We start from the raw sequence: 56,701 nt of genomic DNA on the forward strand, positions 1-56,701 counted from the left end.
GTTCAGCTCAACTTGTTCGTCGTCACTGAGCACGATGTCTTGAGAGTTCATAGCGGCACTCCATGTCACGGCTGACTATGGAAGAGTAGCTCAAGTAGGAAATTTATTTTTGAGACAGAACACTAGGACTCGCAACCGCGGATAGAATTGCAGAAAAATGGCTGGAAATTTCTCGTTCAGTAGATATTGAGGACCGCTTAAGCGGTTTCACTTTTATGTTTACTCTCGCGAGCATGGATTTCGGCGACGAACCGTTGTTCGCCAAACCGAAGATAGCGCATGCCTCCTTCTCGAAAGTCGATGTCGCAGATCTTCGTAATACTTTGATCAAGATGGCAGCAAGCGCTTGGCCTGCCCAATTGAGTGTTAGCGAGGCGGCCGAGCTGGCAGCGACCTTATTACCAATTGTCGGTTGCAAATCACCGCCGTCTACCAAGTGCATTCCAAGTGGAGACTTGACTAATACCCCCTTGGAAGACCTTCTAGCTCTTCTAATCACTTTAAGAGAAGTAGATTTAGATGCTGCACGAGCTGTCATTGAGATGTGCGGAGGCACGTCTGCTCTAATAAATCGCTTGTACAGTGAGACACCTTGGGTAACTTGCCCTGAAATCGGAGAGTCTGATGGCAAGCTCAGTGTGACTGGGTACGTTCGTTTCGTTCATTCTGAGGTTCAGTCAGATCTGAATGAGGAGGTCGTACGTTTATGCACGGCCATGAGCGCTGTGGTACCTGATGCCGAGCTCCTCATTTCAGACGCGATCTTCTGCGACGGCCATCCCGTTGGGTATGGAGCGCACTCTCAGAACACCAAACGAATGCCGCGCCATGCCGTCATAGCTCCGATACGAATTGCCTGGAACCAGGCTCAAATTCGAGCGATCAACCGATTGGTAGCTGCTCCCACCGAGACCCAACGCACAACAGACTTAGCCGTTGCAATCAATGAACTTGGAGTAAAGCTGAGGGAGGCGGGGGATTTCTACTGTCGGATGGAAACCCCAGGAGCGAAGTGGAAAATGCTTCTGCAGATTCGAGATTGGCTAACAACGTTCATTCAACCTCCGAGTATTAGTGAGTCAATCTCCGGGCCTCTATCACCAGGTAAGTCGAATGATGGTGACAAACTTCATGACTTTGTTACAGGTCTGCAACGACTGATGACTGAACTGACTGATGGAGTTTCGGAAAAGCCGAACCTAATGGCTGCCCGGACAGCTGGCTTGGTGCGCGACGCGGAGTTATTACATCGCCCAGAGTTATGGCGCATGACCAGCGAGCCCCCCCTTGAAATGTTGGTTCAAATAGCCGAGACGCTTCGGCAGATACGCGCGGTACTTGCCGACGCTGCTATGAATCCGGATCAGCGCCGCGTTTCTGCAAGCCGCTTTCGTACCATGAGTCGTCGGCACTCAGTTCTACGTCGCGCTGCGAATGATGCGTTTCAAAGGGCTGACTCATTGACATCCGCTCGCCGAACACAGATACGGCTCGCTATGGCGGAAAAAGGGTTAGACGTCGAAGTGTATTCGCGTAGACAACCTAAAAGCAGGGGCGCTCAATGGCCTGATGCTGAGTTTGCTGTTCTCTTGAAGGTAGAGACGCTTTTTGATTGGTTAACCACGGAAGAAGCTTTCTCCGCAGTGGCAGCTGCACTATCAAACAACGCAACGATTAGCTATGGAGCGGTAATCAATGGGTGCTTATCTCCTATTGGCATGACTTTCATACTTTCGCTATTCCCTGACGCCACGTTCGCTGACAAATGGAAAGACAGCTTGCCGTATCCCCCGATAATTGATGATGATTTGAAATTTTATGATGAGGCGCTGGATGCCATCAGTGCTATGTCGGCAGCTTGCGCAGAATCAGGGCGTGAGATGAATGCCAAAGAACTTGAATTTGTAACGAGCATGATGGAGCGATGCCGACACAGTATGGAGTGCATTGCGACGAAGCTAGACGATACTGTAGATGATGAGCTTATCGACGCAGCAGGTTCTCTTAGTCGTATATTCAGTCGCTTTCAGAATGAACTGGAAAATGAAGTGGACGTAAGATTGGCTTCTGATTTATCAGCCGGTCTACGCGGAACCGTAACGGATCTGACGTGGGAAGTTTTACATATTCGCTTAGCCCTTATGGAACGTGCTGCCTTTCGATAAGGTAGCGCGAAAAGTCTAATGGCGCGCTCTTGTGAATGGACTGTGGATTAGTATCACAGAGCAATAGTTATTAATTTTATTGTTAAGCAGGCTGCGTAATGGATGTAGTTTCTATTTTATCAGGGGCTGTCAAGTCTATATTGGTTCGGGCTTTTAAGCCTGCATTTGAGCTTGTCGAGAGAATTCTATTTGAAGAGGCATATAAAGCTTCAGCCGAGTACCACATCTTTCAATCCCGACAAGTAATTGCAGACCAGATGAGAGAATTATCCTCTTATCTCGGCACGCCCCCTTTGACTCAAATCGCGCACCTTGTAGCAGCTGCCACAGGCTGCGTCCGACCGCAAAGTAGCGGTCGAAAATTAAGTCAAAGGCGATCGCGGGCAATACCGCTGCGAACACGCAAGATATCGGCAAGGACCGCCAAGGCGATCTCCGCCGGAGTTTTGCTGCCCAGGTTGAGGCCGATTGGAGCATGAATGCGGGCCAGCTCCGGTTCACTCAAACCGCCAATACGGCGCAATCGCTCGAAACGCTTTTGCGACGTCTGCATCGATCCCATCACCCCGATATAAAACGCATCGGTGCGCACCGCTTCCATCATGGCAAGGTCGTCGATGCGCGGGTCGTGAGTCAGCGCCACCACGGCCGTATCGCTATGGCAACCACCTTGGGCAATGAACAGCGACGGCAGCTCGCGACGAATCTCCACGTTGTCCAGCACTACACCTTCAAGCGCCTCTTCACGCGGGTCGCAGAGGATCACCTCGAAGCCAAGGCCCACCGCGAATTCCGCACAGGCCTGCGCCACGCTGGAATAGCCGGCAAGCAGCAGACGCTGGGCCGCGCCGATGCGCAGGCGCACGCGCTCCTTCTCGCGCGCTACGCGCGGCCCGTGTTCATGGTCGGCAACCAGGCGTCGTGCGCCACTGGCCAGATCGACCTCGCGGATCAACCGGCGCTGGCCAAGCAGGGCGGACTCCAGTTCGCGCAGGTGCGCTTGTACCTCACAATCGGGTTCAAGCTTTTCCACCAGCACATCCAGCAGGCCGCCGCAGGGCAAGCGCACCTGCGAGCGAGGGTCGTCGCCGTCGCCGTAGCGCACCACGGCGACGGCATCAAGAAACGCGCCCTCGGCCACGCGGGCGAGAAAATCGTCCTCCACGCAACCGCCGGACAGCGAACCGATCCATTGCCCGGAGCTGTTCACCGCCAGCAGCGAACCCGGCGCACGAGGCGCCGAGCCATAGGTACAGAGCACCGTGCAGAGCCAGACACGCCGGCCAGCGTTGGACCAGGCCAGCGCCCGCCGTACCACTTGCAGGTCGAGATGCTGCATGTCAGCGCACCTTGTGCTCGGCCGGAGCTTCGGCTTTCAACTGCTCCACCTGGCTGACTGCCAGCTCGGTCGGTTGACCACCCCAGGCCTGGCGCAGGTAATTGAGCAGATCGGCCAGTTGCTCGTTGCTGAGCTTGTCGGCGAAGCCCGGCATCGGTTGCATGCGTTCGAACCCGGCAAACTTCTGCTCGCCGATGCCGTCCTCGATCACCCGCAACAGGTTGCGCGGGTCTTCCAGGCGCAAGGTGGTATTGCCTTGCATGGCCACGGCGATATGCGGTTTGCCTTCGCCGCCAACACCATGGCAGCCGGCGCACACATTCAGGTATTGCAGGCGGCCACGCTGAGCGCTGGCACTGAGCTTGTCCACTGGCACCTCGACCAGGGCCTTTGCCGGCGGCGGCTGATCGCCGAGCAGAAAGGTCGCCATGGCGGCCAGGTCCTGGTCGTTGAGTCGCTGGGTGCTGTTGTGGAACACCGGGAACATTTCGTTGAACATGGTGCCCTGGGCGCTCATGCCGTACTTGAGAAACGAGCTCAGGTCCTGGTGGGTCCAGCCGCGCGCGGCCAGATCATTGGCCAACAGGCTGGGCGCCAGGTAGCCATTGAGAATGCCGCCGGTCATGCGCTTGTCCTGCTCCAGCGCGCCGGGCAAGCCGCGTGGGGTATGGCATTCGCCGCAGTGACCGAGCACATCGACCATGTACTGACCGCGCTTCCAGGCTTCGCTTTTGCCATCGGCGGGCGCCAGTTGCACACTCTTGCCGTAAAGCAGGTTCCAGCCGATGAGCCCCAGCCGCACGTTGAACGGAAAGCTCAGGCGGGTGACAGGCGCCGCACGGTTGATCGGTGCCACCGTCAGCAGGTAGGCATGAATGGCGTCGGCGTCCTCACGGGGCATCAAGTGATAGGAGGTGTAGGGCATCGCCGGATACAGGTTGGCGCCATCGCGGCGTTTGCCTTGGGTCAGCGCGGCGAAGAATTCGTCGCCGCTGTACAGACCAATGCCGTGCTCCTTGTCCGGGGTGATGTTGGTGCCATAGATGGTCCCGAACGGCGAGACGATCGGCAGCCCGCCGGCATACGGCGCCCCGCCGGGCGCCGTATGGGGGTAATGCCGAGATAAAGGAAAATTAGGACATTCGCTCTGTAACTTTTTGATATAGCTAGATTTTTATATCACGACGCTTTCCTCTGCCCGCGCACCCAGTTTTGCCCTCTACGCTGATGCTTTCGATTTTCTTGAGGAATGATAGCTATGGCATCTCGGGAGCGGACAGCCTAGTCACCTCGATGCGCGCGGCATCGGTCATCAGCGTATTGCGGTCGACGTCGACAAACACCGGCGTGGCGACGAGCAGGCAGATCAGGGGTTATGCCGAGATAAGGGGAAAATTCACTCACTTCACCCGTAATTATGTTCTTAATAGCCTTTCTATTATTTGGTGACTGCGCAGCCGAGTATCAAACAGCTCCCGTAGGAATCGAGGACTAGGTTGATGGCTTACGCCGTAATAACGAACCGGCGGCGTTGTCTTCAAAGGCTCCCGCCTCCTCGATATAGCCGTGCACAGTGCCGTCGTGCCGCCAGCCACCCTGGCGCTTAATTTCCAGAAAGTCCGCCCCGGCACGATGGGCGCTGGTGGCCAAGCCTCGGCGTAGACTGTGACTGCTCATCTCCAGGTCATGGAGGAGCCCCGCTTCGCGGGCGCGGCGGGTCAGAATGCTATTCACACTGCCCTCGTACAGCGCCGCCTCACCGACTACGCCCCAGCGGCTGATACGCCGGAACAGCGGGCCCTGCTCGATCTGAGCGGCATCCAGCCAGCACCGTAACGCCTTTGCTGGGCAGCACAGGCTGTCGCCATAGGGAATAGCCTTGTTCAGGCCTTCGCTCTCCTGGTCCGTCTTGGAGCGGGGCAACAGGATGAGCAGACCTTCGCGCTCCCACTGTAGATCGCTGACCTGCAGCGTGACCAGTTCGTTGCGCCGAAACGCGCCGAAGAACCCCACCTGCAACAGCGCGCTGTCACGCCGCGCGGCAAGCCCGTCGAGCGCGTCCAGGTGCCTCACCAGGCGTTCAAGATCTTCCAGGAGCAAGGCCTTGGCCTTTTGTCGCGGACGGCCATGCACCCGCTCAATCCCGCGCAAGGTTTTGCGCACGGTGGCGGTCGCGGTCGGATCGGGAAAGCCCTGATAACGGTGCCACTGCGACAGTGCGGTCAGGCGCAGCGTCAGGGTGCGCGGGTTCAGCGCTTCCGCAAACGACAGCAGGTAGCGAATCACCGCCGCCTCATCACACGGCAACACGCCGCCCCAGGCTTGGAAGTGGCGAATCGCCGAGCGGTAGGTACGCCGGGTGTTGTCAGAAGTAGCCGCCGCGAGAAAGCGCTGGTGTTGTTCGACTAACTGCTCGGGCGTGGCAAGCGTACCGTGGGTACGGGTAGGCGCCGCCGGGTCATCAGACCGTGCTGCGGGGACGCTGTCGTCGTTATGGCTCGTCGTCATCACGAAACGCCTGTTTAGAGCCTGTGTACCGCAGAGTATAGGCGGGAATACCAAACAGAGGCATGTAACCCACGATAACCACGCTTATCGTGGGTTAACGGATAGTTTCACAAGGCTGATCTATTCTGTACTGAAATCGTTGTATTACGTTTTCCATATTATGGTACGAAAAAATCGGAGGCGTGTATGGCTCGCTCAGGAGTTCTCTATGTGCATGTTGCCAACGCCGCGGCCCGACTCGCGGCCGAAGGCCAAAATCCTACAATCGACAGTATCCGTGCCGCCCTCGGCGGAACCGGTAGTAAGAGCACGATTGCGCCCTTGTTAAAGCGCTGGAAAAGCGCACACCCAGGCACGGTGGTCCAGGCCGAACTCGGCTTGCCGGCCGAACTCGTGCTGGCGTTGAAAGAGGTGTACGAAAAAGTCCAGGCGCAGGCGACCCTGCAACTCGAGCAAGCGGAGCAGATCCATCAGGCATCTACCGCCGCGCTGCACGAACAGTTGCAGCAGGCGGTTGTGGAGCAGGAAGCTCTACTCAACGTCCAGGAGCAGCAAGCCCAGGCTCTTGTAGCAGCCGATACGCGTCTCCAAGAGTTGGATGAAACCGTGCACCGTCAGGAGATCGTCTTGGCCTGTCTGGGCAGTGAAAAGACCGGGCTCGAACAGCGACTGACGGATCGCGCCAGCGAGGTGGCCTCATTGACCCAGCAACTGCAGCAAGGGCGAGTGCAGTTTGAGCATTACCAAGTCTCGGTCGCTCAACAACGTGCCGACGAGCGCCAGGCCGCGGAGCAACGCCAGCATCGCCTGGAACACGAACTGACCGAACTTCGGCAACGACTGCTCGTTCAGCAAACCCGCCTGGGTGAACTGCACGCTCAGGAACAGCGCCTATCGCAAGACAATGATCACCTAAAAAACACTTTGCTCACGACTCAGGAAGCGCTTACCCAAAGCCGCAGCGCGCAAGAGCATGTGGCACTTCAATTCACCGCGCTGAAACAGGGCCATCAGGCACTGGAACAACGCCATGGCCATGGCGAGCGGTGTTTGGTTGATACGCAGACGAACCTTGCCGTGATCGAGCGGGAGCGAAGCCTACTGGCGGAACGCTTAACCCAAACTGAAACCCAGTTGACCGAGTTGGCCACAGAAAAGCAGTTGCTCCTGCAAGACAGCGCGGTGCTATCCAGCCAACTCGCGGAATTCAAAGCCAAGAGTGGACAACCCTGACGTGCTCATCGGGGTATTTTGGCCTCAACATGCTGTCGACGCGAGTATCGTGTTTAATCGCTGGAGCGTCGCACGCCCCAACAGAAGCTGGAGGATCTGTCAGCGCGTTGGGTTGGCTAACTAACCCGGCATTGATCCCCTACGGCGCGGGAAACTCCAGGTGGAAGGCTGTCGAGCCGTTGGCTGAGGTGCACCAGACCTTGCCTTGATGAGCTTCAATGATCGAGCGGATGATGGCCAAGCCCAGGCCAACGTTGCTCGGACTGCCTTCGCATCGAGCTGGATGGACCCGGTAGAACCGGTCGAACAACCTTTCCAGGTGCTCAGGCGGGATGGTTTCTCCAGGATTTTCCACCGTCAGTATAGTGGAGGTGCTGTTCTGGCTGAGCTGCACGCTGATAGTTTTACCCTGCGGGGTATATCGCAGCGCATTGGAAAGCAGGTTGGAAATAGCGCGATGTACCATGAGGACATCGCCTTGAATACTCCCCGATCCAGACAGTTTGAGTTCAATACCGCGCTCATCCGCCAGCAGGTAGTAGTATTCAAGAATCGTATCCACCACCCCCTCAAGAGCGATCCACTCGCGCTCAGGAACGACCAGACCGTTGTCCGCTTTGGCCAAAAACAGCATGTCGTCGATCATTCGAGACATGCGTTTCAGGTCCTCCAGATTCGAGTACAGATTTTCCTCGTAATCCTCGACACTTCTCTTTTTCGAAAGAACAACCTCTGTGTGGGTCATCAGATTGCTGACCGGTGTACGCAGCTCATGGGCAATGTCGGCCGAATAGTTGGAGAGCCTTCCGAAGGCGTCGTCCAGTCTCGCCAGCATGCCGTTGAATGAGGAAACAAGCTGCCGTAGTTCCGATGGAATCGACGCCGTTGGGATACGTTCTTTGAGTGAGTTGGCAGAAATTGAAGCTGCGGCCCTGGTCACCTGCTCCAATGGGCGCAAGCCTCTGTGAGCGACGCCCCAGCCCAAGCCTGCACAAACGACGATGCAAATCAACAAACCTATCCAGAGCCACCACTTGAGCGTTTCGAAGAGGAACATATTGTCGGTGACATCGAGCGCGATGATCAACGTCATGGGGTTCTCTTGCCCCGCAACGGCGACCTGCGTGGTCATGCCGCGAAACATTTGCCCCTGATCCTGCCACTCCCAAGCTTGGTGACTTGCGTTGCGGAACCGCTCAGGAATGTCGAGCGCTGCCGGATGGGCAAAGAGTACCTTTCTACCTCCGTCGAAAATGCTCGCGATGAGATCTTGATTCGTCCCCAGCAAGGCCTGAAGTTGTGGCTTCAATTCATCGAAAGTACCAATGTTGGGCATCGCCCCCAAAATGCTTTGGCTGGTTTGCAGTTTTTCGACCAGCGTTTGCTGATTAAGCGAATTGAAATGCTGCTGACAGAGATAGTTGAAGCTGAACCCTGCAACCGTCAGCACCGCAACGACAACCAGCATGAACATCACACTCAGACGCGTCGTCAGGGAGAATCTATTCATGTCGACTCCGGTGTATCGAGCATGTAGCCCATTCCCCGCACGGTACTGATCAACTTGAGGTCGAAGTCATCATCAATTTTGGCTCTAAGCCGCCTGATTGCGACCTCGATGACGTTTGTATCACTGTCGAAATTAATGTCCCAGACCTGCGAGGCGATCAGCGACTTGGGCAACACCTCACCCCGTCGGCGCAGTAGTAACTCAAGAAGGGCAAACTCTTTGGCCGTGAGATCGATGCGCTTGCCGCCGCGAAGGGCTCTCCGCTTCATCAGGTCGACTTCAAGGTCAGCAATCTTGATATGGGATTGTGCCGGAGCATTGCTACCCCGGCGCAAGAGGCTCCGGACCCTGGCCAGCAGTTCGGAAAAGGCAAAGGGCTTGATCAGGTAATCGTCCGCACCCAGCTCCAGGCCCTTAACTCGATCCTCGACTCGGTCACGAGCGGTCAGGAAGAGCACGGGAACATGCTTGCCTGCCGCGCGAACCATGCGCAGTACTTCCCAACCATCCAGGCCGGGCATCGTAACGTCCAGTATCAGCAGGTCATAAGCTTCGCTTAGGGCGTGCTGAAGGGCGTTGGTACCGCTGGTCACCAGATCTACATTGAATCCGGCCTCATTCAGCCCCTGTTGCACGTAGATACCAATTCTCGGCTCGTCTTCAGCTAACAGGAGTTTCATAGGGGTGTTCTCACGTGGCTGGCACCTGGAGTGTGCGTGGGGTTGAGCTCACCCACCAGATACTTACAGAAATGTAATTTTCGCTTCAGCTTTCTATCAGGGAGGCCATCTAGGGTGAAGTCATGAGCACCGTGTAGGGCTCATGTCGACAGCCAAACGTAAACCCTATTCTAGGTTGTCGTTGAACATTTACCCGCTTGAGGAGACTGTCTCATGAAACTCATCAAAATTGCGCTGGTGGCCGGTTCGGTCCTTTTGTCCTCCATAGCGTGGGCTGAAGGTGGTGGAGACCGCGTTATTGCACGCTTTGCCGCTCATCAGGATCAGGACAGAAACATGGCACAACAAGCTGTGAAATCGCAGCCAGCGCCTAATCTAAAGGGGGTAATGGTTCATAAATAGGCTTGAGTCAGGTAGGAGTGGCTGTGTGGTACAGGAGCGCTCCTGAGCTTGTCTCAAGGCGTACTCTTCAAAGTTGAGGGAGCTATGTGCTGTGATGGCTCAAAATCTGGATAAAACCTTGATCAAGCTGCTCATGGTGCTGCTGTTAGTCGTAGCGGCAGCACATGGTCAAGCCTTGATGTTTGGATCTGAGTCTTCAAATACCTCTCTTAACTGTGCGGCAGCGCAGAGTATGCTTTCTGAATCCAGCAGAATGAATATCTGCCCTGATATGTCGAACCAAGTCACTTGTTCGATAAATTGTTCCATTCCCTCAACGGGAGCGGTCACGTTTCTTGTTTCAATCTGGTACGCCTTAAAGTCATCTCCATACGACTGCCATACAACTTCACTCGGTCGTATGCCCGTTGCTCCAGATCCTTTTCCTCCTAAACATTCCAGCCTATCCTAACCACGCCGAGGGCTAGCTCGTTCGTTCTTCAGTAATACCACCAGAAGAACATCAAGGCCGTCGCTCGGGACTACAACTAATATTTTTATCGTCAGCGGAGAAGGATTAGGTGGTTACCGTGAATAAATCAGCCACATTTTGGGGTGGGATGTTACTCGCACTCACTGTCCTTGCGATGCCTATAGTTAACGCTGCTGAAGAAGTCGTTCTCTATAAAAACCCAAGTTGTACGTGCTGCGATAAATATGCGGACTATCTGCGCGAAGGTGGTTTCAAGGTGTCGATTGTCGCGGATTCTGCACAGCTTCAGCAGGTCAATAAGGCATCTGGTCTTCCCTACTCTTTGGCAGGCTGCCATGCCGTTGCCATTGATGGTTACGTTATTAGCGGCCACGTCCCGCTAACAGCCGTCAATAAATTACTGGCAGAGCACCCTGCAATTCGCGGTATCACCTTGGCCGGGATGCCACCTGGATCGCCTGGCATGGACGGCACCCAGCAGAAACCGTTCGAAATTTACGCCTTTGACGGAGATAAAAGCTGGCTCTACATGACCCAGTAGAAGCGTCTGAGCATGAGTTTTTCTGAGAAAGTGTAGATAAGTATCTGAAATTTAGAGGATTCACCATGATCAAGAATATAGCGCGACATGCAAAAATTATGTTGCAACATCAACCGCTGATTGCAGGGCTTGTCGTTGCAATCGTGTTCACTTTGCTTTTTAACCTGAACGCTCTGTTTGCGGTAGTCACTCTGCCTGCTCTGCTTTCTATTCTGCCCTGCCTGTTAATGGTTGGGCTCTGCATGAAAAGCATGGGCGGTAAAACTGCCTGCGAGCAGAAGGCTCCGGATCAGTCGTTGCTGCCCCAGAGCCTATCGAAACCCCAAGTCGTTGATCAGGAGAAGCATCATGCGTAACGCAACTGCCTACACCGCCGTACTCGCCGTTCTCCTAACTCTTGGAACTATTCCCACGAGTTTTGCCGAGCAGCCAAAAGCCCCTACTAAGGACAGTTCTGACATGATGAAGGGACAGGATATGCCGATGATGAAAGACGGTAAAATGCCGATGATGGACATGATGCAGGAAATGTCCGTCATGATGAAAAACTGCAATACGATGATGGAAAATATGAACAAGCACATGGGCAATGAACCCGCTCAAGGCAGCACTAAGACTCAATAACAGTTCGTTTAATCGTTAACCCCGTGCCCTCTTAGCCAGAGAGGCACGGGCAACTACTTCTGAGTAGGGTATCGCGCGCGTAAGCCATATCGTTACTCGGATGCTCCGATGGTTCTTCCTGGGGCCGATGCTGAATGCCGATCCGCTGTTGATCGAGATGGAGCCTAATCATGAATAGCTTTTCCATGCACTATGGGCACTGGGGGTGGGTGCTGATCATGGTGCTCATTGCATCCTGGGTTTTCTACCGTTTTGTCGCTCCACGCAGTTGGCGCGACTGGATGGGCGCAGGTTTAGTGCAAGCGTTCATCATCGCGTTATACGCCGAGATGTACGGTTTCCCACTGACTATTTACCTGCTGACTGGTTTCCTGGGAATCGATATCCCGCTGACCGGAATTTCGGGCCATCTCTGGGCAACAATGCTGGGCTACGGTGCTACCGGGGCCATGCTGGAAATGATGTTGGGCGGTGTGTTCATCGTGATCGGCCTGGCGCTGTTGATCCGGGGCTGGGTACAGGTTTATCGCACAAGTCTGGAGGGGAAGCTGGCGACACAGGGTGTCTACGGTGTGGTCCGCCACCCGCAATACACCGGGATCATGCTAGCGGTCTTTGGGCAGGTGATTCACTGGCCGACGGTGATCACGTTATTGTTGTTTCCCCTGATCGTCTGGGCTTATGTCCGTCTAGCGAAACGCGAGGAGTCGGCCTTGACCGAACGTTTTGGCGAGGAGTATCAGACCTATCGACAGCGGGTGCCCATGTTGTTCCCACGCTTACGGAATTGGCGGGAGTTCATCCATTCACTGCTCTTTGCTTATCAGCAATAACCTCGTGCCCTCTGAACCTGCGTGACGAACACGTCACCACAAACGGGTCACCCAGAATTCGTATTGACCGAAAAAAGGCGCCTACCTCAGGCGCCTGAAACCATCCTCCAAACCAAAGGAGTCAAACGAGAGGATGGTGGAGCAATAAACTCTTCATTACCCCGTAGGGCTGCCGGCCTTTCGCTGACCTGTGTGTCGATGAATGGTGGATAGCTGGTCCGGTATCAGCTTGGTGGTCGAACCAGCCATCCATGCCATGGTTACTTCAGGGGCTTGATCGACACGATGGTGGCTCCCATGCCCTCGGCACGAAACTCAAACACTACTTGATCCCCAGCCTTCAGGCCTGCCAGTTGTTTGGTTGTGGCGTTGAATGCCATGGTCATGGCCGGCCACTGCACGGCCGGTACGGCGCCATGGGCGATGGTTACCGTATGTTTTGTGGTATCGATGGCCTTGATCGTGCCCTCGGCTTTGGCCACTGGAGCCTGCTTGGTCTCCTGCGCCATCTGCATGCCTTGCATGGGCGTAGTGTCCATCTTCATACCCGGCATGTCTTCTGCTTGAGCAGGAAGGGACAGGGCAACGACGGTGCTTGCAACAGTGATGAGGGTCAGTTTCATACGACTTTTCCTTGAGGATTGGTGGGTGCAACGGGGAGGTGCCGACGGCGCATCAAGCGGTAGGCCGCCGGAATAACAAACAGGGATAACAAGGGAGCAGTGACCATGCCACCGACCATCGGTGCGGCGATGCGACTCATGACTTCGCTACCGGTGCCGCTGCCCCAGAGTATCGGCAATAAGCCGGCGATGATCACCGCCACGGTCATGGCCTTGGGGCGAACGCGCAGCACTGCACCTTCGCGAATCGCGGCCAGTAGCCCGCGCTCGGTACTGTCGCCGAGGTCTTCGCGTTCGGACCAGGCGTTCTTCAGGTAAAGCAGCATGATCACGCCAAACTCGGCCGATACGCCGGCCAAGGCAATAAAGCCGACCCCGGTAGCCACTGACAGGTTGAAGCCCAGCAGATAGAGGAACCACGCTCCGCCGGTGAGAGCGAATGGCAACGTGGCCATGATCAGCAAGGCCTCGTCGAAGCGAGCAAAGGTCAGGTAGAGCAGGACGAAAATGATTAACAGCGTGGCCGGCACCACCAGCTTGAGTCGTGCATTGGCTCGCTCAAGAAATTCGAACTGCCCCGAGTAGCTCAAACTCATGCCTGGCTGCAGTTTGACCTGCTCACTGACGACCTGGCGCAGGTCGGCGACTACCGAGGCAATATCCCGGCCACGCACATCGATATACACCCAGCCAGAAGGTCGGGCGTTCTCGCTCTTGAGCATGGGAGGGCCATCGGTAACCTTGACCTTCGCCACAGTGCCAAGGGTGATCTGGCTCCCCAGCGGGGTGTAGATCGGCAGTTGTTCCAGGGCGCCAAGCGAATCACGCCACTCACGCGGATATCGCACATTGATCGGGAAGCGGGCGAGCCCTTCAATGGTCTCCCCGATGTTTTCACCGCCGATAGCACCGGCCACGATCGACTGCACATCGGCGATGTTCAGCCCATAGCGAGCAGCAGCTTTGCGGTCGATATCCACGTCGATATAGCGGCCACCGGTCAGGCGTTCGGCCAGGGCTGAACTGACCCCAGGCACGTCTTTGGCCACGCGCTCGACCGCCTGAGTGGCGGCATCGATCTCCGTCAGGTTGCTACCGGCAATTTTCACCCCGATCGGGCTCTTGATCCCGGTGGCGAGCATGTCGATGCGATTGCGGATCGGTGGGATCCAGATATTGGTCAGTCCCGGAACTCGGACCACCCGATCCAGTTCCTCCACCAGCTTCTCTTGGGTCAGGCCGGGTCGCCATTGCTCACGCGGCTTGAACTGAATGGTGGTCTCGAACATCTCCAGTGGCGCCGGGTCGGTGGCGGTTTCGGCGCGGCCAGCCTTACCGAAGACATGGTCGACTTCGGGGACGGTCTTGATCAGCCGGTCAGTCTGTTGCAGCAGTTGCGCGGCTTTCTGCGCCGACAACCCTGGCAGCGCCGAGGGCATGTAGAGCAGATCGCCCTCGTCCAGCGGGGGCAGGAACTCGCCCCCCAACCGGGACATCGGCCATAGCGCGCTGAGGAACACCAGCAGTGCGACCAGCATGGTAACTTTGGGTCGACGCAGCACCGCGTCCAAGGCTGGCTGGTAGAGCCTGATCAACCAGCGGTTCAGCGGGTTCTGTTCCTCATTGGGAATCCGCCCACGAATCCAGTAACCCATCAATACCGGCACCAGGGTCACCGACAGTGCGGCCGCCGCAGCCATGGCATAGGTCTTGGTGAAAGCCAGCGGGCCGAACAGCCGTCCCTCTTGGGCCTCCAACGTGAACACCGGGATGAACGACAGCGTGATGATCAACAGACAGAAGAACAGTGCCGGACCGACCTCGGCCGCCGCTTCGGTCATTACATGCCAGTGATGTTCACCCTTCAGCTCTTCGCCGGGATGGGCCTTGTGCCAGGCCTCGACCTTCTTGTGGGCGTTTTCGATCATCACCACTGCGGCATCAACCATGGCACCGATGGCAATGGCGATCCCGCCCAGGGACATGATGTTGGCGTTGATTCCCTGGTAGCGCATGACGATGAAGGCCATCAGCACCCCGACCGGCAGCGAGATAATGGCCACCAGGGACGAGCGCAAATGCCAGAGGAAGATCCCGCAGACCAACGCGACGACGATGAACTCTTCGAGCAGCTTGTGGCTGAGGTTTTCCACGGCGCGGTCGATCAGCTTGCTGCGATCGTAGGTGGTGACTATTTCCACCCCGGCCGGCAGGCTTTTCTTCAACTCGTCGAGCTTGGTTTTGACTGCTGCGATGGTCTCGCGGGCGTTCTTGCCGCTGCGCAGAATCACCACGCCGCCGACGGTTTCACCCTCACCGTCGAGTTCGGTGATGCCACGACGCATCTCCGGCCCCAGCTGGATCGTGGCCACATCGCCAAGGGTCACTGGCACGCCACCCGCAGCGAGCTTCAACGGGATTGCACGAAAGTCATTGAGGGTCTTCAGGTAACCGGAAGCGCGGACCATGAACTCAGTCTCCGCCATCTCCAACACCGCACCACCGGTTTCCTGGTTGGCTTTGCCAATCGCCTCAGTCACCTGTGCCTGGGTGATGCCCAGGCTGGCCAGTTTGAGCGGATCGAGCTGCACTTGATACTGCTTGACCATGCCGCCCACGGTGGCCACTTCCGCCACGCTCGGCAAAGTCTTGAGTTCGAACTTGAGAAACCAGTCCTGTAGTGCGCGCAGCTGCGCTAGATCATGTCCACCGGTGCGATCCACCAGGGCGTACTGATAGATCCAGCCCACCCCGGTGGCATCTGGACCCAACGCCGGTTTGGCACTGGCCGGCAGGCGACTTTGTATCTGGCTCAGGTACTCCAACACCCGCGAGCGGGCCCAATACATATCGGTACCGTTTTCGAACAGCACGTACACGAAGCTGTCGCCGAAAAAGGAATAACCGCGCACGGTTTTCGCCCCCGGTACCGAGAGCATGGTGGTGGCCAACGGGTAGGTCACCTGGTTCTCGACGATTTGCGGTGCCTGGCCCGGATACGGGGTGCGAATGATCACCTGAACGTCGGACAGGTCCGGCAGCGCATCGATGGGCGTGCTCTGCACCGACCAGACGCCCCAGGCCGTGACGAACAGCGTGGCCAAAAGCACCAGAAAGCGGTTAGCGACTGACCAGCGGATCAGGGCGGCGATCATGGCTGGCCCCCGAGTTTTTCCAGACGCTCAACGCGCAAACCATCATCGGTTTGACTGACTGATATACGAACCTTGTCACCCGATTTGAGCCCTTGCATGAGTGCCGGGTCGGCTAACGGAAAGGTCATGGTCATGCCGGGCATGCCCAACGTCTTGAAGGGGCCATGGGCGAGCGTGACGTCTTTGCTATTGATCTGCAGGACTTGTCCCTCCGACTCATGAAGGGTCGGGGCAGCGGTGGGAGGTGCTGGCATTTCCAGCGTGCTGGCGACGATGCCCTTCAGGCTGGCCTCGGAGTCGAGCAGGAACTGGCCGGAGCTGACTACCTGTTGACCTTCTTGCAAGCCTTTCAATACCGCCGTCTTGCCGTCGTTCTCCTGCCCGAGTTGCACCTCTACCGGACGGTAGCGACCCGCATCTTCAGCGAGCATCACCAGCGTGCGCCGGCCGGTGCGAATAACCGCCTCGCTCGGCACCCACAACGCAATTTGCTCGCTCGTGTGGTTCAGGCGTACCTGCGCCGTCAATCCGGGTCTGAGACGCCCGTCAGGGTTGGGCAGCTCGACGCGTACGCGAACGGTGCGGCTGTCCGGATTGGTCTCAGGCAGAATTGCGCTGACCGTGCCGTTGAGTACCGTCCCCGGGAAGGCCGGCAAGCGTGCTTCGACCGTTTGCCCGACGACGATCGATCCAGTTTCCGACTCTGGAACCGCCACCGCCAGCCAGACACTGTTCAAGCCATTGACGCGAGCCAGCGTCTCGCCAGCCGCCACGGTCATGCCCGTACGGACATCCAACTCTTGCAGCACACCACTGATGGGGCTGGTGAGGGTCAGGTTCGGCTGAATCTTGCCGCTGCGTTCTACTTGGGTAATCAGCGCCGTTGGCATCCCGGTGAGGCGTAACCGTTGGCGGGCCGCCAGCAACAAGTCGGTATCGCCATTACGTTTCAGCGCGAGGAATTCTTCCTGAGCTGCGGCCCATTCCGGTACCAGGATATCTGCCAATGGCGCATTGGCCTTGAGTACATCACCGGGCGCACGGGCATAAACCCGCTCGACAAAACCGGCGGTACGCGCCTGGATAACGGCGACGTCTCGCTCGTTGAACGCCAGCACGCCGACCACGTCCAAACTGGAAGCGAGGACTCCACGGGTGACGGTCGCCAGGCGGAGTCCCAGATTCTGAGTCAGGCCCGGGTCGATGCTGATCGCGGCACCGCTGGTTGCGCCATCCGCGTATTGCGGTACCAGCTGCATGTCCATAAAGGGCGATTTGCCCGGTTTATCGAACTTCTGCTGCGGGACCATCGGGTCGTACCAATACAGCACCTTACGTTCGTCTTGTGTCTTGGGACTCTGTGCGGCGAGCGTATCAGGCGTTGTGTTCGGGCGTTGCTGAGCGAACCAGTAACCGCCGACAACCCCTAGGGCGACCGACAAGCCAGTCAACACAGCCCCTTTCCAGATTCGAGTGCTCATTGGCTGGTTTCCCCATAGTTGAAATACAAGCGCGCGTTGGTCAGGGCTCGCTGTTCTTCGACGTCGATTTGTTTGAGACGGGCCTCGATGAGTTCACGTCGGGCCGCGATAACAGCCGCCAGGTCGCCTTTACCGGCACGGTAGCTGGCCATACTCAGCCCGACCTTTTCCTTGGCCAAGGGGACCAGGCTGTCCTGGCTGCGGCTCACAGCGCGATTCAGACGCTCGTAGTCGGCCAGATCCGCCTCCAGTTGCTCGGTATGCTCGCGTGTCAGGGCTTCGCGCTCGGCCTCCAATTGATTCAATTCGGCATGTTTGGCGGCGATCTTGGGATTTTGTCGGGAGCCGGGGAACAGCGGCAGGTCGAAGGTGAATTGCACGCTGACCATGTCGCCGAACTCCCGCCCGCGGCGTTGGTAATCGAGTTCCCAGCTCCAGTCGGACTGCTTCTCCGCTTCGGCTTCACGCACCTTGGCTTCGGCCTCGCGGGTCATCGGCGTGAACGCTGCCAACGCGGGATGATGCTGCAGCTTATGGGAATAACCTGATGTATCGACGGGCCAATGCGGCAAGCCACCCGTTGGTTCGTCTTTGGCCGCCGGGCCAATCCAGCGCTTGAGCGCCGCTCGGGTCTGCGCCCGCAGGCGGATCAGGTCGTCCTGTTGTTCCGCCAATTGCGCAGCCTCCTGTTTTGGCGTGACCGCATCGGCAGGCTGGGCACGACCGCCGGCGATCTGGGCGCGCACGGTATCGCTCAACAGACGATTTTCTTTGTAAAAGTCCTGGAACAGCGCCTCTTTACGCTCGACGGAGTAGCTGCTGATCCAGGCCAACGCCGTGGCCTGTCGGACATTCAGCCGTTCCACACGACCTTCAGCCGCAGCTCGATCAACGGCCGCTTCGGCGACCTCAACACGTGCTTTGCGTTTGTCGCGGTTGGGCACTTCCTGCATGACCCCAACCATCTGCATGGTCATGAAGTCCTGGTCAATGCTCCAGCGATCCGGGCCACCAATGGGATAATTCTGCACCCCCAGTAGTAACTTCGGGTCGGGTAGCTCACCGGCGGGAATGGCAGCACTGCTGGCAGCCTGGAGTTTCGCGGCTTGGGCGGTCAGTGACGGGGCGTTGTTTTCGGCCAGCCGCAAGGCTTCATCGAGTGTCAGCGGGGCGGCGACGCTCGGCAATGCCAACACGCTTGCCGCCAAGGCGGCCACGACGGGCCAGCCTGTGCAATAGCGTAGGGAGTTCATGCTCACGATTCCTGTGATGTTCCACTGCGCGCCTCTTAGACATGCACGCAGAAATGCCATCCCGCCAAGGCAGGATGAGACTCAGTGTGGTACAGGAATCAGGCGCGGGGCGGTCGCCATACCCCGGACGGGGTTTGAAGGGGTAGGAAGTCGCTGAAGAGGGAAAGCACTACGGGGCTGGATAAGGTAACCGGAGGCTTGATGATCGAGATTTGCAGCATACCGCCGGTCTTGCATTCCTGGCCTGGCTTGCAAGGTTTGCCGTGTTCGGAGGGACTTTTCATATCGTTACAGCAGTCCATGCCCATGTCGTCCATCATCGCCATCCCCGCCATTTTCATTGGGCAAGGCTCTGTCGGTGCCTGAGTCCCCGCCATCCCGCTGAGGGGAAGCGCCAGGCTAATCAGGAAAATGAGACAACACCGCAGGTAGCGTTTCATGCGGGGGAGTCTAGTCGTTGCTAACGAACCGGACAATTACAAATCAGTCAGAAAGAGCTCATTGGCTAGATTTTGAGGGGCAATAAGCACTTCCTCGGGTACAAGGACTCGCTGAACAACCAAGCCCAACTCCCTGAGCGTGGGAAGTGGTTACCACTTACGGCCTATCGTCCGGATCTCGTTTGGTTGGTTTGACCTTCTGCGTGTCATCTGTAGTCGATGCATCTTTGTGCATGCCACGCATACAAAACACCATCATTAGCGGGCACAGCAACACCAGAAAGATCAGCGCGTTTGCCACGATCCAGGCTTGAAAAGTTGGAAACAAGAGATAGGCAACTGCCAGGATAATGGCCGCGCCGACACCCAGCTGGACCATTGAGGGTTTATTACGAGTCATGATGCTCTCCTTTTGGGCAGGTCGTAGGAGGTAGGTCATCCAGAACCGGCCCAGGTGGTAGCTCAGCGTCATCACAATGCTCGGCCAGATACGACAGGACCTCGCGCATGATCTGAAGCGTGGTAATACGCGCATTCAGCGCGTCGATGTTGCTCAGGGCAATGGCCTGAACCTCGTCATCAGGACGATTGCGGTCCCGCCATAACGCCAACATGGCACGAACCCGTTCGATCGGCATTCCCTGATCTCGTGCATGGTGGATGAAACGTAAAATGTGTACATCGCGTTCGCAGTAAACGCGATAACCAGACAACGTGCGCTGTGACGGCGGGATCAGGTCAATGCGTTCGTAGTAGCGGATCATTCGAGTGGACAAGCCGCTGACACTTGCCACCTCACCAATGTTCATTAGATCCTCCTGTTCGCTGAGCCACCGAATCAGCTCCCTTCTCGTTGTGCCGGCTGCCATCGCTTCAGCAGCAAGGCGTAAGTCACCACTGAGACGCTGGACAGCGCCATTGCCGCGCCAGCCACCACCGGACTTAACAGGCCCAGCGCCGCCAGCGGAATACCGATCAGGTTGTAGACGAAGGCCCAGAACAGACTCTTCAAAATCCGCCCATAGGTGTGACGGGACAGCAGCAAAGCATCCGCCACCAGCGCCGGGTCGCCGCGCATCAGGGTGATACCCGCGGTATGCATCGCCACGTCGGTGCCAGTCGACATCGCGATACCGACATCGGCCGCCGCCAGTGCCGGCGCGTCGTTGATGCCGTCGCCAACCATTGCCACGACCGCGCCGTCGACCTTCAGTGCCAGTACCGCCGCCGCTTTGTCGCCGGGGAGAACCTCAGCGCGCACCTCGTCGAGGCCGAGCAGCCTGGCCACGTCGGTAGCGGCTCCAAAGTTGTCGCCGGTTATCATCACAGTTCGGATACCCAGCGCTTTCAACCGGGCCACGGCTAACCTTGCGGAGGGCTTCAGCACATCACCGAAGGCAATCAGGCCCAACAACTGTGGCGCTTTGGATAGCTCGGCAAGCCAGGACACGGTGTTACCGGCCTCGGCCAATGCCGCTGCACGAACCGCCAGCGGCGACAGGTCCACACCCATCTCCCGCATCAAACGCGAGCTACCCAGACGCAGATCGCAGCCTGCCACTGAGGCCGCCAAACCTCGCCCCGGCAAGGCCGTGACCCTGGAGGCCGGTAATAGCGTCACACTTTCTTGCTGGGCTCTGCCCTGCAATGCCTGAGCCAGAGGGTGCTCGCTACCGGTCTGAGCTGACGCCGCTAGCTGCAGCAAGCGCACACTGTTGCCATCCTTCGCTTCCAGCGCCGTTACCTGGGGTTTGCCCAGTGTCAGCGTACCGGTCTTGTCAAAGACCACCACGCTCACCCGATGCGCAATTTCCAAGGCTTGCGCATCTTTGATCAGAATGCCGTGGCGCGCGCCGACCCCAGTACCCGTCATGATCACGGTCGGTGTGGCGAGGCCCAACGCACAAGGGCATGCGATCACCAACACCGCCACCGCGTTAATCAGCGGACCGGCCACCTCGCCGGTCAGCCACCAACCAATCAGCAAGGTCATGGCCGCGACCACCAGCACCACCGGTACGAAGACGGCACTGATCCGATCGACCAAACGCTGGATCGGTGCCTTGGTCACCTGGGCGTTTTCGACCAAGCGAATGATCCGGCCCAGAGTGCTTTCCGCACCGATCGCTGAGGTCATGATCAGTAGCAGACCTTCGCCATTGATTGCGCCACCGGTCACCGAGTCGCCTGCACCTTTCGCCACTGGCAGGCTCTCACCGGTCAGCAGTGACTCGTCGAGATGGCTTCGCCCTTCGTGCACTACGCCGTCCGCCGGCACCTGCTCACCCGGCCGCACTACCACCAGGTCTCCGACGATCAGTGCGCTGGCTGAAACCTTGTACTCCATCCCGTCGCGTCGCACGCGGGCGATGTCCGGCCGTAGCGCCTGTAGCGCACGGATAGCGTCCGCCGTGTGGTGCTTGGCTCTAGCTTCCAGCCACTTGCCGAGCAAGACCAGGGTAATCACTACCGCAGAAGCCTCGAAATAGAGGTGCGGGACGCCGAGGCCGGAATGCGTCGCCAGAAGATAGACCGACAGCCCGTAGCTCGCGCTGGTACCGAGCGCCACCAACAGGTCCATATTGCCGCTGCCTACGCGCAATGCTCTCCAGCCCGCCCGATAGAAACGCGCACCCAGCCAGAACTGAACAGGCGTGGCTAATAACAGCTGCACCCAGCCTGGCAGGCTCCACCGTGCGCCCATCAATGCGGCGAGCATCTGTATCACCAACGGCAAGGACAGCACGGCGGCTGCAACCACCGGCCACCCGTCACGGTGAAGCGGCGTACCAGTGGACACCTCGGCAGCCGGAACGCTGGCCTCGTAGCCGGCAGCTGCTACCGCTTGCATCAACACCGACAGCGATACTACGCCGGACACGGTCCGAACCCGGGCGACCTCACTGGCCAGATTCACCGCTGCTGACTGTACGCCCGGTACTTTCAGCAGGGCCTTTTCGACGCGCCCGACGCACGAGGCACAAGTCATGCCGCCGATGGCCAAGACCAGTTCGTCTTCTTTCACACGGTAGCCCGCGTTTGCTACGGCCTGGAGCAGGGGCGTCAGTGCTGTGTTGACATCAGCTTCGACGGTTGCCGTTTCGCTGACCAAGTTGACACTGACAGCAGAAACACCAGGCACTTGGGTTAATGCTTTCTCGACACGTGCTACGCAGGAAGCACAGGTCATGCCTGCTACGCCGAGCATCCATTGCTGGACAGGAATGGACGTGGCAGTAGCGGTATGGGGGAATAGGCTGGCCATCACCAACCTCCTGAAGAACCTCTCTACCGTAAGGTTGGACCTTGCCATTGCGGCAAAGTCAAGCAGCAACGCGATAGCTGGGCGAGTCCGCGAAAAGAGGATTGAGGCTAGTCTGTCGGCTGAGTACCAACCTCAATGCTTATGACGCATAAAAATACAATAATTCAATGGCTTACAGAGTTAACGCGTTGGTTTCCTCCTTGTCTTGGTGCGTCTCCTATACTGATTCGCGCCGACAGGTTCAATGCAGACATTCGAACGCCGTCGCAACAGCAGTCAGCGTGCTGACAGCTACCCTCTCAGTCACTGCAAGGAGACCGAACATGGCAATCCGCATTGGTGACGAAGCACCGGATTTCGCCGTCGAAACCACCGAAGGCCCTCTCCATTTCCACGAGTGGATTGGCGACAAATGGGCCATCCTGTTCTCGCATCCGAAGGATTTCACTCCCGTCTGTACCACTGAACTCGGTTATATGGCCAAGCTCAAGCCGGAGTTCGACAAACGCAATACCAAGATAGTCGGGCTCAGCATTGACCCGGTCAGTGACCACCGGGCCTGGGTCGGCGACATCAATGAAACACAGGGTCATGCGGTCAACTACCCCATGATCGGCGACGAGAACCTGGTCGTGGCGAAGCTCTATGACATGATTCACCCGAATGCCAGTGGCGGCTCACGCACTGCGGTGGACAACGCCACGGTGCGTTCGGTGTTCATCGTCGGTCCGGACAAGAAGGTCAAGGCGATGCTGATCTACCCGATGAGTGCCGGGCGCAACTTCGACGAAGTGTTGCGCCTGCTTGATTCGCTGCAATTAAACGCCAAACACACAGTCGCCACCCCGGTGAACTGGCGGCCGGGTGAGGACGTTATCATTCCCACTTCGGTGTCCGACGAGGAGGCCAGGAAGAAATACCCGCAGGGCTTTAAAACGTTGAAGCCCTATCTGCGCACCGTGGCGCAGCCGAAGTAACAACAACCAGCAAGGGCTCAATCACGATTGGAGAATGGATTATGTATCTGGGAACGACTCTACGCCGGACGATATCGATTGGCGTGTTGATTGGGCTCACCCACCTGACTGCCGGCGCCGCGACGACGGTCACCTTGAAGCATGTCCACGGGCTCGCTTTCAGCCAGGATGGGCAACAGCTTTCCATCCCCAGCCATGACGGACTGGCCCTATACCGTGATGGACACTGGAGCAAGGCACCTGGGCCTGAACACGACTACATGGGCTTTTCTGCCGGCCGTCAGGCGATCTATAGCAGCGGCCATCCCGCCAGTGGCAGTGGCCTGGTCAACCCTCTCGGGCTAATCAAGAGCAGTGACGGCGGAAGTACCTGGCAGCAGCTTGGATTTCAAGGAGAGTCGGACTTTCATCTGTTAGCCAGTGGATTCGAGAGCGGGGCTCTATACGTTTACAACACGCACCCGAACTCGAAAATGACCTCTGCTAGCTTGTACTACAGCCTGAACGACGGAGCCACCTGGCAGCATGCATCGGCGCAGGGAATGGGGGCAGCACCGAGCGCCTTGGCGGTGCACCCCATCGATAGCAAAATCGTAGCAGTGGCGACTGAAAGCGGCTTGTTCTTATCAAGCGATGCCGGCGAGCACTTCCAGCCAGTTCTCCAGAAGGTTCAGGTGCTCAGCGTCAGCTTCAGCATCGACGGAAAGAGCTTATGGTTCGGTAGCTATGACAAGGTCGTGCAGCTCTCGTCCCTGGACCTGAAGAGCCACGAGATCAGCTCCCTCGGTTTGCCTCCACTCAATCAGGATGCCGTCGCTTACCTGGCACAGAATCCGGTTAATGCTCAGGAGTGGGCGATGGCGACTATCAAGCGTGACGTCTATCTGTCGCAAGACGAAGGCAAGACTTGGAAAGCGATCGCACAGGCGGGGCAAACGTTGGAATAATTCCTCAGACTGCGCGCACCAAACGGATAGGCCAAAATTCAGTTTGTGAGCGTTGAGCCAAGCATCCTTGTTGCTGTTACTTTACTGTTTTGTAGGCATAGCTCGTTTGTCAACAGCGTGTTGCCCCCCGGGGGGGCTTACTAAAGCCCTGTGATGTCACGTGATACGACGTGCTTGGCTTGAAGCAAATTGTTGGCAGAGTTCTGCAGGCGCGATCGTGATGATACAAATGAACCGGCAAGCCTCTCAAAGCAGCTTTGAGAACATCATGAGAATGAAGCGTTCCGCTCGCGATGAACAGGTGCGTGCGGTATATGATGCCGATCAATCGTCGCTGGATCTTGCCGCAGTGCAGATTAAATCGGTCATACGTGGCGTCGGCAGTGCCGCCCCCGTCGTCAGCGAATCTCATGCCTTTTACTTGGTTGATGCGGGCTTCGATATCGGGTATTGATCCAGTTCGGTGACAGCCTCGTGCGGAGAAACTGGCCTTGACACGGGCTCTTTCGTTTTATGAGGCAGCCCCGGTCGTCCGACGCACTGTTCACACAATTTGCAGCCTCAAGGAGCACCTATGTCCGGACAACTTTTGACCGCTCACGCAAAGAGCGTGCTTGCGGCTCTACCAGACTATTCCGTGTTGAATGTCGCGGAGCGAATTCAGCTGGAGTCCGCGGCTGAGAGGACGTTCAATGATCGCGGCAATCGCCCTGTATTCCTGGTGGCGACCCTACCAATATGTCTTGCCGACGTGATCGGCGCCTGGGGCCGCATAGCGCCAGAAGTAGTGCTTGATGAGGTGGCGGACGCGATTGAGGCCCTGCAAGGAACGGTTCTTGCCTAGCATCCAATTAACGCCCCCCTTGGGCACGGCTATTAATAGTTTGTTTTCGCGTGCGCTGCCGCTGACGGGAGCGCCTCCGCACGGCCTCGCCCATGTTGATGGTCTAGTCCTGATAGTCAGGCGCAAGTGCAGCCAAGGGGTCAACGTGTTTAGAACCCCCTTGCAAGCAAGAACATAAAGCAGAAATATCCTCTTGAAGGGCCATCGCCTCTTCCCAAATGCTGTCGACATCACTGGCAGCTACAGTTAGGGGCGAGCCTTCCATTACCGTCAATGCCATGGCGTGCAGACGTAAAAAATTGTCCCGAATACTGCCGATTCCTCCGATTTCAGCAAGGCAGGCATCCAGCCGGTCCACCACGCTAAGCAATTGAGAGGTTTCATAGTCCTGACGCAGGGAATCAAGTGCTTTGGCATCGACTTCCCCATAGGGTGTCACTCGAAACGAAGCGGGTGGGATGTGCATCAGTTCGTCTCCTCAACTTTGCTATTGGGCGCCTGTTGCCCACGAATTGAACCCGCAGCCTGCTGGAAAATGGAATCCTTGATCCAGGGTTCCGGTGGGCGCTTGAGTTTTAGGTTGAATTCTCCAAAGCGTTTGACGTTGCTGGTCAGATAGGGACTAAGAAACGATACGTCCTCATCGGTAAACTGCCAGCCATCACGGGAGAGCTTCTGCAGGATGCGCATCATGTCGACGGTGTTCTGCAGAATCACCGAGGAAGCGATCATATCGTTGTAACGCAAGCGCTTCTGTTGTTCATCGGGATCGTTCTCTGCAATCACATCGCCGCCGAAGGACAGCCACTTCGAGAAGCCGTTGTAGGACTCGATCTTGTTGGTATTTGCGGTTACTTCTTGGCGCAACTCACGGTTGCCAATCCATTTGAGCAGGAAAATTGTCCGGATCACACATCCAAGCTCTTGCGCTGCATGGTAGAGCTTGTTGCGCCGACTGTAAGAACCGAGTTTACGCAGCAGCATTGGTGAGGATATTTTGCCGGCCTGAATCGACAGCGCTACCTGCATCAGATCTTGCCAATGGGTCTCTATCTGGCTCCAGTTGACGGTATCAGTGAAGAGGCTGTTGATGTGCTTGTACTTGACCGAGCGATCGGGCCGATACATGACCAGGTTGCGCCAGTTGCGGATGCGAGGCATTAGATTGATGCCCAGCAAATGGGTGAACGCAAATACTGTGGCGGACTGGCCTTGAGTGTCTGAATAGACCGTATCGACTTCAACGCTATGATCCGCTTTCAGTAGCCCCTCAATGACATAGATGGCCTCCCAAATGCCTGGCGGGATGAAGTGCTGGAAGACCGCGATGTAGTTATTGGCCACATGCCGATAGGCGACTGCGCCCATCTTGCGATAACGGAAGTGGTAGCCCGCGAGTAAGTTATCATCGTAGAAATCGAATTGAGTTCCGTCGGCCGCGACCGCCTTGCCGTCGCCCCAGAGCTTGGGCAAATCGAGCTGAAGGTAAAGTTCGACCAATTCCCGGTTGGCCTTGTCCAGCTTGTCGAGCGGGAGGTGCCGACGATTGGTGTAGGACAGCATGTGTGGGGTCACGTTACCTGCCAGATGGCGAGCGGCCTGGTTCGGCCCTAGGTTGCAGCCCATGGCGAAGATCGTCATTAGGTAGCGCTCGGCCGGCTCCTTCAGCTTGGGATCGCTACCAGATATCGGCCCGAAATGCCGAGTGAACTGAATCCAGTGTTCGATGTTGGCCATGATGTCGAGCACATGCCTGGCAGGCATTCGCTGCGTAATCGCCGTTTGTAGCGAGATTGCTGAAGGCGGGATGTCACGGGCGACCACTCGGCGCAACACCGGTTCTCCTGCCTCATTAATCGACACATCGCCGCGGCAATTGGGGAATTTGTCATCCAACTGCTGAGCAGTACTCTCAAGTTGTTCCTTCAAGCTGGCGACAAACTCTTTGGCCGTACTCGGCAGGCCGACCTTTTCGCAGTACTCCGGCAGACGGGCCAAACACTCATCCCAAGGCAGTAACTGTTTGCGGTAGTCAGCAAACGACTCCGAGCCCAGAACACAGATATCCCCAGAGCGAAGCTCGTTGGCTAGATGGGAAAACACGCAGACTTCCAGGAAGCGCCGGTTGGTCGGTGGCCCTTCGCTGGGGGAACGCCGAACAATTTTGAGCCAGCGATCCGAGGCGAACGACAAATCCACATGCTCGTCGATCCATTCCCTGTGCAGGTTCTCGTTGTCCTGGACCATCTGCAGAGCCTCGATAAGCGAGCGGTCCTGGGTTGTTGGCTCCAGTTGCAGCAAATGGCTCAGACGGAACAGTAATGATCGATGGGACTTAAAGTGCTTCCAGAGTAGTGGAAGATAGTTACTCCCTCCCGTCGCCTGGACTTCTGCGCAGGCCTCGCGAAGCTGATCAAGATTCCCCTCGGGGGACAGATACTCGCGAATCAAGCTGCCAGCTTCCTGATCACTTGGTTCTTGGCTGAGAATTTGAATCACACCATCCAAGGTTGCCACGAGCAATTCTAGTTTTTTACGCTGACGTAGCTGAATCTGCTCTAACTCATCTTTGGCTCGTTTGTGAATGGTAGCGATTCGTTTGATGAACATCTCAGCAAGGTGATCACGTGCTCGTACACGCATGAGGTAGATCAGAGCCAGCATCAAGGTGTAGCGCTTTGGAAGCGAACAATCCTTCAGTTCAGACACATCCGACTTTGCCGCTTGATTCGCAAAAAACCAAATCTTGGTATCCACGATCCCCTCAAAGATGGCGTCGAGATCACCGAACCCCTCCAACCAGTCCAAATGGTCGATCAGTATCTCCAAGTGTTTACGTGATGGTTTCTTGGGGACTTGTTTCAGGACGTTGAAGTCGCTTTGGCGACGACCAAAATCGGTGTCAAGAAGGTCTCTTAGACGGTAGATCATATCAATCGGGGCTCTATCGACGACGCAATTGAAAATCTTTTCCTGGAGAGCAACTTGTGCATCTTCAGCCGCGTCATTGAGCGTTGAGTAGGCCGGTAGTTCGTAGCCTCGCTCAAGCAGGACGCCAATCAAGACATTGATAACGTCAACACGTTGATCAAGGACCACTACGGTTTCGTGGGCAGTTTCCTTCGCGATTTTTAGGGCATCGCTACCATAAAACGGGGTGATCTGTAGATATTGGCGGATAGCTGTTTGATGACGATACAGGGTTCGGGAGTTCGCATAACGAGGAACTATGCGCGCGCCGTAACTTAAGCAAGACCTGACATGATTGACGATTTCAGCTGAAATCTCTTCGAGAGCGGGGAAGTAATGAAGCTGTTGGAATGCTTTCAGCAGAACGGCTAACCCAATGGTAAGCGCAGGACTTTTAGCCGATCTAGAGAGCCATTCGAGCTCAGATTCCGAGAGCGAGTAGCTTTGATGAAGTTCTTTCGACGACAGATTCGTTGGCAGCTTCGGATAGGCTGTCCGCTCCAGAGAGGCCATGGAGTTCGTCCCTCAAGGAAAAGCAAAAGCTTCAGCATAGACGGCTAAACACAGGATGAGAGAAGGCAACACAACAAAAAACTAAAACATTATCTATATCAATATGTTACATAGAAGATGTCCTAATTTTCCTTTATCTCGGCACAACCCCGTATGGCAGGCCATGCAGTCAGCGGCGCGGGCGAGGTATTCACCCCGCTCGATCTGCTGCCGGTCGGCCGCCTGGGCCTGTTGGGCCAGCATCAGTGGCACGGCCATGCCCACCGCCATGGCGAGGCGGGAAACGAGTCGTTTCATGCTCAACCCTCCTTGACCAGGCCGAGATCGAGCAACACATCGCGCGTGGCGGTGTAGTAGCGCACGTAGCCGGTGCAGCGGCAGATGTGATGGCCAAGGCTGTCTTCGATCACCTGTTCCATCTGGCTTTTCTTGATCGGCTGGCGCTGCAGCTTTTCCACCAGTACCGTGGCCGCGTTGACGAAGCCAGGCGCACAGTAGCTGCACTGGAAGCTGAACTGGTCGACGAACTTCTGCTGGATCGGGTTGAGTTCGGTGACCTTGCCGCTCTCGTCAACTTTGGCGTGGCCTTCGATCGTGCGCACCTTCTTGCCTTCGAAGTAGTGCGCGCCGGTGATACAGGTGCGTACCTGCTCGCTGGTGCCGTCGGGGTTGTCGACAATCACTACGCAGGCGTGGCAGATGCCCTGGCCGCAACCCAGGCGCGAGCCGGTGAGGTTACGGTACTCGTGGAGGTAATCGATCATCGGCAGATCATCGGGGACCTCCACCGGACCGACGGATTGACCATTGAGGGTCAGTTGCAGCGGACGATTAGCCATTGAGGGCCTCCTTGATGCGCGCAGGAGTGATAGGCAGGTCGCGAATACGCTTGCCGATTGCGTGGGCCACGGCGTTGCCGATGGCACCGACCACCGGGATCATCACCACCTCGGCGATGCCCTTGGACGGGTCGCTCGGTGACAGCGGCGGCAGGATCTCCGACGTCTGCTTCCAGACCGCAACATCCTTGGCGAGCGGCAACCGGTAACGGTTGAAGTTCCAGTCGCCTTCCCCAGGGCCGCCTTCATACAGTGGCATTTCTTCGAGCAACGCATGGCCGATGCCCATGGCGACGCCACCCTCGATCTGGCCCTTGACCAACTCAGGCACCAGCACCCGGCCACACTCGACCCAACTGTGATGGTTGAGTACTTGCACCTCGCCCGATCCCTTGTTCACCTGCAACTCGACCAACGTCGCCACGGGGCTGTAGTAGGTCACCGCCGCGTTGTTCAACTGCGTGTCCGGATAGGTCACGGTTTGCCGATCAAGCAGATGGAAGCCGGCGCTGCTCATTTGCGCCTTTTTCACGTTCGGTGCGCCGTCGCCATACTTGACCGCCAGGCCATCGAGCGGCAGACGCTCACGCACGCCATCGATACTGAACTCGGACTCGGCCCAGCTCCAACGGTTGAAACCGTGCACGCTGGCGCCGGTCACCAGACCGCGTTCATGGGCGCGCTTGGCCAGCACGGCAAACGGCAGCGGCTCCATGCCATTGGCCGTGAGTTTGCCATCGACCCAGTGGGCATCTTCGCGGCGCACCACATAGGGGTTGGCCTGGCCACCGTAAGGGCCTTGCCGCCAGATTTCCAGGGCCGCCGGCCACAAGCCGTGGTTGAACAGCACACGCGCAGCTTCTCGGGTAGCGTGGCTGAAGTAGTACGCCGAGTTGGTTGCCGATGATGCCGAAGCGATCTTGCCGACCCAGCGCGGATTGCGCAGCGCTGCATCCTGCTCAGCCTGGCTCATGAGGTAAGGGTTGCCGCTGCTGGTCAGTTGCAGCTCGTTCCACTCGGTGACGCCGGTTGTCACTTCATTGGCCGGGTTGCCGAGGAAATCGGCAACCACCAGGGCCTGGGAGGTGGACATGCCGGTGCCGATCTCGATACCAATGTGGCGCAGGGTGATATGCCCAGAGGCGGTGAACTCGATACTCGCCATCGGTGCTTCGGAGCCGGTACCGAAGTCTTTCTGGCAGATCGCAAAACCAATGCCGTACCAGTTGTCCGGGTCCTGCGCATCGAATTGCTGCTTACGTGCGTCGCGGTTCTTCCAGACGTCGTGGGCGGCCGCCTTCTCGAGGATCTCGTTCAGCCGCAGGGCGCCTGCAGGCACTGCACCCTGGGTGTTCTTCATGCCCGAGAGCAGCACGTTCTTCTTGCGCAGATCGATCGGGTCGATACCCAGGCGACCGGCAATTTCATCCACCATCATCTCGGTGGAGGCCATGCTCTGCAGGGTGCCGTAACCGCGCATGGAGCCCGCTTCGACGCCGCGTGAATGGTAAGCGGTGACCTGTAGATCGTTCTGCGGCATGTAATAGATCGACTGCGCAGCCGTGGCACCGACTGCCGCCACCGACGGGCTGTAGTTGATCCGGCCGCCACCGTCGACGCTCATCTCGGCGCGGAAGATCTTGAAGCTGTGATCCTTCTTGTCCACGGCCAACTGGTAACGGATATCGAAGGGGTGCCGCTTGATGCCGCTCTGGAACTGCTCATAGCGATCATTGGCCAGGCGTACTGGTACTCCTGCGCCATACAATGCTGCCAGGGCTGCGTAGTAGACGAAGATGTTGTGGTCCTTGGAGCCGTAGCCAACGGTGTAGCCCGGGTGCATGTTGAGCTTGCCGAGGCCGAAACGCGACGGTGCGATCATTTTCGCCGTTTCGGTGGCCGCTTCTACCGGGCATTGGGTGGCCACGACGAAATGCAGGGTCTTGCTCGCCGGATCGTACCAACCGTTGCCGTTGTCCGCTTCCAGCGCAGCGGGTTCGATGGAAGGGGTTTTATAGCGTTCATCGAACACCAGCCAATCTTCGGGCGGTGTTTCCAACTGCTGCTTCATGCGCTCAGCATAAAACAACCCACGCTCGGTCAGGTTGCCATGCAGGTCAGGTTGCGAGTTCCAGACCGGGCGCCGCTCACGGATCATTGGGAACAGGATCGAATCCTTGAGGCTGGCGAACTCGTCTTCGTCTGCCGAAGTCGGGCCGCCGACGCGTACATAGCGGAAGCTGCCATAGGGGTCACCCTCGTAGTAGGGCACCGTGGCGCCGTAGCGGATGGCCTTGTCATTGAACTTGAGCTGGGCCTTGGCCTGGCGGTAGCGCTCGAAATCGTTCCAGATCAGGATCGCGACCGGATGGCCAATGAACATCGGCACCTTGCCGGCAGGCAGCAGCGGGTCGGGCGCGTGTTCTTCGGGGAAGGCGATACCGTCTTTTTGCAAATCCTCGGCGGTGACGATGCGATCAGGCTGCAACTCGGCACCCAGCCAGGACAGGTCGTAGCCGTCGTAAATGCGGTCGGCGCGAATGGTTTTCAGCAACATGGCATGGCCCTGTTGCTGCGGCCAGCCGGGCATGTCCCGGGAGCGGATGTCACGGGCAAACACCTTGCTGCCACAGACCTTGGACAATGCATCGTTGCGAATGCGCGCCTGGCCATTGCTGCCCAGCCATTGCTCGGCCGGCACGGTCACGCTGTTTTCCATCAAGGCAGCGAAAGCCCGGCTGCCGAGTGGGGCCAGCGTCACGCTGACGCCAGCAACCAGCCCGCCCTGAAGGAAGGAGCGTCGGGATATGTCACGGTTGGACATGGGTAATCCTCTGAGCGCTAATGATCTGCGCCCATGTCGTTATGTTCTTGGATAGCTTAGGCCATGTGGAAGCCCTTCCAGATATTGCGAAGGGTGGAATTCTGACAGAACAAAGTTGACCTTAAGGTTAACTTTATCGAATTTGTCCGCCCAAGACAAAGTAATAGCAGTTCAGACTTGTTGGGGCGGCCCTGACGCTTAGGCGATCACAGGTCAGGCAAGCAGGACTTCATCATCGTCTTGATCAAGCACCAGAAATGATGCGGATCCGCCGCTACTGCGCCGGAGGCCTGGCCGCCATCGATCTGGTGGTGGAGCTGCTGGCGCGGGGCTGCGGGCGGACGTGCGCACTGAAGGGGCTGGCCGACATGCTGGTGGACGAGACCCACAGCAGCCAGCGCCAGTTGAAATCCCGGGTAGCGACTGGCTCCGGAATGGGCCCTGTCGATCGCGCGATCGCCCTGATGCGGCTCTGGATGGCATCCGACCGTTGCATCGAGCAACTGGCCGAGGGTGTCGACATCTCCCGCCGCCAGCTCGACCGCCTGTTCCGTGCCAATCATGGCGTGACGGCTAGCGAGTATTGGGCCGAGATGCGCCTGCGCCATGCGCAGTGGCGCCTGCTCAACTTGCTACAATCCTGAGGAATGAGGGGAGGCCACCGACCGCTTCCTATTGCACCAGCAGCCGATCCGTCGGCTGAAAGGGTCGTGGACATTGCCTGTGATGTCTGCTGTCAGATCACTCGCGTGGAAGGCTATGCGTTGTTTGCGCTGATGTTCAATACCGGTGCTCGCATGCAGGAGTGCCGCACATGCATCATGTGCCATCAATCAAGTGCCAATGCGCCAAATTAGATCAGTACACTGATGAAGTGAACGTTGTAGATGCCGGGTTGATTGTCAAAGTATTTTCCCGGGGGGAGGGCACAGGAAATCAGGCTTTACAGGCATGAACCCAGCACCCTAATCTTGCTTTTGCCATAGCCGACGGGCGCCGACCAAGCCGTCCGAAGGCGGCTCGACTCTCGCAGCGACCCTTGCGGGGCTTCGGGGGAACCTCCAGGAGAAAGACAATGTTGTTCACCGACGTCGTCATTGAACAGGCCGAGGGAGCACCCATCCCAAGCGCAAGGCGCGCCGTCACTGCTGTGGTACTGGCTGCGGGCTTGAGTCGCCGGATGGGGCGCGAGAACAAATTGCTCCTGCCGATCTCTGGCGAGCCGCTCATCAGGTTCGTCGTTCGTGCGGCGCTCCAGGCTCGCTGTCATAGGGTCTTGGTGGTACTGGGGCATGAGGCGCAGAGCGTTCGGCGAGCTCTGGTCGATCTTCCGGTCGATTTTGTGTTCAATGAAACCTTCGAAGAAGGCATCGGCTCGTCAGTACGGGTTGGCGCGAACGCTGTCAGTGATCAAGATGCGGTGGTCTTTTGTCTGGCAGACATGCCTAGCATCAGGGCAAGTGTCATCGATCAATTAATCGACGCCTTTGAGGAGAACCCCGGCTTTATGGGCTTCCAGGCCAGTTATGGTGGAAAATGCGGCAATCCCGTGCTATGGGCGCCAGGTTGCTTACCCCTGCTGCGAGAGTCTGCAGGCGATGAAGGCGCTCGACCGCTATTACGGCAATATAGCAAGGCGGTGATGTCGGTCAATGTCGGGGTGTCGTCAGTGATTGATGACATTGACACCCCCGAAGACTACTCACGTGTAAGCAACGGGTAGGCAGATCGTACTGTTATCTGCGCCCCCTTCGATGATCACCTTTAGCGACTGCATGGCGAACTCCTTGGCGAAAAACTCATGACTCGGGGGCTTCTTCGTCCTTGTTGATCGCCACATTCACTTCAGAGGCGAAACCGATCTACCGATTGCAAGAGCTTGCCCGCCAGGCTGGACAGTTCATCGGTGGTCGCCGCGGTCTGGCCGATGATCCGGCTGTTGCCTTCGGACATGCCAGCAATCATTTCCACCTGATGGGCGATTTCATTACTGGCCAGGCTCTGCTCAGCGATAGTCCGGGTAATGTCATTGACCTGCTGAGTCGTATTCAGTGTGGCTTCGAGGATTTCGCGAATGGCGCGCTCGACGTCAGCGGTCACCACCATGCCTTTGTCGACCTGCGCAACGCCTGCCTCCATGCTACTGACTGCCTCGCGCGTGCCTTGCTGGATACGCGCGACCATGCTGGCGATTTCCTGGGTGGAGGCGCTGGTTCGTCCGGCCAGGCTCCGCACCTCGTCGGCAACCACGGCAAAACCACGCCCCTGCTCACCGGCACGAGCGGCCTCGATGGCGGCGTTAAGCGCGAGCAGATTGGTTTGGTCGGCGATGCCCTTGATCACCTGAATGATACTAAAAATCGACTCGGACTCTTTGTCCAGTGTGCGGATCACCTGTGCCGAGTGCTGCGCCGAGCGAGCGATGCCGTCCATATCGCTGACTACCTGCTGAATCACTTGGCCGCCATCCTTCGCCAGCTCTTCGGCCTGGTTGGCCATATTCCGTGCACGCTCGGCATGCCCCGTGATTTCCTCGATGCTCACGGTCATTTCGCTGGCCGCAGCGGCCATGGTGCTGGCCGCTTCGCTTTGCTGCTGACTGCTGCCGGCCACCAAATGGCAGCCGCTGCTCAATTGCTGGCTCATGTCACTCACGCCATGGGCGTTGCTGCGAACCACCTCGATCATGCCGCGAAGGTCACGCTGCATGGTCGCCAGGCTGCGAATCAGGGTGCTGGCTTCGTCCCGTTGCCTGGGCTCGACTATCGGCTGGCTCAAGTTGCCATGAGCAATGCTGTCGGCAATCCGACTTGCAGACCGCAACGGGCCCATGATGCTGCGAATAACCCATTGTCCCTGGGCAAGTAGCAATAGCAAACTGGTGATGAGCACGCAGCCGAGGGTGAAGTTGGCGTTGCTGATAGCTCTCTGTGTGCCTTTGCTGGTCAGTTGGGTGTTGGTTTCGATCAGCTCGCTGAGAGCGGCCATCTCGCCTTCCAACTGGATGAACGTGTTGTTGAAAGTGTTCAGTTCCAGCTGAGCGGCATCCGGGTCGTCGAGAGCCAGCCCGACGATGCGTTCGGCCCCACTGATATACGTGTCGAGGCTGGGCCTGACGTTATGCAGAGCCGCTTTGATGGTGTCGTTGACCGGCAGCTTGAGGTTGTCGCCGAGCACCTCACGAAAGTGCGCCGCATGTTCATCGATGGAGCCGCGCACCTCTGCTTGACCGCTGGTGCTTTTGCCCACCCCTACCAGCATTGCCGATAGCACGTCGGCGCGAAGCGCGTCGTGCATCATGTCGGCTTCAAGGTGATTGCGCAGTGCGGTCATACTGACCTCATTGTCATTTATCGCTTCGGCCATCCGGGCACTCCCCAGGTAACCGACCAGACTCATGATCAAGGCGGTAATCAGGCCTGTAGCCATCAACACAAGTAAGCGTAGTTTTATCGACACCCTGTGATTCCCCTATTGGCATATGCGAGGTCAGCTGGGTAAAGCTAGCTGCGGGTTGCTTAACTCCAAGAGTTATCGGCGGCTCCAGCCTGTTACTTAAGGTTTTTCCACACAGTTCTGTTTTTCGACCTCCTGCATACGATGAGGGGTGGGAACGATCACTGATCAAGGTCAGCCTGGCCTACCGCAAGATCACCTGGCCCCACATGGTGTCTGCGGCATCTTCCAGGCGCCGGTAGGGAAGCTGCGACTCGATGAGCGCGTGCAAGCGGCGGGGCAGCGCTAGGTGGTCGCGCCGGCCGAGCAGGCACAGGACGGTGCCGAACGCTGAGAACGGGAAGATATCCGGGCGGCGCAACCCCAGCCAGATGCGCTCGAGGCGGGCGATGCCGGTTTCGTCGGGGGCAGCGGCATAGTAGGCACCGTTGATCGCCCCATCGAGGCGCCGACGACAAAATCGGGGGTGATGCGCGCGCGGTTCAGCGCCTTGAGCATGCCGACCTGCACGGCACCGAGGCTGCCACCGCCGGCCAGCACGAACGCGGTCTTTCGGGCTTTATGCTGATTCATGTAAACCGTCCCAAGACTCATCCGCCCCCGAGGGGACGCGGTCAACCCTGCAACGTCGCCTCGATGGACAGGTTGTCCAGATCACGCCCGACCGATGCCGCCGCGACGAGTATCCCCGCGCGAAAGAACCGCGCCGTGAAGTCCTGTTTCGACAACGTGCCGTCGATCCGGACTTCGTCCCAACCGCCCGCGTAGCCGGTGTAGCGAAGATCCACGCCGTAGTGGTGGGTCCAAAAGAACGGCACATCCGTGAACGCCTGCCCGGCGCCCAGCATATTGGCCGCGGCAGCCTGACCCTGCCGCTGCGCATGTACCCAGTGCTCGACACGAATCAGGTCCGCGCCGTACTGATAGCGCGCCACATCGCCGGCAGCGAAGTGGCCGGCGACCGAGGTCTGCAGGTAGGGATCGACCAAGATGCCGTCTTGTACCGCCAATCCGGCCGCGGCTGCGAGTTCCGTTCGCGGCGCGACACCGGCGCCCACGATCAGCAGGTCCGCGGCAATCCGGGTGCCGTCTCCGAGTGTGAGCACCTTGCCATCGAAGTCTTTGGCCACCGACCGAAGGTGGAACTCCACCCCCTGTTCCTGGTGCAGGCCGGCGATGAAACCGCCCAGGTCGCCGCCGAGCACACGCTCCATCGGCACCTCCTCGGGTGCTACCACATGCACTCTGAGCCCGCGCGCACGCAGGGCCGCCGCTGCCTCCATGGCGATGAAGCCGGCGCCGATCAGGGCCACCGAAGCCGCGCGCTTGCTCGCCTCGACAATGGCCCGGGCATCAGCCAGCGAGCGGAGCATGAATACGTTGCGCCGGTCGAACCCCGGTGTGGGCAGGCGCCGCGGTTCCGCGCCGGTGGCGATGAGCAAGATGTCATAGGCCAGCCGCTCGCCTGATCCGGTCAGCACCTGCCTTGCGTCGGTATCGATCGCGGTGACGTCGCAGCCCAGGCGCAGGTCGATCTGGCGATCGGCGTAGAACGCCGGGCCTTGCAGGGGAATCCAGTCTTCCGGTGCGGTGCCGGCCAGGTAATCCTTGGACAGATTGGGCCGGTCGTAGGGTGCCGAAGCATCGGCGCTGAGCATCGACAAGGCGCCGGTATAGCCCAGCTCGCGCAGCCGTTCGGCCGCGGCGAACCCCGTGGCGCCGCCACCGATGATCACGATGCGTTCCCGCTGGCGGTGTGGCCCCTGCGGCCGCAACGGCCCCGTGGTGGTCTCCCCGGCATGCACGAACACGGTCTCGCCAACGATCTCCACACGCCAGGTCGCCAGCGCTGCGAACGCAGGCGCTCGCAGCGCGGCGCCGGTGCGCAGGCTGAAACACGCATGGTGCCAGGGGCAGCGGATTTCGTCATTGACCACCAGGCCATTGGCCAGTGGTGCACCGTAGTGGGTACAGGTCCCACTGACCGCATGGAGGCCATCATCCAGTCGCACTAGCAGGACGGGGCTTCCATCAACATGGCCGGGGAGCACACCGGCGGACGGCACACTCGCCAAGGGCACGCCTTTGGCCAGATCGGGGGTGGAGGAGGGGGTTTCGGTTTGAGCCATGGCGCGACTCCTTCACTGTGGGTAATCCGCTTGCCTTGCAATCGTCTTGCACGGACCGCACGACCAGGGTCCAGCCGGCAAGGGCAGGTTGCCGTCGGGCGCTGCGGGCACCCCATGCAGCTGCTCGACTGCGTCCACGAAAGCAGGATGCATCAAGATGTTGCCTTACCTATTGCCTGGAAGCCCAGGCTTCAACTTAGTAAAGCAGTCATCGGGCGGGCCCGTCACGATATCGGCGTGGCCAGGGCTTTCGGGCGTCTGTGACCATCGGTGGACATTTCGGGCTCTACCGACCAGGGCTGGTGGTTGAACCTCTGTTCGAAGAGCAACGGGTCTATGTGACCACCCACGCAACACAAGGACGCGAAGCGAGTCAGTCTCCCATGGACCAGCGACGCCTTCACTAGGCTAGGCTGAACGAACCATCTCTCCACCGCCTACGGACGGTGCACCTATCGATAGGAGAAAGCCCATGTTCCCGATCCCTCTCAACCCGCGTGGGGCCATGGCCGCTCTGGCCCTGAGCTGCAGTGTCGCCGCACAGGCCGATATGACTTTCTTCGTCACCAGCGTCGGCATGGGCAAGGGTGCCGACCTGGGAGGTCTGGCCGGTGCCGACCAGCATTGCCAGACGCTGGCCAGCACCGCAGGGGCGAGTCAGCACGACTGGCGCGCCTACCTCAGCACCAGCGCCACCGGCAGCGAAGCCGCGGTCAACGCTCGCGACCGTATTGGCAAGGGGCCCTGGCAGAACGCCAAGGGCGTGGTCATCGCCAGCGACGTCGCGCAGCTGCACAGTGACAGCAACAACCTGAATAAAGACACCGCGTTGGACGAGCATGGCCGCCAGGTGAAGGGGCGCGGTGACACGCCCAACACGCACGATATCCTCACCGGCTCGCAGGCCGATGGAACGGCATTCGTCGGTAGCGATGACCGTACCTGCGGCAACTGGACGCAAAGTAGCGAAGGCGCGGCGATGGTCGGCCATCATGATCGCAAGGGGCTCAGCGACGATGCGCCGGCGCGCTCATGGAACGCCTCGCACCCCTCGCGCGGCTGCAGCAGTGAAACCTTGGCCGCCTCGGGCGGTGCGGGATTACTGTATTGCTTTGCTGCCGATTAAGAGACCGATGATCGGCGGTATGCCATCCGGCGCGGTGCGGGTCATCGCATGCACCGGTCTAGGCAAATCGGCTACTTACAGAACATGGCGGCTAGTTAATATCACGTATGTTTTGACAGAGCGACACAGGCTGATACTCCACTACCCCTCTCTGAGGGGTATTTTTTGACCTGCGAATGTGAAAGCCATACCCTGATTTAGCACGGGGTGTAGGCGAGCTTCAGTCCTATGCAAGACCATGTTGCGCTCTACGGCAAAGTCTGTGCACCAGGTAACGCATCAACCATTCGTTGGCCTGCGCATGTCTTACTCCTGGTTCGACGGAATTACTTGAACGCGATCGGTTCACCGTTGACGGCCCAGCTCACGCCGAAGCGGTCGGTCAGCATGCCGAAGGTCTTGGCCCAGAACGCGGGTGCCAGCGGCATCGTCACCTGGCCACCTTGCGACAGCGCGTGGAACGTGCTGTGGGCCTTGTCGATCGTGTCGTACTGGAGCGCGAGCATCACGCCCTTGACGCCTTCGTATGGCATGCCGGGCGGGGTGTCGCCGGCAAACAGCATCGCGCCACCGGGCAGCGCCAGGCAGCCGTGCATGATGCCGTCCCCACTGGGTGCGCTGCCGCTATCACAGCCTTCGCCAGGGTTGGCGGACGCAGGCATGTCGGCGTAGCTCATCATGGTTTCGATCTTCGCGCCGAGCGCCTTTTCGTAGAATGCAAAGGCCTCGCGAGTGTTGCCGTTGAAGCTGAGGTAGGGAGTAAGAGTGGTGCTCATGGTGGGCTCCTGTTGCCAACGTGGATGGACTCGATGTGTCGGCATCATTTAGTCGAACGGCTTCGCCGCCTTTCGACAGCCGCAACAAAAATTTCTCAACCCCCACTTTGGCCAACCGGCGCAGTAGAAAGCGGCACTCGGGCTCCTGCCGCGCCAAGGCCGCAGCAGCTCGATAGTGCGTCTGGGCTTCGTGCTAAATAGTCGTTGGGAGCATGTGGATCTCAAGCAGCGCACTTGGTTAATTGCGCTGCTCATCGCTGAACTCGACCAAACCCTCGCCGTAGAGGGCGGAAAGGTGCTGGCGCACGGCCATGGCCGTCACGCCTAGTTGCTGTGCGACCTGCGCCGTGGCCTGGGGGCCTCCCGCTTGAGCAGGAAAAGGACCCGATCCCGACCGGAGCCGGGCGCCTCGGCATTCTTGCTGGCCACACGCATCGGTGCTTCCATTTCCATACTTAGGAAAGTTCATTATTGACATTCGAGGGGCGACGGTCTAGCAGTGAAGTTTGGCGGCTCGGCAGCCCTGCCGGGGGCCTCGGCCGCAGCCTGGAGTGGCGCCATGAGTGAATTCGTCAGGGTCGCCCGCGTGGGCGACATCAAGCCGGGTAGCGGCAAGACCGTGTACCTGGGGGCTACGCCCGTCGCGCTGTTCAACGTCGCCGGCCAGTACTTCGCCATTCACAATAGCTGCCCGCACGAAGACGGCCCGCTGGGCGAAGGCACGCTCTGCGGCTGCGTGGTGACCTGCCCCGTGCACGCCTACGAGTTCGACGTGACCAACGGCGAATGCCTGACGGAATCGGCCTATCGGGTCGAGCAGTTCGAGGTGCGGGTGGAGGGCGACGACATCTTGCTGCGGCCCTCGGCGGAGGCCTGACGCGCTGCTGGTCTCGCTGCCCGGCGCCGCGCTCCGCGACCCGCAACTCCCCCGCGAGCCGTCACCGGCAAGTGCGCGACCGCCCCGAGTCAGTGATTTTTCCGAGTATCTCTACTTTAAAAAGAATATAGTTGCTAAATATGGAGCTGCGCTTCACGGATGAGCGATCGAATCCTCCGTCGTGGGGACGAGGAGGGCAGTGATGAGCACTGATAATGCGAAGATCCGCGAACTCAGCAGTCGGGCGTACAAGTACGGCTTCGTCTCCGACCTGGAGAGCGACGCCGCCCCGCGCGGGCTCAACGAGGACATCATCTGCCTGATCTCGGCCAAGAAGAATGAGCCGCAGTGGCTGCTCGACTGGCGCCTGAAGGCCTACCGTCACTGGCTGACCATGCGCGAGCCGAGCTGGCAGAACGTCCACTACGCCCCCATCGACTACCAGGACATCATCTATTACTCGGCGCCCAAGCCGAAAACCCCGGGGCCCAAGAGCCTCGACGAGGTTGACCCCGAACTGCGCACGATGTTCGACAAGCTCGGCATCTCGCTCGCCGAGCAGGAGCGCCTGACCGGCGTGGCGGTGGACGCCGTGGTCGACTCGGTCTCGGTGGCGACGACCTTCAAGCAAAAGCTGGCCGAGGTCGGCGTGATCTTCTGCTCCTTCTCCGAGGCCGTGCAGAATCACCCGGATCTGGTGCGTAAATACCTGGGTTCGGTCGTCCCCTACAGCGACAACTTCTTCGCCACGCTGAACTCGGCGGTGTTTTCCGACGGCTCCTTCTGCTACGTGCCCAAGGGGGTGCGCTGCCCGATGGAGCTGTCGACCTACTTCCGCATCAACGCCGCGGACACCGGCCAGTTCGAGCGCACCCTGATAGTCGCCGAGGACGACGCCTACGTGAGCTACCTCGAGGGCTGCACCGCGCCGATGCGCGACAAGAATCAGCTGCACGCGGCGGTGGTCGAACTGATCGCGCTGGATGATGCGCAGATCAAGTACGCCACGGTGCAGAACTGGTACCCGGGCGACGCCGAAGGGCGCGGCGGCATATACAACTTCGTCACCAAGCGCGGCAAGTGCGCCGGCAGAAACTCGAAGATCTCCTGGACCCAGGTCGAGACCGGCTCGGCCATCACCTGGAAGTATCCGGGCGTCATCCTCCAGGGCGACGACTCGGTCGGCGAGTTCTACTCGGTCGCCCTGACCACGAACCACCAGCAGGCGGACACCGGCACCAAGATGATTCACATCGGGCGCAACACGCGCAGCACTATCCTCTCCAAGGGGATCTCCGCCGGCCATGGGCAGAACACTTACCGCGGCCTGGTGAAGATCCAGAAGGGGGCGGCCGGCGCCCGCAACCATACCCAGTGCGACTCCCTGCTGCTGGGCAGCCAGTGTGGCGCGCACACCTTCCCCTATCTCGAGGTGAAGAACCCCAGCGCTCGGGTCGAGCACGAGGCCTCCACCTCGAAGATCAGCGAGGAACAGCTGTTCTACTGCCGGCAGCGTGGCATCCGCGAGGAAGATGCGGTGCCGATGATCGTCAATGGCTTCTGCCGCGAGGTGTTCAAGGAACTGCCGATGGAGTTCGCGGTAGAAGCCCAGAAACTGCTGGGCGTGAGCCTGGAGGGTTGCGTCGGCTGAGAGCCGAGGTTTGAAGGCTGAGGTGGAGCATGCTCGAGATCAGGAATCTGCACGCCAATGTCGAGGGCCGCGAGATCCTTCGGGGCATCACGTTGCGGATTGGCGCCGGCGAGGTGCACGCGATCATGGGGCCGAACGGCTCGGGCAAGAGCACCCTGGCCCAGGTGCTGGCGGGCCATGAGGCCTACGAGGTCAGCGGCGAGGTGCTTTATGAGGGCCGGGATCTGCTCGCCATGGCGGCGGAAGAGCGCGCGGTCGCCGGCATCTTCCTGGCGTTCCAGTACCCGGTGGAGATTCCCGGCGTCGGCAACCTCTACTTCCTGCGCACGGCCCTCAACGCGGTGCGCAGGCAGCGCGGGCTCGAGGAGCTCGACGCGCTGGACTTCCTCACGCTGGCCAAGGAGCGCATGGCGCTGGTCGAGATGGACCAGAGCTTCATGAGCCGCGCGGTCAACGAAGGCTTCTCCGGTGGCGAGAAGAAGCGCAACGAGATCTTCCAGATGATGATTCTGGAACCCAAGCTGGCCGTCCTCGATGAAACCGACTCGGGCCTGGACATAGATGCGCTGCGCACCGTCGCCGCTGGCGTCAACGCGCTGCGGCGTGAAGACCGCGCGCTGCTGGTGATCACCCACTACCAGCGCCTGCTCGACTACATAGTGCCGGACCATGTGCATGTCATGGCCAACGGCCAGATCGTGCAGTCCGGCGACAAGACGCTGGCCGTCGAGCTCGAGAAGCACGGCTATGCCGGCTTCGAGCAGGGGCCGACAACCGGAGCCACGCCATGAACGGCGAATCGAGCACGGCGTTCCTCGCCCGCCTCGAACCCAGGGTCGACGGTCGCCAGCCGGTCTGGTTGGGGGATCTGCGTCGCGCGGCGTTCCACTGGGTGGCCGAACAGGGCTTTCCCACGGCCAAGGACGAGGCCTGGAAGTACACGCGAGTCGCGCCCATCCTCGCCATCCCGTTCCAGCCGGCCGGGCCCGGCGCGAGCCGCCAGCTGTCCGCCGCGAACGTCGAGCAGCTCTGCGGCGACCTCGGCGGCCCGCGGATGGTCTTCGTCAACGGCTATTTCGCCGCTGAACTCTCTGCGTTGAAGGGCCTGCCCCCAGACGTCCAGCTCGGCAGCCTGGCCGCTCTGCTCCCGGCCGACAGCGGGGCGCTCGAGGACCTGTTCGCCCGTGCGTTCCACGCGCAACCGCAGGCCTTCACCGCGCTCAATGCGGCTCTCGCCGAGGACGGGGCCCTGGTGCGGATCCCCGCCGGCACCAGGGTCGAGGCGCCGATCCACCTGGTGTTTCTTTCGGCCCCCGGCACTACGCCGCTGGCGGCGCATCCGCGCGCCCTGGTGCAGGTGGGTGCCGGGAGCTGCGCGACCGTGGTGGAAAGCCACCTGGGTAGCGGGGCAGCGGTCTACCTCAGCAATGCCGTCACCGAACTGGTGCTCGAGGCTGGCGCGACGCTCGAGCATTACAAGCTGCAGGACGAGAGCACCTCGGCGTTCCATGTTGCGCTCCTTGACGTGCGCCAGGCCGAAGACAGCCGCTTCGTCGCGCACTCCTCGGCACTCGGTGCGGCGCTGGCGCGGCAGGAGGTGCGGGTGCTGCTCGAAGGCCCCGGCGCCCAGGTCGTTCTTGATGGTCTTTACCTGCCCCGCGGCGAGCAGCACCTGGACAACCAGACGTGCATCGAGCACCTGGCACCGCGCTGCACCAGCCGCGAACTCTATAAAGGCGTGATCGACGGGCGTGGCCACGGGGTCTTCGACGGGCGGATCATAGTGCGCCCGGGCGCGCTGAAGACGGATGCCAGCCAGACCATCAAGACGCTGCTGTTGTCGGCGTCGGCCCAGGCCAACACCCAGCCGCGGCTGGAGATCTTCGCCGATGAAGTCAAGTGCGCCCACGGCGCCGCCGTCGGCCAGCTGGATGAACAGGCCGTTTTCTATCTGCGTTCGCGCGGGATATCCGAGGCGGCGGCGCGGTCCCTGCTGACCTATGCGTTCGCCAGCGAGATGCTCGAACTGATTCGCCTGGAGCCGCTGCGGGCCCGGGTGGAGCGCCTGGTGGCCGCGCAGCTGCGGGGCCTGGAGGTGGCGGCATGAGCAACCTGGAAACCAGCCTGCAGACACCACCGAAACGGCTCGACCTCACGGCCGGCTACGACGTCGAGCGGGTGCGCCAGGCCTTCCCGATTCTCGCAGAGACGGTCTACGGAAAACCCCTGATCTACCTCGACAGCGCTGCGACCAGCCAGAAGCCACAGGCAGTCATAGACGCGATGTCGCGCTTCTTCCTGAAGGAGAACGCCAACGTGCACCGTGGCGTGCACTATCTCTCGGTGCGTGCCACCGAGGAGTATGAGAAGGCGCGGGCGAAGGTCCAGCAGTTTCTCAACGCCGAGCACGTCGAGGAAATCGTCTTCGTCCGCGGCACCACCGAGGCGGTCAATCTGGTCGCGCAAACCCTTGGCAAGACCCAGGTCCACGCCGGCGACGAGGTGCTCATCAGCGCCATGGAGCACCACTCGAACATAGTTCCCTGGCAGATGCTCTGCGAGCAGACCGGCGCCCATCTGCGGGTGGCGCCCATCGACGATGCCGGCGAACTCCTGCTGGATGAGCTGGAACGGCTGATCGGGCCCAGGACCAGGCTGGTGGCGGTCGCCCATGTCTCGAACGTGCTGGGGACCATCAACCCGATCCAGCGCATTGTCGAGCTCGCCCATGCCCGGGGGGCGCGCGTGCTGGTCGATGGCGCCCAGGCGGCCCCGCACCTGAGGCTCGACGTGCGCGCCCTGGGCTGCGACTTCTATGCCCTGTCGGGGCACAAGATGTACGGCCCGACTGGCGTAGGCGTGCTTTATGGCCGCCGCGAACTGCTTGAGGCGATGCCGCCCTACCAGGGCGGCGGCGACATGATCCTTTCGGTCAGCTTCGAAAAGACCCTCTACAACAAGCCGCCCTACCGCTTCGAGGCGGGCACGCCCAACATGGCCGGCGCGATCGGGCTCGGCGCGGCGATCGACTTCCTCGGCGAGCTGGGGGCGGAGGCCATCGCTGCCCACGAGCAGGCTGTGCTGTCCTACGCGCAGCAGGCGCTCGCGGCGGTGCCCGGCCTCCGGCTGATCGGCACCGCGCCGGAAAAGGTCGGCGTACTGTCTTTCGTCCTCGACGGTATCCATCCGCACGATATCGGTACCGTCCTCGACCGCGAGGGTGTCGCGATCCGCACCGGGCACCACTGCGCCCAGCCGCTGATGCAGCGATTCGGCCTGACCGCCACGGCCCGCGCCTCGCTCGGCTGCTACAGCACGGAGCAGGACATCGATGCGCTGGTGGCTGGCCTGGCCAAGGTCCGGGAGCTGTTCCAATGAACGGCGAGCTGCGTGATCTCTACCAGGACGTGATCATCGACCACGGCAAGCGGCCGCGTAATTTCCGCCCGCTGGAGGGCGCTACCCATACGGCGGAGGGCTTCAATCCGCTGTGCGGCGATCAGCTCAGGGTTTATATCCAGCTCGCGGACGGGGTGATCGAGGACATTGCCTTCCAGGGGGCCGGCTGTGCCATTTCCCAGGCCTCGGCGTCCTTGATGACCATGGCGGTCAAGGGAAAACGGCAGGAGGAGGCGCTGGCGCTGTTCGACCGGGTGCATGCGTTGCTCATCGAGGGTCCGGATGCCCAGGCGGCACTTGCGGAGCTCGGCAAGCTGGCAGTGCTCGCCGGGGTCTGGAAATTTCCGGTGCGGGTCAAGTGCGCGACGCTGGCCTGGCACACGCTGCGCAGCGCCCTCGAAGGGGGCAGCGCGCCGGTCACTACGGAGTAAGCCATGGCAGCCGAGCGGCATATTCCCGGCATCCGCTTCAGCGACGCGGCACGGCAGGTCCTGCGCGACGCCCTGGCGGACGGCCGCAGCGGCTTGCTGCGGCTGAGGATCGACGAGCGCTTCGAGCATGAGCTGCTCTTCGGGTCCGGGACGGAGAGGGATATCGGCGTCGAAACGGACGGCATCAGCCTGTGGCTCGACCCCGCGAGCGCGCGCCGGGCCGATGGGCTGGCCATCGACTACGTGCAGGAACTGCGCGGAGCCGGTTTCACCTTCGACAACCCCAACCAGCCGGGCCAAGCCCAGCGGATAGCGCTCAAGCGAGATTGCACGGCCACGCTGATTCCGCGCGGGGAGCCGCTACGGCTGGCACAGGGCGAGTGGGTCGTCGTGACCCAGTCGCTCGGCGGCAGCTTCACGATCAGGACCGCCAGCAGCCAGCTCGCGCGGATCGCAGCCGGCGAGGCCGACGCCCTGGGGCTGAGCATGCCCCAGGCAAGCGCCCAGCCGGCGTCCGGTACTTTGAACCTCCAGCAGGTCCTCGACGTGCTGCGGACCGTCTACGATCCGGAGATCCCGGTCAACGTGGTCGATCTCGGGCTGATCTACCAATGCCAGTTCCAGCCGCTGGAAGGCGGCCAGCGAGTAGTGATCAGGATGTCGATGACCGCGCCCGGCTGTGGCATGGGCGAGGTGCTGAAGGAGGAGGCGCGGGCCAAGGTCCAGGCGCTCCCCGGCGTCAGTCAGGTCGAAATCGAGCTGGTCTGGGAGCCGCCCTGGGACCAGAGCCGCATGTCCGAGGCGGCCCGCCTGCAGCTTGGTTTGTTGTGAGGGGCCCGAAGGAAGCAGTTCCAGAGAACCCATTGTGAGGCGCCAGACATGAGCAACCGACTCGCCAATGAAACCTCGCCCTATCTGAGGCAACACGCAGAGAACCCGGTGGACTGGTATCCCTGGGGTGACGAAGCGTTCCGTCGCGCCCGCGACGAGGACAGGCCGATCCACCTGTCGGTGGGCTATGCCGCCTGCCACTGGTGTCATGTGATGGCCCACGAGTCGTTCGAGGACCCGGACCTCGCGCGCCTGCTGAACGAGCACTTCATCAACATCAAGGTCGACCGCCAGGAGCGACCCGACCTCGACGACATCTACCAGAAAGTCGTGCAGATGCTGGGGCAAGGCGGTGGCTGGCCGCTGACGGTGTTCCTCACCCCGCAGCGCGAGCCGTTCTTCGGCGGCACCTACTTCCCGCCGCGGCCGGGCCACGGCCGGCCCGGTTTCGCCCAGGTTCTGCTTGGGCTGAGCGAGGCCTGGCGGAACAATCGCCCGGCGCTGCGGCAGAACGTCGAACAGATCCACCAGGGCTACCGCCTCATGGCGGAGCTCCAGTTGCAGGGTGATACGCCGCCGGAGCAAGACCAGCCGGCTGCGGCGGCCCGGTTGATCGCCAAGAACACCGACCGCATCCACGGTGGCCTGGGGCAGGCGCCGAAGTTCCCCAATCCCTCCTGCCATGACCTGGTCCTGCGGCTCCATCAACGCCTGGGCGAGCCGGACCTGCTGAGTTCCCTCGAGCTGACCCTCGAGCGCATGGCGGCCGGTGGCCTCTACGACCACCTCGGCGGCGGCTTCGCCCGCTATTGCGTGGACGAGCGCTGGGCCGTGCCGCACTTCGAGAAGATGCTCTATGACAACGGCCAGTTGGTGAAGCTCTATGCCGACGCCTATCGCGCGACCGGCAATCCCTCCTGGCGGCGCGTGTTCGAGGAGACGATCGACTACATCCGGCGCGATATGACCCATCCCGAGGGCGGCTTCTACGCCAGCGAGGACGCCGACAGCGAGGGTGAGGAAGGCAAGTTCTACGTGTGGACTCCGGTGCAGGTGCAGGCCGTCCTCGGCGCTGCGGACGCTGCCTTGGCCTGCCGGGCCTACGGCGTGAGCGCGGCGGGCAACTTCGAGCATGGCAGCACGGTGCTGCACCGCGCCACCGCGCTGGACGCGGGCGAGGAGGCGCAACTGGCGGGCCTGCGCGAGAAGCTGTTGGCGGCGCGGGCCCAGCGCATTCGTCCGGGGCGCGACGAAAACATTCTCACCAGTTGGAACGCGCTGATGATCCAGGGCCTCTGCGCCGCCTACCAGACCACGGGAAGCGCGGGCCACCTGGACACCGCGCGGCGCGCCGCCGAATTCCTCGAGGTCCACCTTTCGACCCCCGAGGGTGGCCTGTACCGGGCCAGGCGCGAGGGCACTGCCAAGGTCCCGGGCTTCCTCGAGGACTACGCCTTCCTCGCCAACGCGCTGCTCGATCTCTACGAGTGCGACTTCGACCCGCACCATCTCGCCCGGGCCACGCGGCTGGTCGAACTGATCCTCGAGAAGTTCTGGGATGATGGCCTCTACTTCACCCCCAGCGATGGTGAGCAGCTGGTGCACCGGCCGCGCGCGCCGCACGACAATGCCTGGCCTTCGGGTACCTCGACCAGCGTGTTTGCCTTCCTGCGGCTCTTCGAGCTGACCGGCCGCGAGCTCTACCGCGAGCATGCCGAGCAGGTATTCGCCATGTACCGCGCCGCGGCCGCGCAGAACCCCTTCGGCTTCGCCCATCTCCTGGCCGCGCAGGACTTCGCCCAATGCGGCCCGCTGAGCGTCGTCATTGCAGGCGAGCGCGAGGCCGCCAGCGCCTTGCTGGCGAGCCTGCATCGGCGCTACCTGCCGGCACGGGTGCTGGCCTTTGCCGAGGACGTTCCCCTGGGTGCGGGACGCCCGCCACTCGCCGGAAAAGCCACCGCCTATGTGTGCCGCAACCGCACCTGCGCTGCCCCCGTGACCAGCGCTGCGGCGCTGGTCAAGCGTTGCCTGGGTGAAAGCGCGTAGCCGATGGAAAGCGCCCAGGATGTCGAGCGCCTAGTACACCGCCGAGAAGCGGCTGATCGCGTCGATCACATAAGTGCTGACGGAGATTGCGGTCAGTTCGCCCAGTAGCAAGGTGACCGAAAGGCCAGTCGCGGCCAGGGTGACATTACAGCCCCACATCCTCGTCGGTGTGAGCCTGGAGAGGATCTCCGGCGACACCACGATCTTTGGTTTGAACTTGGGAAGCCACGTCCTTAGGGCGTGGTTTTGAGTAACCGGCTCTGCCTGTTACGACTGTGGTAGTCAAGGTTGTGCGACGACGCTGCGCGCGAGGGCAAGCCAGGAGTTGCACGGAGCGTCCAGGAGCCCTGTGCCGGTGTTTTGCACAGCGGTTGCAGGATTCGGTAGCCCGGATGCAATCCGGGGGAAGCTCGGCGACTCCCGGATTTCATCCGGGCTACGGTTTGCCAGCCTTCTCAGAGGGCGGGCTATCGCCCCCTTCCAGGGAGCAAAGGGCAAGTCCACGTTCTACGAACGTGCAGCGCCGTCGTGGGTTTGATCCCAAGCGTCTCGCCGGCGGCGAGGAGAATGTCGCTGTTCAGATGTGCCAAGCGGTCTTCGGTTCCGATCGGCCAAGCACCTTATATGGATAAGAGGACGGTGCCGCGCAGAATAAGACGAATCCATGGCGCTTTCGTGACAGTGCAGGGTCTTATTGCCGCCGGGAAACCGATAGGGAGCAAGGCAAACAGCGAAAATCAGGCGCATAGTTGGACACTGAGGAGGCGAAGACATGAAGTGGGATATTCCGTTTCGTGACCGGGTGGAGGCGGGCCAGACCCTGGCCGCGGCGTTGGCGGCGTGGCGCGAGCAAGCCGATGTGCTCGTGCTGGCCTTGCCACGGGGCGGCGTGCCGGTCGCCTATGAAATTGCCAGCGCACTGGCCCTGCGGCTGGATTTGATGCTGGTGCGCAAACTAGGCACGCCCGGTCATAAGGAGCTGGCGATGGGCGCCATTGCCAGCGGCGGCGTGCAGGTGTTGAACGATGATGTCATCCGTCACCTGCACATACCCCCAGCGGCCATCGACGCGGCCGTGCAAGAGGAAGTTCTGGAGCTGCATCGCCGTGACCTGGCCTATCGGGGCGAACGTCCCGCGCCATCCGTGGCCGGGCAACGGCTGATACTGGTCGATGACGGACTGGCGACCGGTGCCACCATGCGTGCGGCGATTGCGGCGGTACACCAGCAGGCGCCGGCGCGCATCGTAGTCGCCGTACCGGTCGCGCCCGTGGAGACGCTGGCGATGCTGCGCCCTCTGGTCGATCAACTGATCTGTCCGCTCGCCCCACAGCCCTTCTTTTCCATTGGCCAGTGGTACCTCGATTTCGGCCAGACCACGGATGAGGAGGTGAAGACCTTGCTGAGCCAGGCTTGGCGGAGGGAACTGCGTGACGCTGCGCAATAGCCCTGCGCGCAGTCGCTGGAATGCCGGGTGACAGGCCGTAGTGCGTGATCGTGGAGGGCTGTTCTGTCTGCAAGGCAAAGACCTGAGTCTTGGCTAGTCGTGAGCCGAGTCAGGGTCTGTAGTGGACTCGCTGCGCTCCGAACAAGTCAGGATGACTTGCGAGGGGGAGCCCGCAGAATTCGGAAAAAATCGTACGCTAAGGTTTTCGCGAACCAAGGTGGGCAGGTTTTTCAATGACTTAACATATGACCCCTGTGCGGGCTCGCGCACCTTGCGGGCGCTCCGCGTTGACGTGGCTTTTGGGGCAACGTCCAGCTTAAGCACTTTTCAACTAAGGCCGAGAAGTCGGCGTAACCAGGATCGTTTCGTGGGCGAATGAGGTATTGATATAAAGCCGATCGGAATCTCGCACCGTATTGACCGCCCAGACCGATCGACCACTACTGCCGATGTTGCCCCTAAAGGAACTTCGATGGCGATACGACATACGGCAGTGCTCGCCGGGAAATTCTCAGTGAGAAGCCGTACGTCAGTATGACCGTGTTGCGGGAGCCAGCTGACTGAAAGCATTACTGGTAGGGGTGAATCTTTGCTGAAATATTCGAGTTCAAGAAGGGAACCAGATGTCACTCGCGCCGGCCTGTACGAGATCAGACTCGGGCGCGATTTGTCCTTTGCACGCGCTATATCTATGGTAAGCCTGCATTCTTCACACCTCAGCTCCCCTTCAACGAGTTCATAGTAATGACGATCTTGGCAGAAAGGGCAGTCATCCCAAGGGCCGGCGGTATTCATACCTCTCTGAGCCATATCTGCATGCGAAGACCCGCATTCGGAGCAATAGGCGCTAGAGTTTCGCCAAACCGTGACCGTTCTTTTGCCGCAGTTGGCGCAGTGAGACAGATGCGTTTGCATGGCGTGATTTGGGAGCCTTAACGTTCTGACATATACAGCGCCCGATTACGGATGCCGCCCGCTGTTGCGTGTCTGCTTACTGGAAGCGTTGGGCGCCGACGTGCCGACGCCCGATGCAGTGCATGGTTTGGGGCACTTCTAATCGAGTAACGCATCGAGACTGCGCTTCGCTTCAGCGACTGCGGCAGCATGAGCTTCTTCAGGCGATTGGTATACGCCAGGTAATGTGCCTTGACAGACAGCGCGGTAAGAGTTGTTCGGCTCGATGCGCCATGCAGAGTACGAGGCAACCCACGGGCCAACCGTGGGGCCTGAGGCGTGCGGAAATATTGTGTGACCGAGGTGGTCATCCGGTAATTGAGCCACACTGACCTCCTTTTGAAGTCGCGAGCGACGAGCACCTTAGTGATTCAGCGTAGCTTAAAGTGGATTGCGCTAAGGTTTTTCAGGCAGCCATAGCACCCGAAACTTCCGTCCACCAGCATGCGTGCGGCCAAAATCCGTTGCGCAGCGGTTCAGCCGAACCTCTTGGCGTATGTAAGTAGCTGCTTGTTGAGGTCATCGGCGTATGGCGCATAATGCGCTTCGCGGTGACAGCACGGGCACAGGGCCACGCAGTTGTATACACGGTCTGACTTCTCGGCCCCTAAGATGTGATGAACATCCAGGAAACCAGGGAAGTCCCGGCGCTTGCCACAATCCTCACGCTCGCACGCAAACCCGGCCCTTTCTAGTACAGCTCGACGTACGTGCGGATCGCGGCGGACCTCCGAGCGAAGCACGGGCACGCGCTCACCTTCATCCCGACCCAGAGACGAGTAGTCCGGTGCCGGACAGTCGTCGTAGGTATCGTCGACCAGTTCCGACTCCCTCGTATGGGGAGTGAGCTTGGCTAAATCGATCACACCCGGCCACTGCCACAGTGCATCGGCCACCTCGTGTCCGTCAGGTGTCCGGTCATCCTGTAACCACAGAGTCGGGCTGGTGCCGTTCTGAGCGTGATTCTTCTTGGCCCGTCCCTTCAACTCACGGCGTTGCAGGTCATCGCTGACCTCGCGCTGGCGGTTCCAGATGGCATGAAGGCTTTCGATAGGAATGAGCGCGGCAAAGATGATGGCGCCTTCGTCACGCTGCACGAGCAAATTGTGAGTGAGCCCGCGCTTCGTGTCTCGCGATGTGATGTGCTCCAGCGTCGCATCCCATCCACCTTGCCGCAGGTGCGCCGCCAACTGAGCCGCCGCGTATTTCTTCTCGTTGGGATTTCGTCCATCGCGCCGCCAGCACAGTCGGACGCGCATGCTCAGTACCTGGCCATCAGGAGTACGGATACTGATGAACTGCTGAGTGGCCACGCCCGTTTGAATTCGCTTGTCGGCAATGACAACGTAGCCTCGATCATTCAGGAATGGCGCTAGTGCATCCCTGGATAGCTTTTCCGCAGCATGACTTTCAAGCCCCCGGAAAAGGCGGTCTCCTTTCGACATCTTGACACCCCTGCTGTTGATCTATGACGAAGCCATGCCGAGATAAAGGGAAATTTCACTCATTTGATTCGTAACTAGCTGTTTTTAGCGTAGTTATTACTTATAGCTTTCGCAGTGGTCGGTACTTCCCGTCTTCCAGCCGGCGACTCTGCCGCCAGACGTAATCGCCAGTCAGGTTGATGTGCTCCCAGCCCAGCGGCGACAGGTACTGATACAGGTCGGTATTCACCGGCTTTCCGGCGTCAGCCAGCCCTTGGGTGGCCCGTTCCAGGTAGACCGTATTCCACAGTACGATAGCAGCTGTTACCAGGTTGAGGCCGCTGGCCCGGTAGCGCTGCTGTTCGAAGCTCCGATCCCTGATTTCTCCAAGGCGATTGAAAAACACCGCCCTGGCCAGGGCGTTGCGCGCCTCGCCCTTGTTCAGGCCAGCATGTACACGACGGCGCAGCTCGACACTTTGCAGCCAATCTAGGATGAACAGCGTGCGCTCGATCCGGCCCAACTCCCGCAGGGCCACGGCCAGGCCGTTCTGGCGTGGATAGCTGCCCAGTTTGCGCAACATCAACGAGGCGGTGACGGTGCCCTGTTTGATCGACGCGGCCAGACGCAGGATCTCGTCCCAGTGAGCGCGGACGTGCTTGATGTTCAGCGTGCCGCCGATCATTGGGCGTAGTGTCGGGTAGTCCTGGACACTCTGCGGCACGTACAACTTGGTTTCGCCCAGGTCGCGGATGCGCGGCGCAAAACGAAAGCCCAGCAGGTGCATCAGGGCGAAGACGTGATCAGTGAAGCCCGCCGTGTCGGTGTAGTGCTCCTCGATCCGCAGATCTGACTCGTGATACAGCAGTCCATCGAGCACATAGGTCGAATCCCGCACACCGACATTGACTATACGGGTGCTGAACGGTGCGTACTGATCGGAGATGTGGGTATAGAACAGCCGCCCCGGTTCGTTACCGTACTTCGGGTTAACGTGCCCGGTGCTCTCGCCTCGACCACCTGCGCGGAAGCGCTGGCCATCGGACGATGAGGTGGTGCCGTCTCCCCAGTTGGCCGCGAAGGTATGGTTGAACTGGCTGTTGACCAGCTCGGCCAGTGCCGCCGAATAGGTTTCGTCGCGGATGTGCCAGGCTTGCAGCCAAGACAGCTTGGCGTAGGTCATTCCCGGACTCGACTCGGCCATTTTGGTCAGCCCAATGTTGATGGCATCGCCGAGGATCGCCGACAGCAGCAGCGTCCGATCCTTGGCCTGGGCACCGTCCTTTAGGTGGGTGAAGTGACGGGTGAACCCCGTCCACTCATCCACGTCCATCAGTAGTTCGGTAATCTTGATGCGCGGCAGGATCTGACTGGTCTTGTCGATCAGTGCCTGGGCGGTGTCCGGTACCGCCGAATCCAGCGGCGTGATCTTTAGTCCGGACTCGGTGAGGATCGCGTCGGGCAGTTCGTTGTCCTTGGCCAGTTTGGCGACGGTGGCCAACTGCTGCTCCAGCAACTGCAAGCGTTCTTCTAGGTACTGGTCGCTGTTGGGATTGATCGCCAATGGCAGCGCCTGTTCCTTCTTCAGTGCGGCAAATTTCGCAGGCGGCAGCAGGTAGTCTTCAAAATCACGGAACTGCCGAGAGCCCTTGACCCAGATGTCGCCGGAGCGCAGCGCGTTTTTCAGTTCGGACAGCGCGCAGATCTCGTAGAAACGCCGGTCAATGCCTTCCGGCGTGATCACCAGCGGTTTCCAGCGCGGCTTGATAAAGGCGGTCGGGGCATCCGACGGCACCTTGCGCAAGTTGTCTGCGTTCATCTCGCGCAGCTGCTGGATGGCATCCAGTACGCGTTGCGCTGCCGGTGCGGCCCGCAACTGGAGCACCTCCAGAAAGGCCGGGGTGTAGCGCCGCAGCGTGTTGAAATTCTCGCTGACCAGGTGCAGATGGTCGAAGGCCTCGGGGCGGGCCAGCAGCTCGGCATCGGTGACACTCTGGGCGAATTCGTCCCAGGGGATGACCGCCTCGATAGCGGCGAACGGATCATCACCTGACGCTTTAGCGTCCAGTAATGCTTGGCCGATTTTCGAGTACAGGCGCACCTTGTCGTTGATCGCTTTGCCCTGTTTCTGGAACTGTTGTTGATGCTTGTTCTTGGCACTGCTGAACAGCTTGATCAAGATACGGTCGTGCAGATCCACCAGTTCATCGGTCACCGTCGCGGTGCTTTCCAGCACCACGGCCACCAGGGTGGCGTAGCGCCGTTCGTTCTCGAACTTGCCGAGATCCTGAGGTGTCATCTGCCCACCTTCACGGGCCAGCTTCAGCAGGCGGTTCTGGTGGATGTGCCGGTCGAGCCCTTCGGGCAAGGCCACCAGCTGGAAGATTTTCAGCCGCTCGATGTGCTCCATCATGTGCCGCGAATTTGGTTTCAACGGTGACTGACGCAGCCAGGTCAACCAGGTGCTGTTGCTGCCTGCCTTGAGGGTCAGCAGTTCATCAAGCTTGTTGCGATGCTGCTGACTCAGTGGCTCGATCAAGGCACGGTAGACTCTCCGGTTGGCTCGTGCCACGGCTTCGGAGCAGGCTCGGTCGATCACCGTCAGTGTGGGTAAGATCCGCCGCTGCTGACGCAGGCTTTCCAGTGCCTGCCCAGCCAGCAATAAGCCTTTGTCGGTCTGCTGGGCCAGGTCAGTCAGCTCACGTACCAGAGCACGAAATTCCGACAGCCCGAACGGCAACAAGCCGAGGTAGGTACGCAGCTCCTGGGCGTGTTCGCGGCGGGTCACGTCGCGCTCACCGTATTTCGCCCAGCTTTCGGGGGCCGCCTGGACTTGTCGAGCTACCCACTCAATGACCGGATCGGGCAGCACACTGTCGCTGGCCAGCGCGTAACCGGGGTAGCGCAGCAGACAGAGTTGCACGGCAAAGCCGAGGCGATTGGCATCACCCCGTCGCTGACGGATCAGCGACAGGTCGGACTCGTTGAAGGTGTAGTAGCGGATCAGATCGTCTTGGCTGTCCGGCAACGCAAGCAGAGTGTCGCGCTCAGTAGCCGAGAGTATCGAGCGACGGGGCATGTATCAGTCATCCGTGCGAAGGTACTGGTAGAGGGTTTCCCTACTTATACCGAACTCACGGGCCAACTGGGCTTTCGGTTCGCCGGCAGCGGCGCGTTGCCGGACTGCGACGGTTTGTTCGTCGGACAGCGCTTTCTTGCGGCCCCGGTAAGCGCCACGTTGCTTGGCCAGGGCGATGCCCTCGCGCTGTCGCTCGCGAATAAGCGCTCGCTCGAACTCGGCGAAGGCCCCCATGACCGACAACATCAGGTTGGCCATGGGCGAGTCGTCGCCGGTGAATACCAGGCCTTCTTTCAGGAACTCGATACGCACGCCGCGCTTGGTCAGCTTTTGTACCAGGCGCCGCAGGTCATCCAGGTTACGGGCCAAGCGATCCATGCTGTGCACCACAACAGTGTCACCCTCGCGGACGAAGCCGAGCATGGCCTCCAGTTGCGGACGCTGGGTATCCTTGCCAGAGGCCTTGTCGGTGAACAGCTTGCCCACCTGAGTCTGTTCCAGTTGGCGTTCCGGGTTCTGGTCATAGCTGCTGACCCGGACATAGCCGATACGTTGTCCCTGCAAGGTGCCTCCCTAGACTAGGTCGATGATTACTGACCAGACGTGGCATTCGCTGCTTCTCGACCATCCAACTGGG

48 protein-coding genes and 4 pseudogenes are annotated in these 56,701 nt (G+C 59.7%); 23 read left to right on the forward strand and 29 right to left on the reverse strand.

The window, feature by feature from the left end; genetic code table 11:
• Positions 1 to 215: 215 nt before the first annotated feature.
• Positions 216 to 2,165, forward strand: coding sequence for a hypothetical protein (locus ACRESH_RS16870; protein WP_431743051.1), 1,950 nt, complete (start codon positions 216 to 218; stop codon positions 2,163 to 2,165).
• A 367-nt stretch (positions 2,166 to 2,532) separates the two neighbouring features.
• Here the strand turns inward: ACRESH_RS16870 and ACRESH_RS16875 are convergent, their stop codons facing one another.
• From ACRESH_RS16875 to ACRESH_RS16885, 3 genes and pseudogenes are all read right to left on the reverse strand, one after another.
• Entirely contained in the window at positions 2,533 to 3,504 is a 972-nt protein-coding gene (locus ACRESH_RS16875; protein ID WP_431743052.1) for an XdhC family protein, read from the reverse strand.
• A 1-nt stretch (position 3,505) separates the two neighbouring features.
• Positions 3,506 to 4,612: pseudogene (locus tag ACRESH_RS16880) on the reverse strand (c-type cytochrome); the annotation flags it as partial.
• Between the two features lie 383 nt (positions 4,613 to 4,995).
• Positions 4,996 to 6,012: a site-specific integrase gene (locus tag ACRESH_RS16885; RefSeq protein ID WP_431743053.1), complete on the reverse strand. Its 1,017-nt coding sequence runs from the start codon at positions 6,010 to 6,012 to the stop codon at positions 4,996 to 4,998.
• A 210-nt stretch (positions 6,013 to 6,222) separates the two neighbouring features.
• Here ACRESH_RS16885 and ACRESH_RS16890 point away from each other — a divergent pair, with 210 nt between their 5' ends.
• Entirely contained in the window at positions 6,223 to 7,245 is a 1,023-nt protein-coding gene (locus ACRESH_RS16890; protein WP_431743054.1) for a DNA-binding protein, read from the forward strand.
• 139 nt (positions 7,246 to 7,384) lie between these two features.
• On the opposite strand, the gene ACRESH_RS16895 is transcribed toward ACRESH_RS16890, so the two are convergent.
• Entirely contained in the window at positions 7,385 to 8,755 is a 1,371-nt protein-coding gene (locus ACRESH_RS16895) for a heavy metal sensor histidine kinase (RefSeq protein ID WP_431743055.1), read from the reverse strand.
• A complete protein-coding gene (locus ACRESH_RS16900; protein WP_431743056.1) occupies positions 8,752 to 9,435 on the reverse strand; it encodes a heavy metal response regulator transcription factor in 684 nt (227 codons plus the stop codon). Before ACRESH_RS16900 ends, ACRESH_RS16895 begins: the two co-directional genes overlap by 4 nt.
• A gap of 213 nt (positions 9,436 to 9,648) precedes the next feature.
• On the opposite strand from ACRESH_RS16900, the gene ACRESH_RS16905 reads away from it, so the two are divergent.
• Complete coding sequence (locus ACRESH_RS16905) at positions 9,649 to 9,837, forward strand: co-regulatory protein PtrA N-terminal domain-containing protein (RefSeq protein WP_431743057.1); 189 nt, start codon at positions 9,649 to 9,651, stop codon at positions 9,835 to 9,837.
• 168 nt (positions 9,838 to 10,005) lie between these two features.
• Here the strand turns inward: ACRESH_RS16905 and ACRESH_RS16910 are convergent, their stop codons facing one another.
• Positions 10,006 to 10,167, reverse strand: a complete 162-nt coding sequence (locus tag ACRESH_RS16910; protein ID WP_431743058.1) for a hypothetical protein — start codon at positions 10,165 to 10,167, stop codon at positions 10,006 to 10,008.
• Positions 10,168 to 10,406: 239 nt separating this feature from the next.
• On the opposite strand from ACRESH_RS16910, the gene ACRESH_RS16915 reads away from it, so the two are divergent.
• The 4 genes from ACRESH_RS16915 to ACRESH_RS16930 all read left to right on the forward strand — a co-directional run bounded on the left by ACRESH_RS16915 (position 10,407) and on the right by ACRESH_RS16930 (position 12,307).
• A complete protein-coding gene (locus ACRESH_RS16915) occupies positions 10,407 to 10,850 on the forward strand; it encodes a DUF411 domain-containing protein (RefSeq protein ID WP_431743059.1) in 444 nt (147 codons plus the stop codon).
• A gap of 65 nt (positions 10,851 to 10,915) precedes the next feature.
• Positions 10,916 to 11,206, forward strand: coding sequence for a hypothetical protein (locus tag ACRESH_RS16920; RefSeq protein WP_431743060.1), 291 nt, complete (start codon positions 10,916 to 10,918; stop codon positions 11,204 to 11,206).
• Positions 11,199 to 11,474 carry a hypothetical protein gene (locus ACRESH_RS16925; RefSeq protein WP_431743061.1) on the forward strand — a complete coding sequence of 92 codons (276 nt, stop codon included), beginning with the start codon at positions 11,199 to 11,201 and terminating at the stop codon, positions 11,472 to 11,474. The genes ACRESH_RS16920 and ACRESH_RS16925 overlap by 8 nt, the downstream gene beginning before the upstream one ends.
• Positions 11,475 to 11,644: 170 nt before the next feature.
• The gene (locus ACRESH_RS16930; RefSeq protein ID WP_431743062.1) at positions 11,645 to 12,307 is read left to right on the forward strand and encodes a methyltransferase family protein; all 663 of its coding nucleotides are present in this window, start codon (positions 11,645 to 11,647) and stop codon (positions 12,305 to 12,307) included.
• Between the two features lie 260 nt (positions 12,308 to 12,567).
• Here ACRESH_RS16930 and ACRESH_RS16935 read toward each other — a convergent pair whose 3' ends face one another.
• From ACRESH_RS16935 to ACRESH_RS16970, 8 genes are all read right to left on the reverse strand, one after another.
• The gene (locus ACRESH_RS16935; RefSeq protein WP_431743063.1) at positions 12,568 to 12,930 is read right to left on the reverse strand and encodes a copper-binding protein; all 363 of its coding nucleotides are present in this window, start codon (positions 12,928 to 12,930) and stop codon (positions 12,568 to 12,570) included.
• Positions 12,927 to 16,085 carry an efflux RND transporter permease subunit gene (locus ACRESH_RS16940; RefSeq protein WP_431743064.1) on the reverse strand — a complete coding sequence of 1,053 codons (3,159 nt, stop codon included), beginning with the start codon at positions 16,083 to 16,085 and terminating at the stop codon, positions 12,927 to 12,929. The genes ACRESH_RS16935 and ACRESH_RS16940 overlap by 4 nt, the downstream gene beginning before the upstream one ends.
• A complete protein-coding gene (locus ACRESH_RS16945) occupies positions 16,082 to 17,566 on the reverse strand; it encodes an efflux RND transporter periplasmic adaptor subunit (RefSeq protein ID WP_431743065.1) in 1,485 nt (494 codons plus the stop codon). Before ACRESH_RS16945 ends, ACRESH_RS16940 begins: the two co-directional genes overlap by 4 nt.
• A complete protein-coding gene (locus tag ACRESH_RS16950) occupies positions 17,563 to 18,819 on the reverse strand; it encodes a TolC family protein (RefSeq protein WP_431743066.1) in 1,257 nt (418 codons plus the stop codon). Before ACRESH_RS16950 ends, ACRESH_RS16945 begins: the two co-directional genes overlap by 4 nt.
• A 98-nt stretch (positions 18,820 to 18,917) precedes the next feature.
• Entirely contained in the window at positions 18,918 to 19,259 is a 342-nt protein-coding gene (locus ACRESH_RS16955) for a hypothetical protein (protein WP_431743067.1), read from the reverse strand.
• A 157-nt stretch (positions 19,260 to 19,416) separates the two neighbouring features.
• A complete protein-coding gene (locus ACRESH_RS16960; RefSeq protein ID WP_431743068.1) occupies positions 19,417 to 19,659 on the reverse strand; it encodes a DUF2933 domain-containing protein in 243 nt (80 codons plus the stop codon).
• A complete protein-coding gene (locus ACRESH_RS16965) occupies positions 19,649 to 20,068 on the reverse strand; it encodes a MerR family transcriptional regulator (protein WP_431743069.1) in 420 nt (139 codons plus the stop codon). The genes ACRESH_RS16960 and ACRESH_RS16965 overlap by 11 nt, the downstream gene beginning before the upstream one ends.
• A gap of 29 nt (positions 20,069 to 20,097) precedes the next feature.
• The gene (locus tag ACRESH_RS16970; protein WP_431743070.1) at positions 20,098 to 22,524 is read right to left on the reverse strand and encodes a heavy metal translocating P-type ATPase; all 2,427 of its coding nucleotides are present in this window, start codon (positions 22,522 to 22,524) and stop codon (positions 20,098 to 20,100) included.
• A gap of 323 nt (positions 22,525 to 22,847) precedes the next feature.
• Between ACRESH_RS16970 and ACRESH_RS16975 the strand changes: the two genes are divergently transcribed.
• The 4 genes from ACRESH_RS16975 to ACRESH_RS16990 all read left to right on the forward strand — a co-directional run bounded on the left by ACRESH_RS16975 (position 22,848) and on the right by ACRESH_RS16990 (position 25,292).
• Positions 22,848 to 23,501 carry a peroxiredoxin gene (locus ACRESH_RS16975; RefSeq protein WP_431743071.1) on the forward strand — a complete coding sequence of 218 codons (654 nt, stop codon included), beginning with the start codon at positions 22,848 to 22,850 and terminating at the stop codon, positions 23,499 to 23,501.
• 41 nt (positions 23,502 to 23,542) lie between these two features.
• A complete protein-coding gene (locus ACRESH_RS16980; RefSeq protein WP_431743072.1) occupies positions 23,543 to 24,448 on the forward strand; it encodes a F510_1955 family glycosylhydrolase in 906 nt (301 codons plus the stop codon).
• 229 nt (positions 24,449 to 24,677) lie between these two features.
• Entirely contained in the window at positions 24,678 to 24,902 is a 225-nt protein-coding gene (locus ACRESH_RS16985; protein WP_431743073.1) for a hypothetical protein, read from the forward strand.
• A 120-nt stretch (positions 24,903 to 25,022) separates the two neighbouring features.
• Positions 25,023 to 25,292 carry a hypothetical protein gene (locus ACRESH_RS16990; RefSeq protein WP_431743074.1) on the forward strand — a complete coding sequence of 90 codons (270 nt, stop codon included), beginning with the start codon at positions 25,023 to 25,025 and terminating at the stop codon, positions 25,290 to 25,292.
• A 103-nt stretch (positions 25,293 to 25,395) separates the two neighbouring features.
• Here ACRESH_RS16990 and tnpC read toward each other — a convergent pair whose 3' ends face one another.
• From tnpC to ACRESH_RS17015, 5 genes and pseudogenes are all read right to left on the reverse strand, one after another.
• On the reverse strand, positions 25,396 to 25,758 hold the full coding sequence (tnpC, locus tag ACRESH_RS16995) for a Tn3 family transposase post-transcriptional regulator TnpC (RefSeq protein ID WP_431743075.1): 363 nt from the start codon (positions 25,756 to 25,758) through the stop codon (positions 25,396 to 25,398).
• Positions 25,758 to 28,775: a Tn3 family transposase gene (locus ACRESH_RS17000; RefSeq protein WP_431743076.1), complete on the reverse strand. Its 3,018-nt coding sequence runs from the start codon at positions 28,773 to 28,775 to the stop codon at positions 25,758 to 25,760. The genes tnpC and ACRESH_RS17000 overlap by 1 nt, the downstream gene beginning before the upstream one ends.
• Before the next feature lie 150 nt (positions 28,776 to 28,925).
• Positions 28,926 to 29,072 (reverse strand): annotated as a pseudogene (locus ACRESH_RS17005) (cytochrome c); the annotation flags it as partial.
• Positions 29,073 to 29,074: 2 nt separating this feature from the next.
• On the reverse strand, positions 29,075 to 29,614 hold the full coding sequence (locus tag ACRESH_RS17010; RefSeq protein ID WP_431743077.1) for a (2Fe-2S)-binding protein: 540 nt from the start codon (positions 29,612 to 29,614) through the stop codon (positions 29,075 to 29,077).
• Positions 29,607 to 32,438 carry a xanthine dehydrogenase family protein molybdopterin-binding subunit gene (locus ACRESH_RS17015; protein WP_431743078.1) on the reverse strand — a complete coding sequence of 944 codons (2,832 nt, stop codon included), beginning with the start codon at positions 32,436 to 32,438 and terminating at the stop codon, positions 29,607 to 29,609. The genes ACRESH_RS17010 and ACRESH_RS17015 overlap by 8 nt, the downstream gene beginning before the upstream one ends.
• Before the next feature lie 257 nt (positions 32,439 to 32,695).
• Here ACRESH_RS17015 and ACRESH_RS17020 point away from each other — a divergent pair, with 257 nt between their 5' ends.
• Together ACRESH_RS17020 and ACRESH_RS17025 are read left to right on the forward strand one after the other, a co-directional pair.
• Entirely contained in the window at positions 32,696 to 33,082 is a 387-nt protein-coding gene (locus tag ACRESH_RS17020; protein WP_431743079.1) for a hypothetical protein, read from the forward strand.
• 431 nt (positions 33,083 to 33,513) lie between these two features.
• The gene (locus tag ACRESH_RS17025) at positions 33,514 to 34,161 is read left to right on the forward strand and encodes a nucleotidyltransferase family protein (protein WP_431743080.1); all 648 of its coding nucleotides are present in this window, start codon (positions 33,514 to 33,516) and stop codon (positions 34,159 to 34,161) included.
• A gap of 122 nt (positions 34,162 to 34,283) precedes the next feature.
• Here ACRESH_RS17025 and ACRESH_RS17030 read toward each other — a convergent pair whose 3' ends face one another.
• The 4 genes and pseudogenes from ACRESH_RS17030 to ACRESH_RS17045 form a co-directional block, all read right to left on the reverse strand.
• On the reverse strand, positions 34,284 to 35,147 hold the full coding sequence (locus tag ACRESH_RS17030; RefSeq protein ID WP_431743105.1) for a methyl-accepting chemotaxis protein: 864 nt from the start codon (positions 35,145 to 35,147) through the stop codon (positions 34,284 to 34,286).
• Positions 35,142 to 35,867, reverse strand: a pseudogene (locus tag ACRESH_RS17035) (HAMP domain-containing protein); the annotation flags it as partial. The gene ACRESH_RS17030 and the pseudogene ACRESH_RS17035, both read right to left, overlap by 6 nt.
• A gap of 312 nt (positions 35,868 to 36,179) precedes the next feature.
• Positions 36,180 to 36,467: a patatin-like phospholipase family protein gene (locus ACRESH_RS17040; RefSeq protein ID WP_431743081.1), complete on the reverse strand. Its 288-nt coding sequence runs from the start codon at positions 36,465 to 36,467 to the stop codon at positions 36,180 to 36,182.
• 41 nt (positions 36,468 to 36,508) lie between these two features.
• A complete protein-coding gene (locus tag ACRESH_RS17045) occupies positions 36,509 to 38,023 on the reverse strand; it encodes an FAD-dependent oxidoreductase (RefSeq protein WP_431743082.1) in 1,515 nt (504 codons plus the stop codon).
• A gap of 472 nt (positions 38,024 to 38,495) precedes the next feature.
• Here ACRESH_RS17045 and ACRESH_RS17050 point away from each other — a divergent pair, with 472 nt between their 5' ends.
• Entirely contained in the window at positions 38,496 to 39,149 is a 654-nt protein-coding gene (locus ACRESH_RS17050) for a hypothetical protein (RefSeq protein ID WP_431743083.1), read from the forward strand.
• A 326-nt stretch (positions 39,150 to 39,475) separates the two neighbouring features.
• Here the strand turns inward: ACRESH_RS17050 and ACRESH_RS17055 are convergent, their stop codons facing one another.
• Positions 39,476 to 39,925: a VOC family protein gene (locus ACRESH_RS17055; protein WP_258443142.1), complete on the reverse strand. Its 450-nt coding sequence runs from the start codon at positions 39,923 to 39,925 to the stop codon at positions 39,476 to 39,478.
• A gap of 238 nt (positions 39,926 to 40,163) precedes the next feature.
• Positions 40,164 to 40,403, reverse strand: a complete 240-nt coding sequence (locus ACRESH_RS17060; RefSeq protein WP_431743084.1) for an ArsR family transcriptional regulator — start codon at positions 40,401 to 40,403, stop codon at positions 40,164 to 40,166.
• Between the two features lie 81 nt (positions 40,404 to 40,484).
• Here ACRESH_RS17060 and ACRESH_RS17065 point away from each other — a divergent pair, with 81 nt between their 5' ends.
• The 8 genes from ACRESH_RS17065 (at position 40,485) to ACRESH_RS17100 (ending at position 49,160) form a co-directional block, all read left to right on the forward strand.
• A complete protein-coding gene (locus ACRESH_RS17065; protein ID WP_166567184.1) occupies positions 40,485 to 40,802 on the forward strand; it encodes a non-heme iron oxygenase ferredoxin subunit in 318 nt (105 codons plus the stop codon).
• A gap of 202 nt (positions 40,803 to 41,004) precedes the next feature.
• Complete coding sequence (gene sufB / locus ACRESH_RS17070; RefSeq protein WP_431743085.1) at positions 41,005 to 42,453, forward strand: Fe-S cluster assembly protein SufB; 1,449 nt, start codon at positions 41,005 to 41,007, stop codon at positions 42,451 to 42,453.
• Positions 42,454 to 42,482: 29 nt separating this feature from the next.
• Positions 42,483 to 43,244, forward strand: a complete 762-nt coding sequence (gene sufC / locus ACRESH_RS17075; protein WP_431743086.1) for a Fe-S cluster assembly ATPase SufC — start codon at positions 42,483 to 42,485, stop codon at positions 43,242 to 43,244.
• On the forward strand, positions 43,241 to 44,560 hold the full coding sequence (sufD, locus tag ACRESH_RS17080; RefSeq protein WP_431743087.1) for a Fe-S cluster assembly protein SufD: 1,320 nt from the start codon (positions 43,241 to 43,243) through the stop codon (positions 44,558 to 44,560). Before sufC ends, sufD begins: the two co-directional genes overlap by 4 nt.
• Positions 44,557 to 45,831 (forward strand): SufS family cysteine desulfurase, encoded by a 1,275-nt coding sequence (locus ACRESH_RS17085; RefSeq protein WP_431743088.1) that lies wholly within the window; start codon positions 44,557 to 44,559, stop codon positions 45,829 to 45,831. Before sufD ends, ACRESH_RS17085 begins: the two co-directional genes overlap by 4 nt.
• Positions 45,828 to 46,283 carry a Fe-S cluster assembly sulfur transfer protein SufU gene (sufU, locus tag ACRESH_RS17090; RefSeq protein ID WP_431743089.1) on the forward strand — a complete coding sequence of 152 codons (456 nt, stop codon included), beginning with the start codon at positions 45,828 to 45,830 and terminating at the stop codon, positions 46,281 to 46,283. Before ACRESH_RS17085 ends, sufU begins: the two co-directional genes overlap by 4 nt.
• Before the next feature lie 3 nt (positions 46,284 to 46,286).
• On the forward strand, positions 46,287 to 47,114 hold the full coding sequence (sufT, locus tag ACRESH_RS17095) for a putative Fe-S cluster assembly protein SufT (RefSeq protein ID WP_431743090.1): 828 nt from the start codon (positions 46,287 to 46,289) through the stop codon (positions 47,112 to 47,114).
• Between the two features lie 48 nt (positions 47,115 to 47,162).
• Complete coding sequence (locus tag ACRESH_RS17100) at positions 47,163 to 49,160, forward strand: thioredoxin domain-containing protein (protein WP_431743091.1); 1,998 nt, start codon at positions 47,163 to 47,165, stop codon at positions 49,158 to 49,160.
• 33 nt (positions 49,161 to 49,193) lie between these two features.
• Here the strand turns inward: ACRESH_RS17100 and ACRESH_RS17105 are convergent.
• Positions 49,194 to 49,313 (reverse strand): annotated as a pseudogene (locus ACRESH_RS17105) (HupE/UreJ family protein); the annotation flags it as partial.
• 619 nt (positions 49,314 to 49,932) lie between these two features.
• On the opposite strand from ACRESH_RS17105, the gene ACRESH_RS17110 reads away from it, so the two are divergent.
• Entirely contained in the window at positions 49,933 to 50,607 is a 675-nt protein-coding gene (locus ACRESH_RS17110) for a phosphoribosyltransferase (RefSeq protein ID WP_431743092.1), read from the forward strand.
• Between the two features lie 1,430 nt (positions 50,608 to 52,037).
• On the opposite strand, the gene ACRESH_RS17115 is transcribed toward ACRESH_RS17110, so the two are convergent.
• The 3 genes from ACRESH_RS17115 to ACRESH_RS17125 all read right to left on the reverse strand — a co-directional run bounded on the left by ACRESH_RS17115 (position 52,038) and on the right by ACRESH_RS17125 (position 56,628).
• Positions 52,038 to 53,006, reverse strand: a complete 969-nt coding sequence (locus tag ACRESH_RS17115) for an HNH endonuclease (RefSeq protein WP_431743093.1) — start codon at positions 53,004 to 53,006, stop codon at positions 52,038 to 52,040.
• Between the two features lie 100 nt (positions 53,007 to 53,106).
• Entirely contained in the window at positions 53,107 to 56,064 is a 2,958-nt protein-coding gene (locus ACRESH_RS17120) for a Tn3 family transposase (protein WP_431743094.1), read from the reverse strand.
• Positions 56,065 to 56,067: 3 nt separating this feature from the next.
• Complete coding sequence (locus ACRESH_RS17125) at positions 56,068 to 56,628, reverse strand: recombinase family protein (RefSeq protein ID WP_431743095.1); 561 nt, start codon at positions 56,626 to 56,628, stop codon at positions 56,068 to 56,070.
• Between the last annotated feature and the right edge of the window lie 73 nt (positions 56,629 to 56,701).

It is taken from the genome of Pseudomonas sp., assembly GCF_050739775.1.
GTDB lineage: Bacteria > Pseudomonadota > Gammaproteobacteria > Pseudomonadales > Pseudomonadaceae > Aquipseudomonas.

What these genes read in the sequence shown, in the direction of transcription:
- ACRESH_RS16870 (WP_431743051.1), top strand. Translation starts at nt 216, where the DNA reads ATGTTTACTCTCGCGAGCATGGATTTCGGCGACGAACCGTTGTTCGCC.
- ACRESH_RS16875 (WP_431743052.1), bottom strand. Translation starts at nt 3,504, where the DNA reads ATGCAGCATCTCGACCTGCAAGTGGTACGGCGGGCGCTGGCCTGGTCC.
- ACRESH_RS16885 (WP_431743053.1), bottom strand. Translation starts at nt 6,012, where the DNA reads ATGACGACGAGCCATAACGACGACAGCGTCCCCGCAGCACGGTCTGAT.
- ACRESH_RS16895 (WP_431743055.1), bottom strand. Translation starts at nt 8,755, where the DNA reads ATGAATAGATTCTCCCTGACGACGCGTCTGAGTGTGATGTTCATGCTG.
- ACRESH_RS16900 (WP_431743056.1), bottom strand. Translation starts at nt 9,435, where the DNA reads ATGAAACTCCTGTTAGCTGAAGACGAGCCGAGAATTGGTATCTACGTG.
- ACRESH_RS16905 (WP_431743057.1), top strand. Translation starts at nt 9,649, where the DNA reads ATGAAACTCATCAAAATTGCGCTGGTGGCCGGTTCGGTCCTTTTGTCC.
- ACRESH_RS16920 (WP_431743060.1), top strand. Translation starts at nt 10,916, where the DNA reads ATGATCAAGAATATAGCGCGACATGCAAAAATTATGTTGCAACATCAA.
- ACRESH_RS16925 (WP_431743061.1), top strand. Translation starts at nt 11,199, where the DNA reads ATGCGTAACGCAACTGCCTACACCGCCGTACTCGCCGTTCTCCTAACT.
- ACRESH_RS16930 (WP_431743062.1), top strand. Translation starts at nt 11,645, where the DNA reads ATGAATAGCTTTTCCATGCACTATGGGCACTGGGGGTGGGTGCTGATC.
- ACRESH_RS16935 (WP_431743063.1), bottom strand. Translation starts at nt 12,930, where the DNA reads ATGAAACTGACCCTCATCACTGTTGCAAGCACCGTCGTTGCCCTGTCC.
- ACRESH_RS16940 (WP_431743064.1), bottom strand. Translation starts at nt 16,085, where the DNA reads ATGATCGCCGCCCTGATCCGCTGGTCAGTCGCTAACCGCTTTCTGGTG.
- ACRESH_RS16945 (WP_431743065.1), bottom strand. Translation starts at nt 17,566, where the DNA reads ATGAGCACTCGAATCTGGAAAGGGGCTGTGTTGACTGGCTTGTCGGTC.
- ACRESH_RS16950 (WP_431743066.1), bottom strand. Translation starts at nt 18,819, where the DNA reads ATGAACTCCCTACGCTATTGCACAGGCTGGCCCGTCGTGGCCGCCTTG.
- ACRESH_RS16955 (WP_431743067.1), bottom strand. Translation starts at nt 19,259, where the DNA reads ATGAAACGCTACCTGCGGTGTTGTCTCATTTTCCTGATTAGCCTGGCG.
- ACRESH_RS16960 (WP_431743068.1), bottom strand. Translation starts at nt 19,659, where the DNA reads ATGACTCGTAATAAACCCTCAATGGTCCAGCTGGGTGTCGGCGCGGCC.
- ACRESH_RS16965 (WP_431743069.1), bottom strand. Translation starts at nt 20,068, where the DNA reads ATGAACATTGGTGAGGTGGCAAGTGTCAGCGGCTTGTCCACTCGAATG.
- ACRESH_RS16970 (WP_431743070.1), bottom strand. Translation starts at nt 22,524, where the DNA reads ATGGCCAGCCTATTCCCCCATACCGCTACTGCCACGTCCATTCCTGTC.
- ACRESH_RS16975 (WP_431743071.1), top strand. Translation starts at nt 22,848, where the DNA reads ATGGCAATCCGCATTGGTGACGAAGCACCGGATTTCGCCGTCGAAACC.
- ACRESH_RS16980 (WP_431743072.1), top strand. Translation starts at nt 23,543, where the DNA reads ATGTATCTGGGAACGACTCTACGCCGGACGATATCGATTGGCGTGTTG.
- ACRESH_RS16985 (WP_431743073.1), top strand. Translation starts at nt 24,678, where the DNA reads ATGAACCGGCAAGCCTCTCAAAGCAGCTTTGAGAACATCATGAGAATG.
- ACRESH_RS16990 (WP_431743074.1), top strand. Translation starts at nt 25,023, where the DNA reads ATGTCCGGACAACTTTTGACCGCTCACGCAAAGAGCGTGCTTGCGGCT.
- tnpC (WP_431743075.1), bottom strand. Translation starts at nt 25,758, where the DNA reads ATGCACATCCCACCCGCTTCGTTTCGAGTGACACCCTATGGGGAAGTC.
- ACRESH_RS17000 (WP_431743076.1), bottom strand. Translation starts at nt 28,775, where the DNA reads ATGGCCTCTCTGGAGCGGACAGCCTATCCGAAGCTGCCAACGAATCTG.
- ACRESH_RS17010 (WP_431743077.1), bottom strand. Translation starts at nt 29,614, where the DNA reads ATGGCTAATCGTCCGCTGCAACTGACCCTCAATGGTCAATCCGTCGGT.
- ACRESH_RS17015 (WP_431743078.1), bottom strand. Translation starts at nt 32,438, where the DNA reads ATGTCCAACCGTGACATATCCCGACGCTCCTTCCTTCAGGGCGGGCTG.
- ACRESH_RS17020 (WP_431743079.1), top strand. Translation starts at nt 32,696, where the DNA reads ATGATGCGGATCCGCCGCTACTGCGCCGGAGGCCTGGCCGCCATCGAT.
- ACRESH_RS17025 (WP_431743080.1), top strand. Translation starts at nt 33,514, where the DNA reads ATGTTGTTCACCGACGTCGTCATTGAACAGGCCGAGGGAGCACCCATC.
- ACRESH_RS17030 (WP_431743105.1), bottom strand. Translation starts at nt 35,147, where the DNA reads ATGCAGCGTGACCTTCGCGGCATGATCGAGGTGGTTCGCAGCAACGCC.
- ACRESH_RS17040 (WP_431743081.1), bottom strand. Translation starts at nt 36,467, where the DNA reads ATGAATCAGCATAAAGCCCGAAAGACCGCGTTCGTGCTGGCCGGCGGT.
- ACRESH_RS17045 (WP_431743082.1), bottom strand. Translation starts at nt 38,023, where the DNA reads ATGGCTCAAACCGAAACCCCCTCCTCCACCCCCGATCTGGCCAAAGGC.
- ACRESH_RS17050 (WP_431743083.1), top strand. Translation starts at nt 38,496, where the DNA reads ATGTTCCCGATCCCTCTCAACCCGCGTGGGGCCATGGCCGCTCTGGCC.
- ACRESH_RS17055 (WP_258443142.1), bottom strand. Translation starts at nt 39,925, where the DNA reads ATGAGCACCACTCTTACTCCCTACCTCAGCTTCAACGGCAACACTCGC.
- ACRESH_RS17060 (WP_431743084.1), bottom strand. Translation starts at nt 40,403, where the DNA reads ATGTCAATAATGAACTTTCCTAAGTATGGAAATGGAAGCACCGATGCG.
- ACRESH_RS17065 (WP_166567184.1), top strand. Translation starts at nt 40,485, where the DNA reads ATGAGTGAATTCGTCAGGGTCGCCCGCGTGGGCGACATCAAGCCGGGT.
- sufB (WP_431743085.1), top strand. Translation starts at nt 41,005, where the DNA reads ATGAGCACTGATAATGCGAAGATCCGCGAACTCAGCAGTCGGGCGTAC.
- sufC (WP_431743086.1), top strand. Translation starts at nt 42,483, where the DNA reads ATGCTCGAGATCAGGAATCTGCACGCCAATGTCGAGGGCCGCGAGATC.
- sufD (WP_431743087.1), top strand. Translation starts at nt 43,241, where the DNA reads ATGAACGGCGAATCGAGCACGGCGTTCCTCGCCCGCCTCGAACCCAGG.
- ACRESH_RS17085 (WP_431743088.1), top strand. Translation starts at nt 44,557, where the DNA reads ATGAGCAACCTGGAAACCAGCCTGCAGACACCACCGAAACGGCTCGAC.
- sufU (WP_431743089.1), top strand. Translation starts at nt 45,828, where the DNA reads ATGAACGGCGAGCTGCGTGATCTCTACCAGGACGTGATCATCGACCAC.
- sufT (WP_431743090.1), top strand. Translation starts at nt 46,287, where the DNA reads ATGGCAGCCGAGCGGCATATTCCCGGCATCCGCTTCAGCGACGCGGCA.
- ACRESH_RS17100 (WP_431743091.1), top strand. Translation starts at nt 47,163, where the DNA reads ATGAGCAACCGACTCGCCAATGAAACCTCGCCCTATCTGAGGCAACAC.
- ACRESH_RS17110 (WP_431743092.1), top strand. Translation starts at nt 49,933, where the DNA reads ATGAAGTGGGATATTCCGTTTCGTGACCGGGTGGAGGCGGGCCAGACC.
- ACRESH_RS17115 (WP_431743093.1), bottom strand. Translation starts at nt 53,006, where the DNA reads ATGTCGAAAGGAGACCGCCTTTTCCGGGGGCTTGAAAGTCATGCTGCG.
- ACRESH_RS17120 (WP_431743094.1), bottom strand. Translation starts at nt 56,064, where the DNA reads ATGCCCCGTCGCTCGATACTCTCGGCTACTGAGCGCGACACTCTGCTT.